The sequence below is a fragment of the Scytonema sp. NUACC21 genome (genome assembly GCF_054684315.1).
The window spans coordinates 1-57,671 of the sequence record NZ_BAAFZH010000065.1 but is presented as its reverse complement, the minus strand read 5'-3'; the positions used below and the strand labels follow the sequence as shown (position 1 = coordinate 57,671).

The window sequence follows — 57,671 nt, the reverse complement described above, 5'->3', positions numbered from 1 at the left end:
ATGAACCATTAGAGCCGAAAAATGACATATCGGTTAGATTCCGTACCAGTCTTCGTTCGGGTTACACTGAAGGTGCTACCGTTCTCAAAGTATTTGCGACGGTGAGCGCTACTAATTTCCATTGTCTAGAACTCCCAGTATTGGATCAACCCCGTAACGAGCGAAGGTTCACCATAGGAGATGACCCCCTAACCAAATTATTAGCAGCTATGGCTAGCGAAACACCTCCCACCAGAAAACTCAATCCTGTTGCTTATCCAAGTAGAGAATGGACAACAGAACAGATAAAAATTGTTATTAAATTGTAGCCAATAATACTTCCGTTTTTAGTAGGGTGGGCATTGCCCACCAATCATCAACTTCATCCTCCTCGTAGGGTGGGCATTGCCCACCATTCTCAATTTGGTGTTTTCACATACATGAGGTAGACGCAATTGCCAGGGTGAGTATTATCAATCAAGCCAATTGTGGTGGGCGGTGCCCACCCTACGTTGAACTCGCCAAGAGTATTATCAATCAAGCCAATTGTGGTGGGCGGTGCCCACCCTACGTTTGACTCGGCAATATTACGCCGCACAACAAATAGGGGCAGGTTGTAAACCCACCCCCAATGTTTCTGATATACTCCGTTCGACAGATGCAGCTACTGGTCTTAGGCTATCAATCAAGTTCACCATATCTTCTAAAGACAATGCCTGACGCGCATCAGACACGGATTTTTCTGGTTGTGGATGACACTCAATAATCAAGCCATCTGCCCCACAAGCAACAGATGCTTTAGCCACAGGTGCTACCAGTTCTCGTTTGCCCACAGCATGAGAAGGGTCTACAATTACGGGTAAGTGAGTTATCTGTTTGAGTGCCGCCACGGCTCCTAAATCCAGTACGTTGCGAGTGTAATTGTCAAAGCTGCGAATACCGCGCTCGCAAAGCACAACATCAGGATTGCCGTGGCTTAGGATATATTCAGCTGCCATAATAAATTCTTCTATTGTTGCAGCTAAACCGCGTTTGAGGAGTATCGGTTTACCTGCTTGTCCTAATGCTTTTAAAAGGTCAAAGTTTTGCATATTGCGGCTACCAACCTGAAGCATATCAGCATGGGTAGCGACGACTTCTATTTGGGAAATCGACATAACTTCGGTGACCACTGGGAGATTGTAGCGCGATCGCACTTCTGCCAAAATTTTTAGTCCGTCTTCTCCCATACCTCCGTGGTGCCAAAACAAGTAGTGGCGACCCCAAAAAGGTCCGGTTTCCTCAAAACCCAATTCTAGAGCTGCTGAGTCACCGTAATAGATTCCTTGGACATCTCGGTACAATTCTGTCCTCAGACGTGCTAAGCTCGCCCAAATTGGTAATGAACGATTCTGTAAATACTCGTCCACGTGAGAAGCTTCCCACCAAGAGGTTGCGTATGCCAATCGCTGACCGGAAGCGGTTCGCAACCAAACTTGTCTTCGCAGTCGCGGTTCGGGTACAGCTTTGATTAGATCGGGCGCACCATCCAAGTCCATGCCAACTAATGACATATCAATTACGTCCACTTCTGTTGGTTCGCCTGTCAGGAGTTGTAAATGTCGTGTCGGAGACCCATCACCTAACAGAAGGAGTTGCCAAGCAGGCGCGAGTTGAGTGTGAGGCAAACCTTGTTGAATGACTTCCTCTCCACCCTGCCATATCGGAGTGAGACGATGCCACCCCGACGGTAGTGTTAAATTGTTTGTCGGCGTAAAAGTCGCAGTCAAGATTCTTCACAAAACTTTACCTATATCTATAAAAGCACAAAAAATCGGCGATCGCTCAAAAATTCTGAGCCAAAGTCAAGAGCCCAGAGTCAAAAAACTGTATGCTGTTGACTTTGGGCTCTTGACTCAATTTTCAAAATGCGGATGGCGAGACTCGAACTCGCAAGGGAAGCCCACACGCCCCTCAAACGTGCGCGTATACCAATTCCGCCACATCCGCAAGATTCATCACAATAAGTATAGCAAGCGTGAAAATAAAAAGCAATATGGGTGAGATGATACCCAAAATACAGAAAAGAGATGTTTGGGAATGAACTAATTAATGTTGCCACTGTAAGTACTTTAAGGCGCACAATCCTCGTACACTTCTTGTAGGGCATTGTACTTGGAGGTTCAAAATGCAATTTCAAGTAACCTGTAGCGGCAACAAACCAAATTTTTGCCTATATTTAGGGCGTGATTTGGACTTCTGATGTCGGGCATAGTGAAATGAGGCTCTGCATAATTTCAACTTTGACGGCAGAAAATGTTAATCTACCGAACTAATATCATAGTTAGAAGATGAAGTTTGACAAAATATTAATTGCTAATCGGGGAGAAATTGCTCTTCGCATTCTCCGCGCCTGTGAGGAAATGGGAATTGCGACGGTTGCCGTACACTCCACCGTGGATCGAAATGCCTTACACGTTCAACTAGCCGATGAAGCGGTTTGCATCGGCGAAGCGGCTAGCAGTAAAAGTTATTTGAATATTCCCAATATCATTGCCGCAGCTTTGACACGTAATGCCAGTGCAGTTCATCCCGGTTATGGTTTTTTGGCAGAAAATGCTCGATTTGCAGAAATTTGTGCCGATCATCACATCGCTTTTATCGGTCCTTCTCCCGAAGCAATCAGGTTAATGGGGGATAAATCCACGGCAAAAGAAACCATGCAAAAAGCCGGGGTGCCTACGGTACCAGGTAGTGATGGATTGTTAGAGTCGGAAGATGAAGGATTAACCGTTGCTAGGAAAATTGGCTACCCTATCATGATTAAAGCCACGGCGGGTGGTGGCGGCAGGGGAATGCGTTTGGTACGTTCTGAAAGTGAATTTATTAAATCTTATCAAGCGGCTCAAGGCGAAGCAGGAGCAGCATTTGGTAACTCCGGAGTTTATTTAGAAAAATTTATTGAGCGTCCCCGCCATATTGAATTTCAAATATTGGCTGATAACTATGGCAATGTCATCCATTTGGGTGAACGTGATTGCTCAATCCAGCGCCGCAATCAGAAACTTTTAGAAGAAGCACCTAGCCCTGCTTTAGACGCAGATTTGCGTGAGAAGATGGGACAAGCAGCAGTCAGAGCCGCTCAGTCTATCAATTACACTGGAGCAGGTACTATCGAGTTTCTCTTGGATAGCTCGGGTCAGTTCTACTTTATGGAAATGAATACCCGAATTCAAGTTGAGCATCCCGTTACAGAGATGATAACAGGTATGGATTTGGTGGCCGAACAAATCCGGATCGCTCAAGGAGAAAGACTCAAAATTAGCCAAAACCAAGTGCTTTTGCGGGGTCATGCGATCGAGTGCCGTATCAATGCTGAAGATCCCGACCATGACTTTCGCCCCTCAGCTGGTCGTATCAGTGGTTATCTCCCCCCTGGAGGTCCCGGAGTCCGAATTGATTCCCATGTCTATACCGATTATCAGATTCCCCCTTACTATGACTCTCTCATTGGAAAGTTAATCGTTTGGGGTCCTGACCGTTCCACTGCTATAAACCGCATGAAACGGGCACTGCGAGAATGTGCCATCACTGGACTACCAACTACTATTGGTTTTCACCAAAAAATTATGGAAAATCCTCAGTTTCTACAGGGTAAGGTTTATACCAATTTTGTACAGGAGATGAAAGGTCTTGGTTAAGGGTTGGTAGTACAGACGCGCCATGGCGCGTCTGTACTACCGCTAACCATTAACCGCGAGATAGCATAGTTAGCAGCCCTTGCTGACCCAGCAAAATTTCTCGCAGTAAACTGCAAATCCCAACCCAAATGACCGGGGTTATGTCCACTCCACCTAGAGGTGGTACTATCTTTCGCAAAGGCACTAAAAAAGGTTCAGTCGGCCAAGCTACTAAATTGTAAGGAAAACGATTGAGTTCTGCTTGGGGGTACCAGGTCAGAACAATGCGAACAATAAACAAAAATGTCATCAGCCCCAATATCGGACCGAGAATCCAAATAGCAAGGGTAGCACCTGTCATGATACAAGCTTGGCTCTTTCGCCTGAGTTGAGAAAGATGAGAGCAAAAGCGGTGAAAATTTAAGCTTTGTAAAGCACTCTCTACAATTGTAATTCTTTTCTCTCGATTTTCTCAACTAGCTAGTTCTATAAAGTAGGGTGAAAACTTATCCCCAGTCCCAGCATGGTAACTTTTCAAGAATCTGATAGAGTATTAAAATTAAAACAAGGTATGTAAAAAAAGGTTGAAATCTATGACACCGTCTTTATCAAATTTCCTTTGGAGTCTGCTTTGGGGTACTGCTATTGTTGTTATCCCCGTAACAGTGGGATTGATTTTTGTTAGCCAGAAAGATAAAATTCAACGCTCATAGAATTTTAAAGAACGTGTGGGCACTCCCTACATTCACGTTAGAAAACTTTCATAAGAGACGTAGTATCCTACGTCTCTTCTTTACAAGCCGCTTTCTAGCATCACACGTAAGAAATACTTAGTGTTTGGCCAAAAATGTTTATTGGCGAATAAGTGGTAATGTAGAAATACTTTTGCACGGCGTTCCCTTTGGGAACAATTTTGCATTTCTATAGCAGGAATAATATATTGTGTCCAGTCACGGTGGAGTTTTAAATTCTAACTCGCTAACATAGATTTGTTATTAGGTAAACAGCAATGCTAATGTTTGGGCTGAACTCAGCCAGTGTTCTGGCTCAGGTAAATTTTGGGGCAAACTCAGCCAGTATCCTAGGAATTTTCTTGGCTGTGGCTGGGGCAGCACTCTATTTTCTCCGTTCTGTGCGCCCAGAACTTTCTCGCGACCAAGATATCTTTTTTGCAGCTGTCGGTTTACTCTGCGGTTTTATTCTCATATTCCAAGGATGGCGTCTCGACCCGATTCTACAATTTGGTCAGCTGCTTTTAGTAGGCTCAACTACGTTTTTTGCAGTTGAAAGTATTCGCTTGCGAGGGATTGCCACCCAGCAAGCCAAGCGCAACACTCCTATTGTGGATGACGAACGAGAAGTGAGCGATCGCCCTTCATATAGTAGAAGATCGAAGTATCAGGCAGAAATGGAGGCTGATTTAGAACCCCTGCCTTACTATGATGAAGACGAACCCGCACCACGACGAATTCCAGGTAGCAGAGATTCTCGTTCATCTCGCGATGATTACTACGATGATGAAGCCCCCCGTCGTTTAGATCGTCGCAGTGGTAGTAGCGAAAGACCGAATACAGATAAGCCACGTCGTCGCAATTCTCGTCCAGTACGTACCTCTGAAAGGTTTGAGGATGAGGATTGGGGCGCTTCCTCCAAGCCACAAATTGAGGATTGGGATCGCCCGCAAAGCGAAGAAAGAAGACCTTCCCGACGTGGAAATAATGGACCAGTACGTCCAGAGGTTCCCGAAGATAATGCGCCTCCCAGACCAAGAAGACGTCGTCCACCCAGTGACTCGACTTCTCGAGTTGAGCGTCAAGACGATGATGTTATTTCTACTGATTACGTAGAATACAAACCTCTCGAACGCCCGAATCGCTCTAATGACGAACAAGATAGTTCAGTAAACTTTGATGATGATGTATAAATAAATTTGGTCAGAAGTTGCAGTTACAGGCAACAAAAAACAGTTAAGGTGAAAAAGATTACACCCGGATTTCGGCTCCAAAGACAACTTCATTGGAGTCTTTGTTTAGCGTTGGCAGGTATGCTAGTCTCCTGCGGTTACAGTGATATTCCTATTGGACCTACTTCCCTCAACAGTCGCTATAGCGAACAGCAACCCGCGTTGAGTGGAAATGGTCGTTTTTTGGCATTTGTATCTAATCGTAACGGTAATCATCAAGTCTTGCTGTACGATTTACAACAACAACAATTTGTGAGTACACCACGCTTAAATCGACCTGAAACTATTATTGAAAGTCCCAGTCTTAGTTACACCGGACGTTATATTACTTACATTACTAGCGACCAAGGTAGACCCGTCATAGCACTTTACGATCGCGTCACACAACAATCGCAAGTTCTCACACCAATCTATCGTGGCTGGGTAAGAAATCCCAGCATTAGTCCCAATGGGCGTTATGTTGTTTTTGAAACGGCTAGTCGCGGTCAGTGGGATATTGAGGTACTAGACCGAGGACCAGATTTTGAATTAGATATTCCTGATGGAGATTCAGTGGTAGGGTCTCCATAGGAGGTGGTTAGTGGTATTTTCTAACTACTAACTACCAACTACCAACTACCAACTACTAACTATGAAACGATTTCGTTTTCTGCCTATATTTGCTGTAGCTAGTTTGTTAGGTGGCTGTACTGGCTACCCTCGCCTGTTGAACTATCCTATCGATCCTGGAGGTCGCAGTCTTAACAGCTTGGGATCGGAATTAAATCCACAAATTTCCAAACGGTATGTTGTTTTTACAACTGACCGCCGGGGAAGCCAAGATGTTTATATGTTTGATACGGTCACTCGGAATTTAGTCGATTTGCCCGGTTTAAATTCTTTTGATACTGTAGCAACTCATCCCTCTGTTGCTGAGAATGGTCGTTACATTGTTTTTGCTGCTAACCGTCAGGGGAGATCGGGAATTTTTCTTTACGACCGCGAAACACGGCAATTACGCAATTTAACTGCTAACTTGCAAGCAGAAGTACGCAATCCCACAATTAGTAATGATGGTAGTAGGATTGCGTTTGAGTCCAGCGTAAATGGGCAATGGGATATTTTAGTTTATAACCGTTCTGGGCAACCTTTAAATGTGCCTCAAGATCCCCAGTGAAGGAAACTCACTCAGACAGACAGACACTCCTAACTCTCTACTTCCTGTACGGCTTCAATAAGCGATCGCACTTGTTCAGTGCCAGCTGATGGTTCAAACTGTAGGGGGAACTTACCTCGGGCTATCATTCGCAATCCAAGAGGAGCAATACCGAGCAATCCTTTCAAGTCCCTAAAGTAGTTACCGACCACTTGTAAACCGAACTGACGTTCATCAATCCAGCCGCCTTGTTTGACTAAATTGACTAACACCTTACGGTGGCGAATGGAACGACTGTGACTGGCTTCCTTGAGATCGAGAATTTCCTGTTTGATTTTCGTAATTTGATCCAAAGGTGCAACGCCCATTGGACAAACACAATTGCAGTAGAGACAGCGCGTGCAACCCCAAACTCCTTGAGTTCCTTCGTTATATTCTTCTAAACGAGTTTCGGTTTTGCTATCGCGAGAATCTGCTACCATACGATATGCTTTGGCAAGAGCGTGGGGACCCACAAAATCTGGGTTCACTTCACGGGCGTTACATTCCGAGTAACAAGCTCCACACATAATACAGTTACCCGTTTCATCTAGGCGCGATCGCTCTTCAGGAGTTTGTAAGAACTCTCTTTCTGGTATACTGCGCCCTGCTGTACTCACATAAGGAGAAACCGCTTCTAAGTTGTCCCAAAAGCTGCTCATATCCACCACTAAATCCTTGATAACAGGCATATTACCCAGTGGGGCGATCGTTATTTCTGGGGTTGCATAAGTCTTGCTTTCTAGTGTTTGGGTTGATTGGGATCTAGCAATTTCACTGCCAACATTTTCCTTACAAGCCAAAGCTGAGCGCCCATTGATTCGTATGGCACAACTTCCACAAATTGTATTGCGACAATTTTTGCGAAATGCTAAAGTCCCATCTTGTTCCCACTTAATACGATTGAGGCAATCGAGGATAGTATTTCCTGGTTCTACATCCAAAATGTAGGTTTGTACCAGGGGGGAGGAATTTTGTTGCTGCCGTATGACCTTAAAAAGAACTTCCATTACTACCAACCAAAATCTTAATATTGCTATACCTGACTTGTGAAATTATGCCCACTCCTAAGGCGGTTGCTCAAGAGTGAGCTATACTCTTGCTACCCTTATAAGTTATAGCTAGGTGTTAACAGACTGATGATTCAAGAGCGAATCATTCCTAGTTTAAGGATAACGATGAAAATCTTTGTTGTACTAGTGCCCAATCTTGTTGACACCTGTTGTCTCAACTACCAGACCTGTAGCGAAAAAAGTAATCGCTGCTTGACATTTCATTTATGTGTTTGGGGTGATAGAGAGAGGGGTGGAGGTTGCCTCAGGAAGATTGAGGATTGTCATTTTAGCGTATCCCTTAACTAAAAATATCAGAATGAAATGCTTCTTAGGTTATAACTGTATCTTGATGTAAACACTAAAGATAGCTGCTAACCTAAAAAATCGGGCTTAACGGTGGCTAAGAGCCTATTTTTTGGTTATATAGAATTGTTAAAGCCCAATACAAGTACATCCTTGACCTGATAATCAAGAAACTCTTGGTTTTAGCTCCTGAATCAAAACTGCTTGTCATTCATTCAATGAATTTTTATAAAAGCCTTACAGGAATACTCATCCCGAGGGTAGGGATTAAGATAAAAGTGTATCAGCAAGTTTAATTCAAAATTAAACAACTATTTTGCTATTATTAAACCATGCTAGTATTTAATATGAAATTACGAAGCAACAAAACCAGTACCAATCGCTATATAGCAGCGGCTGTTACTGCTTTGTTTCTTCGTAATCTAGGAGAGATGAGAAATTTCTTGTCTCTACCGACAGGATAAAACGGAGTACATCTGCACAACCTCATTGAGCTACTTCTGCTGTCTAAAGCTAGAGAGAAGGAATAGGGAAAACCCTTCCACTCAAAGGCAAGAAAGACAGATCTGAAAAAGTGGAAAACCTGCTTTTCCTTGGGTTTACGACTGAGTAGTGGTAAAATTCAAGCTGCAAGAAAGCGGGAGTAAAAATCTCACCACTTTTTGCCTACCTAATTCGTTAAGGAGGCTGGAAGTGAGACCGCTACAGTAGTGCCAAAAGAGAGAATTATCTCATTTCCGATGGCAAATGATGGCTAAAAGTGCCGCAAAAGTACCAAAATTCATGCCTGTGACAACCATAACATGGCTCTGTTGGGGATAACCATAACAGAGGTTATTGAGTTACCTATATGAAGGAATTCATCCTTCATTCTCAGGTCTTAAGTGGCTTTGTGCAGATGTTAGAAAGCCAAATACTGGCAATGAGACAACATTGAATCAATTCGGAGAGAGTGAGGATATTTGAAGCGTAATGACTGAAACTGCAACCGCACCATTAACAGGTAAAGCACTGCTTGCTAAGGTGAAAGAACTTTCTAATTTACCACGGCGAGAAAGAGCCAAGCAGTGCGGTTACTATACAGTTACCAAAAATAACCAAGTTCGTGTCAATCTCACTGATTTTTATGATGCTTTACTGTCGGCTAGGGGAATTCCCTTAAGCCCAGAAGCACCAAAAGATGGTCGTGGGCGCAACCAGGGGTAGCAGCACGTATAGCTTGGACAGGGGCGGGTGAGGTGGTGCCACTCTCTCAGTTGCGCGTTGACAAACTACGCACTGCTATTGAGCGGGTACTGATTCAAGACAGTTACAAGAATAATGCATTGAGGTTACAAGAAGCCGTTCGCAAAGCAGGCGGGGTGAAACGAGCCGCCGATATTGTGGAACAGGCTGTATCTACGGGAAAGCCAGTACTGGCTTAAATGACGAATTCATGAGCTATCTACTAGGCAGTTCAAAAAGGTATTTTGCGATGACTCATTTTGGCATCATTTGTTCGCCAACAACTGGTCCCCTTAACACCATGCTTCCCTTGGGACAGGAACTTCAAAGACGCGGTCATCGCGTCACCCTATTTGGAATACTGGATGCTCAACCCAAGACACTGGCAGCAGGATTGGAATTTCGGGCAATTGGCGAACAAGAGTTTCCGTTGGGAGCAATCGCAGAATTCTTAGCCCAACAGGGGCAACTGGGTGGACTGGCTGCATTACGATATATCCTTAGTCTGCCCACCCGAATGGTGGCTGTTATGCTTCGCGATGCTCCAGCATCAATCAAAGCAGCAAATGTAGACGCTTTGCTGGTAAACCAATCTACCTCGGAGGGAGGGACTATTGCCGATTTATTGGGGATTCCTTTCGTAACCGTATGCAGTACTGTGGTGCTCAATCAAGAACCCGGTGTTCCTCCTACAAGTACCGTTTGGAGGTATAACCCAGCTTGGTGGGCGCGTTTACGCAATCAAATTGGCTATATGTTGTCTGCCCTTCTCAGTAAACCAATTCGAGACTTGATAGCTAAGTATCGCCAAGAGTGGAAATTACCCCAGTACTCTCACATTAATGATGTCAACTCTAGACTGGCTATACTCAGTCAAGCACCTGCCGAGTTTGAATTCCCCAGGCAGGAATTGCCGCCGTGGTGCCATTTTACTGGACCGTATCATTCTTCATCAAGTCGGGAATCTGTTTGCTTCCCCTATGAAAAGTTGACTGGGAAACCGCTGATTTATGCTTCGATGGGAACTCTACCAAATCCCCGAATTAGAATTTTTCAAAACATTGCATCGGCTTGTCAGGGATTAGATGCCCAATTGGTGGTTTCTTTGGGAGGCGCTGCTAGCCCGGAATCTTTGCCAGAATTACCCGGAAATCCTTTAGTTGTAGAATATGCACCTCAATTAGAACTGCTTCAAAAAGCAACTATGATGATTACTCATGCAGGAATGAATACAACTATGGAATGCCTGAGTAATGGAGTACCAATGGTAGCCATTCCAGTTACTTACGATCAACCAGGGGTAGCAGCACGTATAGCTTGGACAGGGGCGGGTGAGGTGGTGCCACTCTCTCAGTTGCGCGTTGACAACCTACGCACTGCTATTGAGCGGGTATTGACTCAAGACAGTTACAAGAATAATGCATTGAGGTTACAAGAAGCCATTCGCAAAGCAGGCGGGGTGAAACGAGCCGCCGATATTGTGGAACAGGCTGTATCTACGGGAAAGCCAGTACTTGTCAACGCATCTGAAACCCTTACTAATGACAAATGACTGAGGACGACCCTTACCAGTGACGTTTTTTCTTACCGACGTATATGCAATACTAATATGAACTACTTAAATAGAAAACTTGGTCCGATCGAGAATTTATTTGAAATTGCCCACGATTTGGGAGGCATGATCCTTGTAAATATTGCTCGGCTCGAAGGCTCAATCACTCCCAATATTGTTCGAGAGGCTCTCGATTTAGTTCAAAAGCATCATCCAATGCTTCAAGTTTATATAACTGAGTCAGTAGATGGCTTTTATTTTCAATCGAAGGACACGTCGAAAATTCCTTTCCGCGTCGTAGACAAACAACACGAGGAGCAATGGATTGAACTTGCCCAAGACGAGTTACACCAAAAATTTCCCGGTGGTCCAGTTCCTCTATGCCGAGTAACTCTTCTTCGTTCTCGTACAAGTCACGGTATTAGCGAAATTATTGCTACGTTTCACCATGCTATTGCTGATGGTTTGTCGTGCATGGTTTTTATTGACGAGCTATTGTCTTACTGTCAGCGAATTGCTGCTGGCGATAGCTTCGCTCCTCTTTGGAAAGCAGATGGCATACCCTCTGTAGCCACTATGCAATTACTTCCTGCGGTTGAAAATCTGCTTGACAGCAGCCTTATCGGTGAAAATAAAGTTGCGGATTCAGTGGAAAAACCTACTGAGGAAATCCAACCACCAAAGTTAATCATTGAAAGTGAGGCACCTGCAAGTAAACGGCGTACCCGTTTTATAACCCGGATTCTCAGCACAGAGATGACTATTATGCTGAGAAATCGTTGCAAGCAGGAGGAAACCACCGTACATGGCGCTTTATGTGCGGCAATGTTATTTGGAGCAGCCAAAATTATCCATAACGAAACACCAATACATTTATCTTGTGGTTCAGCTATTGATTTAAGAAAATTTTGTAAACAGAAGGTTAACGATGACTACATAGGTTGTTTAGCAACTGCCATAGGAGCAATTCCTCATACGTTAGAAAAATATACTAACTTTTGGGATTTAGCACGAGAATGCAAATCAAAAATCAGTCATTCTCTTAGTCAAGTACTTCTTCTTTCTCAAATAAATACTGAAAATTTGCAGTTCGATAGGGATTTAGTTTTAAAATTTTTAGAACCTCAAATGGGAAGAGGAAATACAGTTGAAATATCAAACCTAGGGGAATTTCCGTTTAAAAATAAATATGGAAAAGTTCAACTTAAAGAATTATACTTTGCTACGGGTCAGCATCTAAATGGCTCGTGTTTTGCCTTGGGTGTAGTTACTTTCCACCAACAAATATTTTGTCGTTTTACCTATATAGACCCTCTTGTCAGTACTAAGACAGCAGAATTATTTGTAGATTCTGTCATGGAAACTATAAAGAAAGCAGGCATATCTCAATCTTTTAACTTGACAATGTTAGATGAAGTGGTAATTTCAAATTGAAAAAGATGCTTTCAAACTTAAACAAAGATACCGATGCGATCGCACCCTCATCAGACAGCAACACCGAGCTTTCTCAAGAGGCAGTTCTGACAATGTCCTGTATTGGTATGTTCGGGCGATTCGGCAACCAGTTATTTCAGTATGCTTTCTTACGGATCTGCGCTGAGAAGAGTGGAGCAAGAGTGGAGTGTCCCCCTTGGATTGGTCAGACTCTCTTTGGTCACAAAGATGCACCAATTTCCAAGTGCTTGCCTCCTGCAATTGAGCACTTAGATAATAGAGAAAGTTTTTTCGATGCTTTTCCAGAATTCATTCGTGTCGTGGAAAAACAAGCGAATGCTAGAAGTTATTGTGTGGGAGCAGAAGTTCTCAATGTTGGTTTGGTAAACGTCGATCTATGGGGTTTCTTTCAAATACATACCCGACTGTTGAAACCTCATAAGGAATATTTTCGTTCCCTTTTTCAACCAGTAAGTGAATTGAAAACTGTATTAGAGGATGGGCTAAATCTTCTTCGTTCCAAAGGCAAAACGATTGTAGGAATCCATATTCGACGAGGCGATTTTATTGCATTTCCGCTAGCTGGCTTTACCTTCATGGTTCCTTCAAAATGGTGGCTGGACTGGTTGGAAGGGATATGGAACAAATTGGAAGCCCCGGTTCTCTTTTTGTGTAGCGATGACATAGACAGTGTTGTTCATGACTTTAGCAAATTTTCCCCTGTAACATCAAAAGATTTAAATGTGAAGCTGCCAGAAAGTATGAAAGATTTAAACCTAGAGTTTTACATCGACTTCTTCATGTTAAGTAACTGCGATGTGGTAGGTATTAGCAACAGTACCTTCAGCTTCACTGCGTGTATGCTAAATGAGCGTGGAAAGATGTTTGTTCGCCCACACTGGGATTTTTCCACAAAGTTCACGGTTTTCGATCCTTGGGACAGCCAACCGCTTTTATATCTAGGGGGAGAAAAGCCCAAATTTTCAAAAAGCTTTAGTGATGCCCTATATGTAACTTATATTACTCAGGGTATTTCGGGCTTGCTTAAATTTATATTTATTTACTTTCCTAAAAGTTTTATTGAAGGCTTGGGATTCCGAATTTACTTGGGTTATCAAGCTCAAGGTTTTGTTGGCGTTGTTAAGAGCTTATTCCGTGCTGCAGGTTAGCTTTCTATGGGGAACATATGAGAGGTTGTAGACGAGTACCAATTAAAAGTAGGTTAAGTTGGTTAAGTTACGTAGGTAGGGCTATGCCGCACACCCCTTTATTGAGCAGGTGCAAGATGTCAGGTTAAAGACTTATCATAAAGATAGCAGGGGCAGGGGGAAAGAGAATTTCCGGCTTTTGCACAGATCTTCTTTTTTATAACTAATCAACCGGACATGATATGAGAGGTTGTAGACGAGTATCAATTAAAAGTAGGATAAGTGAGTTAAGTCAGAGAAGCAAGGGAAGGCATTTCCAAAAAATAAATTTCCTATCTTGTGGTAAGGGCGTCCTCGCCCGTTTTTTGTAAATGGCTCTCTGAAAGTTTTAGTCTAAACTCCAGTCATAAAAAACGCGAACAATAGTTCAATTATAATTGTGAAAATTTTTTGAAAAAAATTGATTTCAATTGAAAACATGGTAATGTTAGCTACAAAATGCATTTTTGAAGATTAAGAATTGAATTAAAAGCTTTTAATTCCTATTGACTTTCAAGAAGTTGAATTTTACACTCAATTTTCGATGAGAGTTTTTGTATTGCAAATATTTATAAGAACTTGAAAGACCCTAAGTTCTTACTAAATGGCTGTCATACATGAGAAATCTTTGTTAACAACTACACACTGATTATTGTCATAATTCGGGATAAACACCATGAAACTATTGTTTAGACCGCTCAGCTGGTCGATCTCTCTGGTCGGTTTCTGTTTGGTGGGAATTGCTGCTAGCCCTGTACTGGGTGACCAGAACGTGGTCACTGAGACGTTCAACGTTCAGCCCGTTAGCTGTGAGGGCTTGAATTTGAACGGTGTTTTGTATTCTTTTACCGTTGCCAATTCGCCCAACTTAGACTGTGTCGCTGGCTTATTTTTTGGACCTGGAGCCACCAACAATATTCAACCCCCTAACATCGAAGGCAATGCATCCGGCGTGCTTCACCTTACGTTTGACAAGCCTACGACAGTTTTCGGATTTGGAGTAGCGCAAAGCGTTTTTGGCGTCCCTCAGTCGGTAATTATCACTCTTAACCGCCCTGGGGCTGGTGTGCTCCGTCAGGAAGTCCAACTCACTACGACCAACGATCCTTTTTTCGTTGGTGGGCGCTACGATTACGATGGTCCGGCGGTCAAGAGTGTCTCAATCAGCTTCTCCAATTCTGGTGGACGCTTTGCCTTGGATAATGTGAGCTACTTCCGTCCACCTGCTCTGTCGGATTAATGAGGTGCAAAATAGGGGTAGTAAGTCAAATTTACTAGTACACACGTACCTAGAGAAATCCTCCTCTGAACACGCTGAGAGGAGGACATATATATTCCAGTAACCTTTTCAAAATCTTTCGGCGGCTCCTAGGGAATTCTCGCAGGGGTGAGGGCGTCGGTGTGTTTGCTATTTGTACGATCGCATTCACCTGTTCCCTGACCCCACACCACCAGCCGTCCACGAATGTCCAAGAATATCCAACAGGTCGTCACCAGCCGGACATCCCTAACCTCATATCTTGCACCACCATTTTATTGAGAAAATAATAGGCTGAAAAGCTTATTATTACGTAGGGTGGGCACCGCCCACCACCCCTTTATTGAGAAGGTGCAAGATGTCAGTAACCCCTAACCCTTGCAGTTCTACTGTGAGGGTTTCTCTGTTAGAATCGCACCACTGCCATCTAGTCTAAAGTCCAGTTCAAGGTTTGGCGGTTGCTTTCGGAGTTCCTCAAGAGTATCTTGATGCTGTCGCCAAAGGTGAGTGTGACTTGAAGAAGATTTTGGACAACCTGTCCACTTTCTTCGTCCAAAAAAGATACACAACTTATATCTTTAGTTATAACCTCTTTAACCCAGCGAAGCTGGGTCATTTTTCATGTTTTAGTCTAAACTTCAGTATTTAGTAAAGATGGAATTTAAACTCTGCAAAACCTACTTTTCGTACTTGTTACTAAAAATTGGGATTTAGACTCTACAGAACCCACTTTTTATACTGGTTGCTAAAATGGGATTTAGATTCTGCAAAACCCACTTTTCGTACTAAAAAATTTAAATTTTATTTGCAAAATAAGAACAGATTTTAAAAAAAAAACCTGCTTTAAGAGGTAGATGCTTATCTACTTTAAGGGGTAGTTTCTAAATTTAAATACAATGATAATGTGTACTTTAGTTGACATACATTACGTGAGTGTAAACCTAATACTGCTTGTTTAATGTATGTCTTGACGTTAGTTACATTTAATGTCAAAGCAAGGATTTTGGATTCGTTTATAGTTTTATACCGTTTCCATATGAAGATGCATAAAAAGAACCCTACCGCCTGCGGCACCTGCCCGAACTTCGGGCAGGTTGGGAGGGGTAAAAATCTTGTACAGCTTCATAGAAAATTAATATTAACCAAGCGCTATTGAGTGTAGAGCTTGTTAGTTAAATAAGAGCGTTTACCATATGGCTCCACTAAAGTTTTAATGTCAAACAAATTACAAGAGCAAAATAATGTTACGGAAACTTTGTACTATAGTAAATGTCTTAAGGGAAAGAGCCTTATATCAAAAAGACCAAAGAGCTTATATCTTTATAAAAGATGCAGACACAGAATTAGCTAGTCTGACTTATGAAGAGTTAGACCGACTTTCACGAGCGATCGCGGCGAAACTCCAGAGTATAAAAGCTAGCGGACAACGAGCCTTGCTGCTCTATCCATCAGGTCTGGAATTTATTGCCGCCTTTTTCGGATGTCTGTATGCAGGAGTGGTGGCGGTTCCTGCCTATCCACCCAGACGCAATCAAAAGATGTCGCGACTGGAGGCGATTGTCGCAGATGCCCAGCCTCAAGTGTTACTGACAACAGAAGCTTTATTAAGTAACATCAAAAGTCGGTTCGCCCAAAATCCAGAACTAGCCGGATTGCAGTGTTTGGCTACAGACAACATCGATCCATCTGCGGCAGAATCATGGCAGGAAACAGCCTTATACAGCGACACCCTAGCCTTTCTCCAGTACACTTCCGGTTCTACAGGAACACCAAAAGGAGTGATGGTAAGTCATGGCAATTTGCTGCACAACGAACAGCTAATCCAGAAGGGATTCGAGCATAATTCGCAATCTAGCGTCGTTGGCTGGTTGCCTCTTTTTCATGACATGGGTCTGATTGGGAATGTACTTCAGCCTCTGTACTTGGGTATTCCATGTATTCTCATGTCTCCAGAGGCTTTTTTCCAACGCCCTTTGCGTTGGCTCCAAGCTATTTCCCACTACAAAGCAACTACCAGTGGTGGACCCAATTTTGCCTATGACTTGTGCGTAAACAAGATTACTCTTGAAGAGAAAGCAACTCTCGACCTTAGTAGTTGGCAAGTGGCTTTCAACGGGGCCGAACCAGTCCGCGCCGAGACAATGAAAAAGTTTGCAGAGGCTTTTGCATCTTGTGGCTTCCGCGACTCGGCATTTTACCCCTGTTATGGTATGGCGGAAACAACTTTAATTGTTTCTGGTGGTTATGCAAGCGCCCCGCCAGTTTTGCAAACTGTCCAAAAAGCAGCACTAGAGCAAAATCGGGTAGTTTTAGCCGAAAGCGCAAAGGACGATTTCACTCAAACAATAGTTGGTTGCGGTCAACCCTTGGAGGATTTAAAGGTTGTTATTGCCCATCCAGAAACTATGACCCGCTGCAAACCTAATGAGGTAGGTGAAATTTGGGTATCTGGTTCTAGCATCGCCCAAGGCTATTGGAATCGACCGGAACAGACCGAGCAAACTTTTCGAGCACAGCTGCAAGACATTGGAGAAGGACCTTTTTTACGGACGGGGGATTTGGGATTTTTGCACAATGGCGAACTGTTTGTCACGGGGCGCGTCAAAGATATGATTATCATCCGAGGGCAAAACCATATGAGACTGCGTCTCTTCAACAAAGATTTGCAATAGTTCTAATTCAAATTCTGGATTACTTTCTGATATCTCTTGTAAATGCTCCCAATCAATGAGTACTTCTAACGAATCAAGATTGTTGACAGAAAAGCTTTGCTCCAACACCATTGGCTCTTGTTGTGTAAATATTACTTGACCCCAACGCTCTAAAACTACAGCCAATTGTTCTTTTTTCACTGGCTTGCTTAAATAGTCATCCATACCTGCATCCAAACACATTTGCTCGTCTTGTTTCATAGCATTAGCTGTCATAGCAATGACCACAGGACGGTAACCATTGGCAAAAGAACTTTCTTCCCTGTTACGAATTTCTCTTGTAGCTGCCAAACCATCAAGAATTGGCATTTGGCAATCCATAATAACCAAGTTATAAGGAATTTTTTCCAACAAATCTAAAACTTCCTGACCATTAGCAGCGACATCAGCATCATAACCCAGGCTTTTTAATTGTCTCAGGGCGACTTTCTGATTCACCAGATTGTCCTCAGCAAGTAAAATTCTTAACTTAGGTTTGATAGACGAGTAAGGCAAATCTTTCTTGTTTCCTTGTTCCCCGTATTCCCTTATCTCCTTGTCCTCTTTTTCAATCTCGGATTGAGTTTCTAAAATATTCATGATGGTATCAAGCAGCCGGGAAGCTTTGACAGGTTTAACCAAATAAGCAGCAAATCCTATGTTTAGTGCCCGTTGTACTTCATCACGCTGATTCGTAGAAGTCAGCATAACCAACGGTAGATCTGCGATAGCTGAATCTGCCTTAATTTCTGAACCCAAAGTCAGACCATCTACCTCTGGCATTTGCATATCAATCAAAGCAAGATCGTAAGGCATGTTTTGCTTGGATGCTTCTTGCAAAGCTTTAAGGGCAGAAACAGCACAAGATGCTTCTTCTATCTGCATTCCCCAATGGGTAGCTTGATGGTAGATAATTTTGCGATTGGTAGCATTATCATCTACCACCAATAACCGCTTATCAGTTAGACAATGACTATTTTTTACTGATGAAACTGTCTGGAGTTGCTTGGTAAAAGGAATCGCAAACCAAAACTTAGATCCTTTCCCTAACTGACTTTCTAACCCAATTTCTCCTCCCATTAAGATAGCAAGTTGCTTGCAGATGGATAATCCTAAACCTGTTCCTCCATACTTGCGGGTGGTAGAAGCATCCACTTGAGTAAATGGTGAAAAAAGTTTGTGTCGATCTTCAGGAGTGATGCCAATACCAGTATCCGTGACAGAAAACGAGATGATGGCTGTCGTGGAAGTTTCTGCTTGTAATTTCGTTTGCACCAAAATTTCCCCACAACTCGTGAACTTAATAGCGTTACTTATCAAGTTCATCAGGATTTGTCGCAAGCGACTCTCGTCTCCTTTAAGGTGGGTTGGGACATTATGGTCGATTAATGCTGCAATTTCCAATCCTTTCTTATGTGCGGCAGGGGCTAGTAATTCCAACACTTCTTCCATACAGGTAGACAGATCGAAATCTAGTGTTTCTAAAGTCATTTCCCCAGCCTCTAGTTTTGATAAATCCAAAATTTCGTTAATCAAAGTTAAGAGGGCGTCTCCACTGATACGAACTGTTTCAACAAAATCTCGTTGTTCTGGATTTAAAGGAGTTTCTAACAGCAGCCCGGTCATACCCAAAACTGCATTCATGGGCGTCCGAATTTCGTGACTCATATTAGCCAAAAAAGCACTTTTGGCTTGAGAAGCTAACTCGGCTTGGCGACGGGCAACTTCTATTTCCTGTCGCTGACGAGTTTCTGCTTCTAGCAATTGAGCTTGAGTTAGTGCAAGACCAACTTGGTCGGAAATTTGTTGCAAAAGATGAGTATCAAAGCTTGACCATTGCTGAGAACAATCGCAACAGTAATGAACGATGAGTAAGCCACAGAGTTCTTCTTTGACAAAAATGGGTACGACAAAATTAGCTTTGACCTCAAAGTTTTGCAGTAACTCCATATAGATTTGTTGCATTTCAAGCAACTCTAAATTTGGAATGGTTGAAATCCTTTTACAACGGTATTGCTGTAAATAGAACTGCTGCTGGTATTCTGCTTGAAGATAAGCTTCTGACATTTTTTGCCCTTTGATGCTCCGGCTGTCACAAACCACGGCTTCTGTGATGATGCTAGCCAACCAATCAGGAGAAGGCTGGTAAATGAGAACTCGATCGCTCTTGAGAATTTTTTGTACCTCATTCACTGTAGTTTGAAGAATTGCTTCAATTTGTAGCGATTGACGAATCTTGAGGGTAATTTCAGTCAATAGATGCAATCGCAAATTCTGGCGTTGGATCTCTTTTTCTGCTTGCTTGCGTTCGGTAATATCAATACCAGTACCAATGATATACTCCACTGTACCCGTTTCGTCTTGCAACAAAGTATTCGACCATGCAATGAGTCGCTGGCTACCATCTTTGCTGACCCAGTAGTTTTCATACTCTTTCAATCCTTCCCCAGCCACCAGCTGCTCAAAGCAGCCTTTCACCCGATCTTTCTCTTCAGGAAGTATAAACAAGTTCCAGAAATATCTATTCCTCACTTCCTTGAATGAATAACCTGTTGTTTGTTCGCAGGCTTGATTAAAGCGAACAATTCGCCCTTGTGGGTCTAATACGACTACCAAGGCGCTGGCTGTATCCAGAACTGCTGAGATAAAGTTGCGTTCTTTGTTTAGGGATTCCTCTGTGCTCTGGCGCTCAATTATCTCGCAGTAAATGTGGTAGTAACCCGCAGCAAGAATGACAAAAGTCAGAGCGATCGCAATTGCAAGTGTTAGCTGCGTATTGTACATATTGGCTTGCACTGCTTTTGACTGTATTTTAAGTCTTTTCTTCTCTTCGTTTTCTATTTCAAGAATAACCTTACGGATTTCATCCATAAAGTTTTTTCCCCTATGTGTGCGAACCATCTGTAACGCCACCTCAAATCCTTTTTGCTGGCGCAAGCTTACTGTCTGCTTAAGTTCTGCAAGTTTTGCAAATATCAGGGTTTCAAGGGCTTTTAACTGCTTCTGTTGCTGAGGATTATCTACTATAAAACTCTTAAACTCTTCAATTTCTGCATCAACATTAACTAGTGCTGCTTTATATGGTTTCAGATAAACTTCTTCTCCTGTAAGAAGGTAACTGCGTTGTCCAGTTTCAGCATCTTTCATTGCGGACAGCAGTTTTTCCAGATTGTTAATTTTCTCTTGGGTCTTTATCACCTGACGGTTAGTCTCAACAAAAACTTGTGTCGCTTGATACGAAAATATGCCAATGAAAATTAAAATTGCTGAAGCAAATCCAAAGCCTCCAGCCAGCCAGAGAAAGAGATGCTTGCGTACTTTCTTTACCTGTTTGCGTTCATTTTTCGTAAGTACTAAACTAGTTAAATTACGTCTTAGTTCCATGAGTGTAATGACATGGTGACCTAAGGTTCTTAATGCCTCAACCTGTTCTGGAGAGAGTTGTCTGGGCACATAGTCAATGACACACAGCATTCCTATTGCCTGTCCTTCAGGATTTATCAAAGGTGCGCCAGCATAAAACCGGATATTGGGGTCAGAGGTCACTAATGGGTTGCTGGCAAAACGCTCATCAGCTGTGGCATCAGGAACAACAAAAATGTCAGATTGTAAAATGCCATGAGCGCAGAATGCAATATCACGAGGTGTTTGTAGCGCGTCTATACCAAGTTTTGACTTAAACCACTGGCGGTTGGTATCTACTAAACTGATTAGGGCAATAGGAGTTCCACAAATATACGACGCTAAACGGGTAAGATCGTCAAAGGCATCTTCAGGGGGAGTATCAAGGATTTTATATTCTAAAAGCGCTGCAATTCTTTTTGCTTCGTTATCAGGTATTGGAGCTTTCATCCTTGATTTTTATCCTTATCTGGCGTGTTAAGTGGATGTGAATTAGTTCATTTTAATTAATTGCAAGAATTTGCATAAACTGTTAGCGTATTTTTACTGATGACTTTTAAATTTTTAGAATAAATAATGCTTGTATAACCGTAATTTTACGGGTTGTCTGATGCCTAAATTCTTAAGTGTTATAAGATTTTTATTTGGCAGTAGGTTGGGTTGAGGAACAAAACCCAACATTTAATTACAAGACCTACATTAAGAGCATCTTCGTGCTTAGAGGAACGAAACCTAACATTCAACTTGTACACCATCACGGTAGCCGATGCTTTGAGGAAGTAACCCAGACGTGGGCTTCTTTCTGTGCATCTTCATATGGAAACGTTATTAGCATTTTTCAACTCGTTCTGAAAAAGCTTGAAAACCTTGTTGTCTAATGAAGTGGAAAGCTTTGCAGCGATCGCACTTGTTGCAACCCAGTAAAAAGGTTGTGGCAAACCGAATTTCTGCCAAAAATCCTCAAGAGAAGTATCGCTCATATCTTCAACTTGTTGCACGATCAGGACTTTTCCTGAAATACGATGATGGGTTATGTGATGCGAAAAGGTACCGGGCAATTCGAGAAGTTGAAGCGGTTGCAGCGATTGAAACATCTTTTTAACTTCTGCAATTTCAATATCGGGTATCAATGGAAAGCCAACAGTATTTGATAAAAAACCTTTTGTTCTTTCTACAACAGCAAGTGTATCATTTGCCTTTCTCCAAATAACTAAAGCAAATAACTCTACATCCACTGCATCACGTCTTGGTTTCTTAGGAGGACAAATTTCAACACAATTCCTTTCAAAAGCCAAACAATGCGATCGCAAGGGACATAATAAGCAAAGCGGTTTTGTTTTACGACAGACAGTTGCTCCCAACTCCATCATTGCCTGGTTAAAATCACCAGGTCTTTCATGAGGAATTATGTGAGTTGCAAAATCTCGAATAGCTGATTGACCGGACGCACTCCACACATCCTGAGATAAAGCAAGCAAACGGCTGACAACCCGTGTCACATTGCCATCAACACAAGCAACTTTTTCGTTGAAACAAACGCTTGCAATAACAGCTGCCGTATAAGGACCACAACCAGGAATTTCCAGCCACTCGTTGTATGACTGAGGAAAACGACCTTCAAGGTGTTCAACAATAAATAATGCCCCTTTCTTCAAGTTACGGGCACGGGCATAATATCCCAAGCCCGACCAAAGTTGGCGTAGTGTCTCCTCATCGCACCCTGCAAGGTCGTAAACAGTAGGGAGTTGTTTGACAAATACTGAAAATTTGGGCACAACAACAGCTAGAGTAGTTTGTTGGCTCATAACCTCGCAGACCCAAGTGTGATAAATGTTTATCTTCTGACGCCAAGGCAGGGGTCTGTGGTGTTGGTCATACCAAGCAAGGAGTTCCTCCCCATATTGATTCAAGTTCTGACATTTATTCATACAACTGCCCATTTGATACGTTTTATATAGTACTTCCCCACCTGTGATTCAATTGACGATCAATATGCCTTTGCCTGTAGTATGGGACATGGAAACTGGTGACCCAGATGATTTCCTAACCCTGTTGTTATTGCTGGGTCACCCTCAAGTCAACCTCAAAGCCGTTACCGTTACCCCCGGTTCTCCTTATCAAATAGGGCTGGTGCGACAAGCACTTGCTTGGTTTGATGTAGATTTGCCAGTTGGCGCTTACAATATTGAACATCCAAAGGTATGTGTTTCCGATTGGCATTACGAGGTTTATGGAGACATTCCACCCTCGTACAATGCTGAACCCGGAGATGAAATCCTCAAACAGTACTGCGACGAAAATACAACGTTGATCGCCGGTGGTCCTCTGAAAAACCTAGGAAAAGCGCTCAAAAGCGATGGTAATTTTAAGCTAGGGCGTTTAGTTGTTCAGGGCGGGTTTGCAGGAGAAGGAGTCGTCCCAAGAGAACTGCAACTAGAAAAATTCAAAGGTATGGAGACTTGCCCAAGTTACAACCTCAACGGTGACCCAAAATCTGCACTAGCAGCGCTTTCTTATCCCGGTATTGGTGTGCGGCGCTTTGTTTCTAAAAATGTTTGCCACGGGGTTTGTTATGACCGCAATATGCACGAACATTTTCAACTCATTAAGGATAACAGTCTTTCTCTTTATTATATATGGAAGGGAATGGGGACTTACTTGAAAAAAAATCCATTAGGAAAAATATTTCATGACCCCTTAGCTGCTTGTTGTGCCATTGACGAATCTATTGGCACTTGGGCAGAAGTCGAAATATATCGCTCGAAAGGTAAGTGGGGCGCAAGATTGTTTCCTGGGTCTAATACTTGGATAATTACGGATTGCGATCGCGAAAAGTTTATTTCTACTTTGACCGCTTATTAAATACACTTAAATTCTTCTTTAAGTAGCTGATTGGGAATCAAAGCACGTCTGTACTTGAGAATTTAAAAACATATCAATCTCCAATAGATAAAAATAAACAATTCTCTCTTCCCAGCAGAATATTATCTATTCAACGAGGTAGGGTGGGCACTGCCCACCGCTAGCTACTTCTGAGCATTGCTACCAAAATCAGTAATTTTAGGATGGAAAAAGAGTAAGTTTCTCACTCTTTAATCCCCAAGGTATTAACTTGATGGATATTTGGGACTCACCAGAAGATGCCTGGGAAGATGCGTCAGGCGTAAGCAGTGAGGAAACGTTTTGGACTGAATTAGAGGAAATGTGGGCTGATATTCCACCAGTGCGACACCGACAACATAAAACGAGGGGAGCAAATGAATTAGCGCCTATTATGCTGGAAGGCATTATCGCTATGACATCAAACCCACGACAAATAGTGCTCGATCCCTTTGGAGGTTCTGGTACTACATTTTATGCGGCAGAAAAGTTACGTCGTTATTGGCTAGGAACGGAAATTGGCGATGTTGAGCCAGCAATTAAGCGACTTACTGATTTAGCAAATGGGAAGATAGAAGAATGGGAATCAGCTAGGGGAAAGAAAAAAGTGAAAATTTTGCCAAATGATTTAAAACATTAAAATATTTAAATTGTTTTATATAATAATTTTTTTAAAATTGAGTAAAAATTTATTTTAGTGTAAATCAATTATTTAATTTGAAACTCAAGCACAAAGTTATATGTATTTGTAAAGTTTATTTAAGCAATTGATAATTGGACATTGTGCTTTGATTACCTGATAATTCAATATACCATAAAGTACGTTGATGAATAAACGTATTCTAAACGCGTTATAGCTTGATAAGTGAAAATGCAATTAAAAGCTACCTTGGGGAATGTCAAAGCTTTGTCCTGATAGGATTTGCACGCAAAATTTCTAACCAAACGTACTACTTTTAAAAAGAAAAAATTTAAAAAAACTAAGTTCAATTTTAAAATCATGATTTTCACTGGCTTAGGCAGTTCTCAATTTGCAATCTTATCTTTGCAGCACGATCTCTTACGAAAAGCTCAATTAAAAAGAATGAATAAAACAGCAGCTGATAGATTCCCTAGTTTTGGAAACCCTAGTGACAAAAGTGTGTCTAGACAAATTACCTTGGACTTGACAGCAGAAGAGGCGAAGATGCTGGAAAGTTATTGTGCTCGCACAGGAAAAGAAGTAACAGACGTCATTCAGGAGCTTATTCAAGAACTGCCTGGTGTCTAGTTTCCACCTTGTAACTAAAAGTTAAGAGCAGTGTACTAGATAGCTGCTTGGTTTCGGCTCACTGTCCATTGCTTACTTTAAGACAAATTGCTCTGGCTTTTGCTGTTGCTTACAAGAAATTATTAAACTCAGGAGTGAATATTTATCAGAAAAATGGGTTGAAAACCCTGTGCTTCTAGCACGGCTTTGTATTAATATAATTGTATGAGAGTACAACTCATTTAAATAAAACCATACCCCGGACTGGGAGAAAGTAGACGCCCAGAACACTTTTGAGGAGATATCACTACGCACTATACGTGCAAACGTGCGTACCCCGTGGAATCCTAGCAATAGGGATAAAAAGAGCTAGAAAGTCTTAAGAATCTCTGACCCTTTAGGGCAGAGAGTGTCAATCACTTAACGTACCATTTAGCTTAATCGGTCATTCATCCCACATCTGACCGAAGGCAGTGTGGGATGAATGACCAGTTCTGCGTTAGGGAGGCTATTGATAAATGGCTAGAAGTTGCTTTAGCTTATCCTGGTGTACAGCTATTAAATTTGTCCCTGCCGATAGTAATTGATTCAACTCAATTAAGTGGTTTTCATAGCGACCCGTTTGACCAGCTTATTGTAGCTACAGCTAGATTTTATAATTGTCCTTTGTTAACTGCGGATACGAAAATTCTTAACTATCCTGATGTGCAAACTCTTAAGTAGAAGTATATTTCTTGAAGTTGGATATGAATGAGCGATTACCAATTGAGGCAGTGGTTGCATAAGCTATATCCGTCGTACTTGCTAGCTTTCTAGCTAGCCACTTACTAAACTAAACGGTTTAGTTTGCCCCTGGTGACAACTACGTTATATCTAGGTCTTCATGCAATAATTGCTATCATTAACCAACAATCCGTAGGGGCTAACGGTTGTTCGCCCCATGGCGGCTATTCGCTAAAGATACATTTTTCAAAGCGGGCGATGGGACTCGAACCCACGACGTTCACCTTGGGAAGGTGACATTCTACCACTGAATTACACCCGCAAGTAGCTGCACCTATTGGAGATAACAGCTATTATAACACGATTTGTCAATTTGAACTAGCCGGAGGCAAATCCCTGACCGCACCATTCCCTTCAGCAACATTTCGACGCTGCCGCTTTTTCTTACCAAAACCGTATTTAACTATATTCAGAATCCAGTTTTGGAAGTTGTCAATGTACGAGAACAGCACGGGCACGACTACGAGTGTGAGCAACGTGGAAGTTGTAAAACCTCCCAAGATGGCAACACCCATTGGTTGGCGGACTTCCGCACCTGCACCCAATCCCAAAGCCAAGGGAATGGTACCTGCGATCGTTGCAAAGGAAGTCATCATAATTGGTCGCAGACGGGACAATCCTGCTTCCATTAACGCCTGACGTTGTGTTTTCCCTTGCTCTAAGTTGATAATTGTATAGTCTACCAACAGGATGGAGTTTTTCGTCACAATTCCCATCAACAGGACAATACCAATCAGTGCATAGATTCCCAACGCTTTTTGTGCCAACATCAAACCTACCAGCGCACCCCCCAAACAGAATGGCAATGCAGCCATAATCGTTATGGGGTGGAGGAAGTTGTTATAAAGCAAAACGAGAATGGCATAGATACTCATCAATGCAAGCCCTAATGCAGCACCAAAACGACTGAAGATGTCAGACATAATCTTGGCATCACCGGAGTTTTGCAAGATGACTGACGGTGGTAAGTTTTGCAAAGCGGGTAGTTTATTGACTGCGTTGAGGGCATCCCCTAAGGAAATTCCTTCTAAGTTCGCTTCTAAGGAGACTTGACGGGAGCGATCGAAACGGTCTATAGTTGCAGGTCCACTACCAAAGCGGATATCTGCTACTGCTACTAGAGGAACTAAACTCCCATTTTGACTGGGAACTTGGAGATTTTTGATTGTTGTTATGTCCTCACGTGCTTTGGGGTCAACTTGTACGCGAATTGGAATTTGGCGATCGGGAAGATTGTATTTCGCTAAATTTGCATCGGTATCGCCAATTGTAGCAAGAGATGCCGTGCGGGCGATCGCTTGCACTGTTACCCCTAAATCTGCTGCCCGTTGGGGATTGGGGACAACCACAATCTCTGGTTTTACCAAACTTGCACTTGAAGACAGTTCCACCAATCCGGGTATTGTCCTCATTTGTTTTTCTATCGCGTTTGCTGCTTGAGTCAATGCTTGGGGATTCTCACTACGTAAGAGTATAGTCAAATCCTTACGACTACCAACAGAGCCAGAACTTTGGAAACTAATTCTTGCTCCTGGAATTTGCTCCAATACAGGACGCACCGACTGCTCAAACTCCACTTGGGAAATTTTCCTGCCTTCTTCTTTGGATTTCAACCGAAGAGTGAGTGTTAAATTATTAATTTCTTCTGTTGATAGCACACTCTCGACATTAGGGTTGTCCTTAACAAGGTTAGTAATTTGGGTGGCTACCTTTTTGGTATCTTCCAAAATAGAACCGGGGGGAAGTTCTGCAGAAATAATAGAAATTCCAATGTCACCACCATCAATCAACCCCTTGGGAATTAGGGGAACAAGCATCGCACTGCCAATAAAGAATGCTGTAGCAATGCCTATTGTTGTCAATTTGTGACGTAGCGCCCATTGCAGAAGAGATTTATAGGGTTGGAAGCGACGCCGTGAGGAGGAGGGGGAAAGGGGAGATTGGGGGTATTTTCCATTTTCTCCTTGTCTGTTTGTCTGTTTGTCTCCTTGTCCCTTCGAGCGCTTATCCTTCAACAAATAAGCCCCCATCATCGGCGTAATCATCCGCGCCACGAGGGTTGAGAAGATGGTGGAAACGGCAACAGTGACGCCAAAAGGTTGGAAAAATTGACCGGGAACACCACCCATAAAGGCAACCGGTAGAAACACGGCAATAATTGTTGCCGCACTAGCAATCACAGCCAAACCCACTTCATCAGATGACTCAAAAGCAGCTTGCATGGGCGATTTGCCCATTGACATGTGCCGTTCCATATTTTCAATTTCTACGACGGCATCATCCACCAAGTTACCGACTGCTAGTGCCAATGCCAACAAGGTCATGTTGTTGAGGGTGTAACCCAAGGCATATTGTACGGCAAAGGTGGGAATTATAGACAGCGGTAACGCTACTGCTGTAATAAGAGTTGCTCGCCAATCCCGTAAAAATACTAGAATGACAAGTACTGCCAATACTGACGCCTGAATTAATTCTTCAATGGTGCTTTTGTAAGAATTCCTAACAAATGAAGCTCTTGTAAAAATTAATTCCAGTTTGACATCAGGGGGGAGTGTTTCTTGCAGTTTTTCGACGGCTGCTTTGACTCCTTCTTCCACTGTCACCAAGACGCTGCCGGGACTCCGCAACACTTGAAACGCTACCACGGGTTGGTTGTTCAAGCTTGCGGCTTGTCGCACATCAGCGTAACCATCTTCCACTGTTCCCAAGCTGGACAAGGGTACGGAACCGCCTTCCGGCAAGACAATTTCGTAGTTTCTTAAAACTTCTACGCTAGCCGCGCTACCAAGAGTACGAATATTCTGTTCGCTGCCTCCTACTTCCGCACGTCCACCAGGTAAGTTAATGTTAAAAGCCCGAATCTGATCGTTGACTTGGGTGGCAGTGATACCTAAAGATTGCAACCGGCTCGGATCTAGGTTAATCCGAATTTCTCGGTCAACCCCACCGATACGCTTAACTTGTGCCACGCCTTTGACAGCCAATAAAGCACGGCTGATGGTTTGGTCAACAAGGTTACTCAATTCTTCTACAGAACGCTTGTCTGATTTCACCGCATAGGTTACAATAGCACCTCCGGCGAATTCTAAGCGCTGCACAATGGGGTCGTTGATGTCTTGGGGCAGGTTTTGACGAATTTGCGATACTGCATTGCGAACATCATTGGTGGCGCGATCTGTATTTGTCCCCAACACAAAATTGATGGTTGTTGTGGAAACACCATCAGTCACTGTCGATCGCAGTTCGTCAATGTTACCCAACCCAGCAACAGCATCTTCAATTTTTTTTGTGACTTGGAATTCCAGTTCCGCAGGACCTGCCCCTGGTTGTGTCACTTTCACTTGTACTGTTGGAACATCAATATTTGGGTTGGTATCAATCCCTAAAGAAAGAAAGCAAAACCAACCGACTATTGTCAAAATTAAGAATAAAACTATCGTTGGAACTGGTTTTTTTATCGACCAAGCTGAAATGTTGAAGGACATAGTTTAGTTAAGAGTCATTGGTCAAAAGTTATTGGTTATGATTACGGGCTTTTTAGAGACGTGTCATTGGACGTCTCTACAGACTCGGGATTGTTGACAATTCGTACTCTATCCCCATCTTTGAGATATCCTGCGCCTTGAACCACTACGCGATCGCCTCTTTGCACGCCACTTTTGATTTCCACTCTGCCACCAATGAGAACTTCTCCTAGTTCTACTTTTTGAGCGCGAACAGTGTCTTCACCCGATAGCATGAATACAATTGCACTCCCATCCGGTTGGGGAAGCACAGCTTTTTGGGGTACCGCCACACCTGTTGTGTTTGTTGTCGTAATGGCAGCACGGGCAAACATACCTGGTTTCAAAGAAACCGTTGAGGGTAAATCAATTTTCACCGTTGCTTCACGCCTTTGCTGATTCACCACAGGTTCTATTTCTCTGACTTTTCCTTGTATCCGTACCCGACTATCAACATCCGTTGTCACTTGCACCGGCGCACTAATTTTGACTTGTGTCAGTTGAACTTGAGGAACCAGTGCCTGCAATTCCAACTCACCATTTTGAATAATTGAGAATAACTTTTGTGTCCCGCCCACTACAGTTCCAATCTGAGTTTGGGGTGGCACACCCGTCACATCTCCCACTCTTGCCAACTTTTCTGCCACCACTCCCGAAACGGGCGTGCGAACCAAAGTTTGTCCTAGTTGAGTTTTGAGTTGTTCCACTCTCGCTGCACTACTTTTGACATTAGCTTGGGCACTGCTGACATTAGCTTGGGCAATGCTGACACCTGCAAGGGCACTACCGATGTTCGCTTGGGCGCTCTTAACGTTAGCTTGGGCACTCTTAACATTAGCTTCGGCAAGGCGCACCGCCTCTGTTGCTGTTGCCAAATTTGTCGTTGCAGTGTCAAATTGTTGGCGGCTAATTGCCCCTTCACCTGATAGATCTTGATTGCGCTTAAAATTGAGTTCCGCCTCTCTCAATTTTGCCTTGGCTTGAGCTAGGTCTGCTAATTTTTGCTGCACAATTGCTTGATTGGACGCAACAACTGCTTCACTAGAAGTGACAGATGCTCTTTTTGAGAGCAAATCTGCCTGTTTGGAAGCCACATCTGCCTGCTTTGCTTCCACTTCCGCTTTCGCTTGCCTAATTTGCTCTTGCAAAATAGAATTATCCAGTACAGCCAGCACTTGACCTGCTTTGACTTGTTCTCCCTCTTTCACAAGAACTTGTTTGATTTGCAACCCATTAGCTTGAGGCAAAATCGGCGTCAAATCCCTTGCTGCTACAGTTCCTGTCGTGTAGAGGGTGCGGGCAACACGAGTTGTTTCGGCTAGGGCAACGGTAACAGTCATGGTCGGCGCTGCTTTTTGTACCGATTTCACAGGTGCTGGTGTTTGACTTGCGGAGCGGTGACCAAGCATGCCCCCAACCCCAAAGGAGATAGCAACTCCCAAACCCGCACCTACTAACAATGGCACTAGCCAAGGGTTGCCCCGCTTCTCCGTTGTTGTTTTCTCTTCCCATTTGGCGTCTTCCACCGCCACTGGTTCTTCGAGTTCTAGTTCTGACAAACTCTCTTCACCCACAGTTGATGCCTCCACTTCCTGCCAAACCAAATATAAGCGCTTTCGCTTAAGAAAGTTTAAAAATGATTACTGTAAATTAACTATGACGTATTGCCAGGGCTTCTGGTTGTGTGATTCCTCGGAATTTACCCATGACAAAAGTCATATCTTTAGCTACAAGGAAATAGTTATCAATTCCTGACGCTCGATCGCGGGTCGCGAGTCACGGGTCACCATGTCAGCGATCGCTGTTCACTGTTTTTTTGCTGTGTTAAAGTCGTAAGGATTTGCTACTTCTGCTGCTGTCAGCCAGGAAACACTCTCGGTCTACTCTAGGAAGTGGTTATAAAATGACATTTGTCAAGTGCCGAACTGCCACTTGCTAGGTATGTCGATTCCTGGGAAACATAAATAATTATTATCAAACTGAGTATTTACTATGTTCAATGCAACTGAGATTTTAATAGATTCCTTTGTAGAACAAATTCGTGAAGGCTACCGTCGTACCTACGGCTGCTTTAAGCACGATTACCAAGATATTATAGCTTGGGCGGGTAACATGGCTTTAGAAAATATTGCCAATAGCGACGCCCTGTATCATAACGTAGAACACTCTATCTTAGTCACCTTGGTGGGACAAGAAATCTTACGCGGCAAACACATCCGTGAAGGTGGTGTCTCCAGTGAAGACTGGCTGCATTTTATCATCTCCTTAGTTTGCCATGACATTGGTTACGTCAAAGGGGTGTGCCGCCAAGACCGTGACGAAGAAGGCTTGTATGCTACTGGTAAAGATGGAAAAATGATTGGTCTGCCACCAGGCGCTTCTGATGCCAGTCTTACCCCATATCATGTTGATAGAGCAAAACTCTTCATAGATGAACGTTTTGGCGGACACAAACTTATAGATTCTGAGGTCATCAAGAGAAATATTGAATTAACTCGGTTTCCAGTGCCAGCTGTAGATGACCACCAAGATACACATAGTTTTGCTGGGTTGGTGCGTGCAGCGGATTTGATTGGTCAATTAAGCGACCCCCGTTATTTAAAAAAGATTACTTCCTTGTTCTATGAATTTGAGGAGACTGGGATGAATAAGGTATTGGGTTACCAAAATCCTGCTGACTTACGCAAGAACTACGCTAAGTTTTACTGGAATGTTGTCTATCAATATATTCAAGATGCATTGCGTTACCTTTCTCTAACACAGCAAGGAAAACAAATTATTGCCAATCTTTACTCTAATGTGTTTGTTGTAGAACACGAAAAAAATCAAGAAGACCACCTGTATTTGGTTGAGAAGCGGCGGGCTTAGTCATTGGTCATTTGTCCAGTGTCATTTGTTACTATTAACAACTAACAACTAACAACTAACTAGTAACTAAAAACTATGAACTGGTGGTATCGACTGAAAAAGAACCCTTTAGCAAAATTAGGGGCAATTGTGCTCTTGTTTTTCTACATGATAGTGATTGCCGCTGATTTTGTTGCTCCATATGACCCCTACGCCTCTCAACCCAATGGTTCTCTACTACCACCAACTCGGGTTTATTGGGTTTCTCAAGAAACAAAGCAATTTATCGGTCCTCATATTTATCCAACAACTCAGGGAGAAACGGATTTAAACACAGGCGATCGCGAACTCATCGTCAACTACAAAAAACCTTCTCCCTTACGGCTGTTCGTTCAAGGTTGGGAGTACCGTTTGTTTCAGTTGAGTGTGCCCCTACCACCTAAATGGCAAGAAGTAGATATTATTCCCGGTATTCCCTTAAATTGGCATTTATTTGGTGCTGATGGTGAAGCAAAGTTCAACCTTTTGGGTACGGATGACCAAGGGCGCGACCAATTGAGCCGCCTGCTTGTTGGTGGACGTATCAGTTTGTTTATCGGTCTTGTGGGAGTTGCCCTCACCTTTCCTTTGGGGCTGCTGATAGGTGGAATTTCGGGATATTTGGGAAGTTGGACAGATAGTGTCATCATGCGCTTAACCGAAGTGCTGATGACTTTTCCCAGCATTTATCTTTTGGTCACTTTAGGTGCAGTCTTACCACCAGGAATATCAAATACCCAGCGCTTTTTGCTGATAGTCGCCATCACTTCCTTTATCAGTTGGGCAGGATTAGCAAGAGTCATTCGCGGACAAGTGCTTTCAATTAAAGAGCGAGAGTATGTCCAAGCGGCAAAAGCGATGGGGGGAAAACCGCTGTATATCATCCTCCGACACGTACTCCCGCAAACTGCGACATATATCATTATTTCTGCTACCCTTTCTATTCCCAGTTTCATTGGGGCAGAGGCGGTACTCAGTCTTATCGGATTGGGAATTCAACAGCCAGACCCTTCTTGGGGGAATATGCTATCTCTGGCAACGAACGCCTCTGTTTTGGTGTTACAACCTTGGCTCATCTGGCCTCCTGCACTTTTAATTATCGTTACAGTGTTAGCTTTCAACGTACTGGGCGATGGGTTAAGGGATGCTCTCGACCCCCGTAGTTTGCAGCGTTAACAACCTGAGCCAACATCGCCTGCGGCATATCCCAAAATTTCTTGTGTTACAGGCATTTGTTGTGGTGCAGAAATTTCTTGTGGTGCAGAACAGAAATTTCTTGTGGTGCAGGCATTTGTTGTGGTGCAGAACAGAAATTTCTTGTGGTGCAGGCATTTGTTGTGGTGCAGAAATTTCTTGTGGTGCAGGCATTTGTTGTGGTGCAGAAATTTCTTGTGGTGCAGGCATTTGTTGTGGTGCAGAATGACAAATGACAAATGACAAATGACCGATTATGTCTGGTTTCGTTCCTCAATCCAATCTATATGGTTTTAATGTGTACTTTATACATCATCTTTTATTATTGGAAAATCTCTAGGAGGATAAGTGATAAAAAATGGTCAATGATGTAGGGGCGAACGGTTGTTCGCCCTCAGAATAATCTGTTTTTTTCCAATCATCCTTAAATATGTAGTTATATGTGGTGGGCAGTGCCTACCCTACATGAGGTTAATTTTTATTTTAAAAACTATCTCTAAAGCATTTTATTCCTATGCATTGATTACCTGTTTAATTGCGGTATATCCAGTTACTTTCATTGAGTGTTGTGTATTTCTTAACAGATTTCTTTGTCCCTATTCTAATAAGTAATATGAGAGATACAAATTGAGTATGTTAGCCTTTAGGTGATTTGTCATGTGCCAATTACTGGGAATGAATTGCAACGTACCCACGGATATTTGTTTTTCCTTTGAGGGGTTTGCAGCGCGGGGAGGAAAAACGGATGACCATCGCGATGGTTGGGGTATTGCTTTTTTTGAAGGAAAGGGCTGCCGAATTTTTTTAGACGATAAACCTTCCATTGCTTCTCCCATAGCAGATTTGGTGCGGAAATATCCCATCCATTCTATGAATGTGATTGCTCATATCCGCAAGGCAACTCAAGGTGAAGTGGCTTTGGAAAATTGCCACCCTTTCCGCCGAGAACTTTGGGGACGGTATTGGGTGTTTGCTCATAACGGTGATTTGCGAGATTTTCATCCCGAAAATTTTGCGTTTTATCAACCTGTAGGCAACACTGATAGCGAAAAAGCTTTTTGTCTGATAATGGACAAGTTGCGAAGCTATTTTCCTCGATGTAAACCACCCTTGGAAAAACTTTACTCTGTTCTCAAGGAAATCACTGCGTTTTTAGCAGAAAAGGGTATTTTTAACTACTTACTTTCCGATGGAGAGCACTTTTTTGCTCATTGCTCAACTAAGCTTAGCTATATTGTCCGTCAAGCACCTTTTGCAGCCGCCCATTTGATTGACCAAGATATAACTGTAGATTTTAGTGAATTGACGACTCCAAACGATCGCGTTGCTGTCATTGTCACTACCCCTTTAACTGATAATGAAGTATGGACGCAAATCCAACCAGGAGAACTCTTAGTATTTCAAGATGGTTTGCCAATTCGCTATCAGTAACTGGTTAACAGTCAATCTCCACTTTTCCTACAGATTATGTGTTGTTTTTTCTTGCTTTTTTAGCGTATGCCATGTATTATATCTCACAATAAACAATAAATACGGTTAATTCACCAATAAACCGTATGAGTTCGGGGGCAATGGCATGAGTTATTGGGAGTCTGTCCTGAGACAAGCAGGGCAATCGCTATTAGGTATTACCACTAAGTTTAGACTGAAATCTTTCAAAAGCTTTTTATCACTCTTTTTAGTGGGAGTTAGTTTAAGTATAACGATCGCAGCTTGCTCTGGTGGCAATACGAGCAGTTCTTCTGGCGGTTCAACTGCAACCGATCCAGCAGCTAGCCCTGTAGCCGCAACAAACAACAAAGATGTTGAAATCACCCTAGTTTCATTTGCCGTCACTAAGGCTGCTCACGAAGCTATTATTCCAAAGTTTGTCGAAAAGTGGAAGAAAGAGCACAATCAAAATGTGACTTTCAATCAAAGCTACGGTGGTTCTGGTTCTCAAACCCGTGCTGTGATTGATGGTTTGGAAGCCGATGTTGTTCATTTGGCACTGGGCTTGGATGTAGGAAGGATTGAAAAGGCGGGATTGATTCAGGCAGGATGGGAGAAGGAAATTCCCAATGATGCGATCGTTTCCAAATCTGTTGCTGCATTAGTCACCCGAGAAGGAAACCCCAAAGGTATCAATACTTGGACTGATTTGGCGAAAGATGGTGTAAAACTAATCACTGCCGACCCTAAAACATCTGGTATTGCTCGGTGGAACTTCCTGACTCTGTGGAATGCCGCCATCAAAGCGGGAGGGGGAGAAGATAAAGCACTTGAGTTTGTTACCAAAGTCTACGGTAACGTGCCAGTTTTGACAAAGGATGCTCGCGAAGCTACTGACGCCTTTTTCAAGCAAGGTCAAGGGGATGCCTTGATTAATTACGAAAACGAGATTATTTTGGCACAACAGAAAGGCGAGAAAGTAAACTATACTATCCCTGATGTCAACATATCTATTGACAATCCAATCGCAGTTGTAGATAAGAACGTTGATAAGCACGGAACCCGCGAAGTCAGTGAAGCTTTCGTAAAATTCCTATTTGAACCGGAAGCGCAGGAAGAGTTTGCCAAAGTCGGATTCCGACCGGTCAATGAAACAGTTGCCCAAAATAAGGCAGTTTCAGACAAATACCCCAAAGTCCAAAATCTCGGTACTGTACAAGACTACGGCGGTTGGAACTCCATCCAGGACAAGTTCTTTGCAGATGGCGCAGCCTTTGACAAAATTCAGGCAAAAATCAAACGGTAATTTGTTGGTGGTTAGTAGTTAGTAGTTAATAGGTAGTAGGTTCAACTGTGGTTCAGAAATTGGATGATTGGTGGGCAATGCCCACCCTACTTCTAACCACCAACCACTAACTACTATCCACTAACTACTATCCACTAACTACTATCCACTAACTACTATCCACTAACCATTAACCACTAATGGCTATTTCATCTCCTCCATCACCTTCTACTAGGCAATCTCTTCGCCCACAACCTCCTATTTGGAAAAGGTATCTACAACATCTGGTTCAACTTCCTTGGACATGGCGAATTACGATCGCCTACTTGACAGTGATGTTGTTTTTACCAGTCATAGCGATGCTGGCTAAAGCAAGTACTGAACCTCCTGCCCGGTTTTGGGAAATTGCGACAAGCCCCATTGCTTTGGCAACCTATGAGGTCACTTTTGGCACATCGCTTGTTGCTGCTCTCTTCAATGGTGTTTTTGGCACTCTGATTGCTTGGGTCTTTGTCCGCTACGATTTCCCTTTGAAACGGCTGCTTGATGCTACCGTAGATTTGCCGTTTGCTTTGCCGACTGCAGTAGCAGGATTAACCTTGGCTACGGTGTATAGCGAGAATGGTTGGGTTGGCTCTTTGCTGGCACCTTTGGGAATTAAGGTATCCTTTACTCGTTTGGGGGTGGGGGTAGCGATGATATTCATATCTCTACCTTTTATTGTGAGAACGGTACAACCGGTGTTATTGGAAATGGAGAAGGAAATTGAAGAAGCAGCTTGGAGTCTGGGAGCTACCCAATTACAGACTTTTTGGAAGGTGATTCTACCACCACTGTTTCCCTCAATTCTGACGGGTGTGGCTTTGGGTTTCTCCCGTGCTGTTGGAGAATACGGTTCCACTGTCATTATTGCTTCCAACACTCCTTTTCAAGACTTAATTGCACCCGTGCTGATTTTCCAGCGTTTGGAGCAGTATGACTATTCTGGTGCAACGGTTATTGGTATGGTGTTACTTTTTATTTCCTTAGTGATGCTGCTGGGAATTAATCTTATACAAGCTTGGGGAAGAAGATATGACGCAAGATGAATTTCCACAACCTCACTTTCATTCAACAACAAACCCACCCACAAATCAAAAGAAAGCCAAACCCAAAAGTGCGGCTCCTGCCATACTGATTGCGATCGCAATTGGCTACCTCGCTCTCGTTATCTACATCCCCGCACTCAACGTCTTTGTCCAAGCATTTAAGAGCGGTTTTGGCGCATTTGTGTCTAACCTTTCGCGACTGGAATTTACTCATGCGGCTTGGTTGACGGTGGCGCTGGCTGTCATTGCTGTTCCCGTGAACACCGTGTTTGGTTTGTGTGCAGCTTGGGCGATCGCCCGCCATCGATTCCCCGGTCGTGCTTTTGTTCTGAGTCTGATTGACCTGCCCTTTTCTATCTCACCCGTAGTTGCGGGGTTGATGATAGTGCTGCTTTACGGGCGAAATGGGTGGTTCGGTCCGTGGTTGGAAGCAGCCGATGTCAAAATTATCTTCGCCTTTCCCGGTATGGTGCTGGCGACAGCCTTTGTGAGTTTGCCCTTTGTGGCGCGAGAAGTTATTCCCGTTCTTGAAGAATTAGGCAGTGACCAAGAGGAAGCAGCCAGAACCTTGGGTGCGAAAGATTGGCAGATATTTTGGCGCGTCACTCTGCCAAATATCCGATGGGGCTTACTTTACGGTCTGCTTTTGACTAACGCTCGGGCAATGGGTGAGTTTGGTGCTGTTTCCGTTGTGTCCGGAAACATAGCCAAGAAAACCCAAAGCTTACCTCTCTATGTGGAAGACGCTTACAAACAGTACGAAACTGAAGCAGCCTTCTCCGCTGCCGTGCTGCTGGCTTTGCTAGCAGTGGTCACCCTAGTAGTGAAAGAAATTTTGGAACGGAGAACAGGCATCAAAACCAGTGGAAAACATTAAGCGAGAGATTAAAGTTATGGTCGCAGACAATCAGCTCGTCAATAAACGGATTCGGGTGAGAATTCCTAGAGAATATCAGCAGGAACCTGTGATTTCTCGCCTGGTATCAAACTATGGTGTAACAGTGAATATCACCGCTGCTATGCTGGGGGCAAACGGTATTGGAGATGGTTGGTTTGACCTTGATTTACAAGGCAGTAGCTCGCAGATCGAGAGTGCATTAACTTATATCAACGACTTGGATTTGGAAATTTGGCACGATATCAATATCGGTGATTACTAATTCGTGGTTTGTAATTCGTAATTCGTAATAAACGAATAATCAAGAACTATGTTTGAAAATAGCAGTACCACAAAAGTTCGTTTGCAGTTGCATATCCCCGAACGCTACCAACAAGAGCCTGTGATTTCTAAACTAATTGCCGCTCATGGTTTAGTCGTAAATATTACAGGGGCAAAGTTAGGAAAACACACGAATGGAGAGGGACGTTTTGACCTTGAAATTCGTGGAACGGTGCCACAAATTTGGCGCGGTCTAGATTACCTAGAATCCCTCAATGTAACAATTGTGGGTAAGCCTCATTCTGATGGAGATAGCTGGTACTGCTGATGACTTCACTGCTAATAAGTAAGTCGGCGTGAATAAACAGACAGGAGTTACAAAATGTAAATACATCTAAAACCTTTACTAATGACTAATGACAAAGGACGACCCTCACCAGTGACATTTTTTCGTACCGACCTACTTAATGACTTGCTAACAAACTTTAAATTTCATAGTGCCAAAGTTCTTCTTCTTTCAGCACAATTCGATGTAAGGGCAAACGATGAATCAACCCCTGTTCTTCTAATTGAGTCAGGATACGAGTAATGGTCACGCGAGTTGAATTCAGCATATCCGCAATATCTTGATGAGTGAGGCGCAAATCAATGAGATTTCCTGATTCTACTTCACGACCAAATTTTTTAGCTAACCAAGCAAGCAGCTTGACAACCATGATTTCCACTGTTTTGTAGCTGCGAACGATCGCGAGTTCTTCTGCTTGTTGAATATGAGCCAGCAAAATCTGTGTCAGTGGAAACCACCCATCCAAAGGTAAGGGTGTTGCCTCCACTTTGGTCAAACACTCAATTTGATAGGGTTCGATTCTAGAAAAGGCTTGACTGACAATATCTCCCGGTCCCCAAATTCCTAAGGTGACAAGTGTACCGTCTTCATGCCAAGTCACAACCCTCACCACTCCTGTTTCGATTTTCCACAAGGTATCCGGCTTCAGCGGCAGAGATGAGCGAGACTTAAAGCTTTTTTTGATGTTTTGACTAGATGGATTTGGAAAATGCGATGAAATAGACATTGTTGTTTAATTACTACTTTCCGATAAAAAAACCGTAGTTTATAACTATATACCAGTTTCTAGGAGCAGATTGCTATGGGTATTGCAGTTGAAAATGTAACTAAACAGTATGACTCGTTCTTGGCTGTGGACAATGTGAGCCTGGAAGTAAAAACAGGTTCTTTAGTAGCTCTATTAGGTCCGTCTGGGTCTGGTAAATCAACCTTACTGCGAATGATTGCAGGATTGGAAACTCCTAATTCCGGTCACATCTGGTTGGTTGGTGAAGATGCCACTTACAAATCAGTGCAAGAACGTCAAATAGGGTTTGTATTTCAGCATTACGCTCTATTTAAACACATGACGGTACGCGAGAACATCGCCTTTCCACTAGAAATCCGTAAGTTTCCTAAAAGCAAGATTCAACCCAGAGTCGAAGAACTTTTGGAATTAGTGCAGTTACAGGGTTTCGGGGAACGTTACCCCTCGCAACTCTCAGGAGGTCAACGTCAGCGGGTAGCACTGGCAAGAGCATTAGCCGTCCAGCCGAGAATATTGCTTTTAGATGAACCGTTTGGTGCATTAGATGCTAAAGTCCGCAAGGAATTGAGAATGTGGTTGAGACAACTGCATGAAGAAGTTCACGTGACAACCGTATTCGTTACCCACGACCAAGAAGAAGCAATGGAAGTTTCGGATCAAATTGTGGTCATGAATAAAGGTCGGGTAGAGCAAATAGGTACACCTGCTGAAATTTACGACCACCCAGCAACACCTTTCGTCATGAGCTTCATTGGTCCGGTCAACGTTCTTTCAAGTCAAGCCGGTATTGTCCCAAATACAAATTTGGTAACTCCATCAAGCCATCAAGTTTTCCTACGCCCCCATGACATTACCATCAGAACCAATCCTATTGAAGAAAATGCCGTACCCGCGAAAGTGTACCGCATTATCAACTTAGGTTGGGAAATTCGGGTTGAGTTAGTTCTCCAATCTGAAGAAACAGTCATTGCCTACTTAACTCGCGAGCAATTTAATCAGGTCAATATTAAGGAAGAACAGCGAGTTTTTGTGAAACCCAAACAGGCAAAAGTTTTCCCCACTTATGCCATGAGTGAAGCTTCTTAACCTATGTAGATACGCGTTCAAGTACACTCTATTGTAAGGGCGAACGCGAGTGCATGCCGACGCAAGGTAGGCATACGGTCGTTCGCCCCTACCTATGACTATTAATTTTGATATATAAATTAAATAATGCAATCCAAAGCTCCTTTACCTATTCATTTTCTAAATAACAAAAAGACTTTACCCATCATTGAAGCTTATTTCGAGTTCAATCATCTGAAACAGCTTTACCGTCAGGGTTGGCTAAAGCACGGTATAGCACCTGAACGTTGCGAAAGCGTGGCTGAGCATTCCTTTTGCGTTGCTCTATTAGCTTTGTTTTTAGGTAATATATACGAGCCTAATTTAGATACTGTAAAAGCCCTTCGTATGGCTCTCATACATGATTTAGGAGAAATATATGCTGGAGATTTTACTCCGTCCGATAATATTGAAAAATCTCAGAAATATCAATTAGAAAGGCAATCTATTCTTCAAGTTCTCAGTAAACTGCCAAATGGATTAGAGTGGATTCATCTATGGGAAGAGTATGAACGGGGAGAAACGATAGAAGCACAGTTTGTTCGCCAATTAGATAAGTTAGAGATGGCTTTGCAAGCTAGCGTTTACGAACACCAAGGGCTAGCTAATTTATCTGTATTTTTTGAATCTGCCAATCAAGCTTTGTCTGCACCTCAGCTTAAGTTTATATTTGAATCTTTAAAGACTCCCAAATAAGAAAATCTTCAAATATCTCTTGTGGTGCGGGCTTCTAGCCCGCCGGTACAGTAGTCAAGCAGAGAAGCAAAACACACATTTTCTCTCTACAGCAATCCTTGATATTTCGTGAATTTAGAGACGCGCCATGGCTCGTCTCTACATAAAACTAGGTTATTTATGATTTCTGTACCGATGCTCTAGCCCGCCACTTTAGTACAGATATATCAGGCAACTTTTACCCCTCCCTAGCCCGGACCTTATCAAGAATTTTTACCCCTCCCTAACCCGGACCTTATCAAGGATTTTTACCCCTCCCTAGCCCGGACCTTATCAAGGGGAGGGAATTTGATTTCTTGTTTCCCCCCTTGATAAGGGGGGATTAAGGGGGGTCAATCAACTTGTCATCAGAGCTTGACTTCCCAATGATTGGCTGTTTCTGCGGTAGTTGCAGTGTTGGTATCGCTGATTCCTGCTTTGGGTTGGGTGGCTGTACCTGCTGGGTTGCTCACGGGATTGCTTTTGGGATTAATTAACGGTGCTCTCATCACCTTTTTGGATGTACCACCTTTTATTGTCACCCTGGGTTCCCTAACTGCTTTACGGGGTGCTGCCTTTTTGGTTGCTAACGGTACAACGGTTATTAACCGTGACATCAATTTTGCTTGGATAGGTAATAACTATTTAGGTCCCCTTCCCTGGCTGGTCATCATTGCCCTACTAACTGTAGCTGCTACTTGGTTTGTTCTGCGACAGACTGTTTTGGGGGTACAAATCTATGCTGTCGGTGGTAACGAACGAGCAGCACGGCTGACTGGTATTAAAGTCAATCGCGTGTTGTTATTTGTCTACGGTATCAGTGGATTGCTAGCAGGTTTGGCAGGAATCATGAGTGCCAGTCGTCTTTATAGTGCCACTGGTATGTTAGGTCAGGGCTACGAGTTAGATGCGATCGCTGCTGTTATTCTAGGTGGGACTAGTTTTACAGGCGGTATTGGCACGATTGGTGGAACCCTTCTAGGTGCATTAATTATTGCTGTTCTCAACAATGGTTTGACCTTGTTGAATATGTCTTACTTCTGGCAACTTGTTGTCAAAGGACTGGTAATTATTGTGGCGGTGATAATAGACCGCCTCCGCAGACGTTCCAGACGGTAGTGACAAAATAATTCGTAATGACAAATTCATTAATTACGAATTAGAACAAAGCGTTGTCTCTTCTCCCCTATTTACGAGATATAACTATGACCTCAACTACGACTCGTCGTAAAGCTAACACCTATTACGTCATCCTGATAGCTGGTGCTGCTGCCCTCGGCGGCTTTTTGTTCGGTTTTGATACTGCTGTTATTAACGGCGCAGTTGCGGCTCTCTCCACAACTTTTAGAGCCAACAGTGTTGAAATCGGTCTCGCAGTGTCGCTGGCATTGTTAGGTTCTGCAGTAGGAGCCTTCTATGCAGGGAAAATTGCAGACCGCTATGGTCGAGTCAAGGCAATGGTGGTAGCTTCAATTTTGTTTACCATCAGTGCCATTGGCTCTGGGCTTCCCATAACTATCTGGGATTTTACTTTTTGGCGGGTATTAGGTGGGCTAGCAGTCGGTGCTGCTAGCGTCATCGCACCAGCTTACATTGCAGAATGTTCTCCTGCCCATTTGCGTGGAAGACTGGGTTCTCTCCAGCAACTCGCGATTGTAGTTGGTATTTTCATTGCACTGCTATGTGATTACTTTATCGCCGTATCAGCAGGTTCAGCTGACTCGCCATTTTTGTTTGGAATCGCCGCTTGGCGCTGGATGTTTTGGACAGAAATTCCTCCTGCCGTGTTTTATGGAATGGCAGCTTTAACGATTCCCGAATCCCCTCGCTACTTAGTTGCTCAAGGACGGGAACCAGAAGCCGCTAACGTTCTTACCAAAATTATAGGGGGTAACGTGTTGGAGAAAATCGAAGAAATTCGACAAACAGTGCTTCGAGAGCGCGAGCCAAAGTTTTCCGATCTTTTAGGAAGGCATGGCAATCTCCTCCCTATTGTTTGGATAGGAATAGCTTTGTCTGTCTTCCAGCAATTTGTTGGTATTAATGTCATCTTCTACTACAGCAGAGTTTTGTGGCGGGCAGTTGGGTTTTCTGAAAAAAATTCCCTCACCATCACGGTGATTACAGGAGCTGTCAATATTCTGACTACACTTATTGCGATCGCCTTTGTAGATAAATTTGGTCGCAAGCCCTTGCTCGTTCTAGGCTCACTCGGTATGACCGTAACCTTAGGAACAATGGCTTCTATTTTTGGAAATGCTCAACTAGATCCCGCTGGTAACCCCACTCTAACTGGCTCGGCGGGTACTGTAGCTCTTATAGCAGCCAACCTCTATGTATTTTGCTTCGGTTTTTCCTGGGGTCCAGTAGTTTGGGTACTGTTGGGAGAAATGTTTAATAACAAGATTCGAGCGGCTGCACTTTCCATCGCCGCTGCAATGCAATGGGTTGCCAATTTTGTTGTTTCCACAACATTTCCTCCCATATTACAATATTTCGGGTTAGGTGCTGCCTATGGTCTCTATACAACTGCAGCCGCTATCTCATTGTTTTTCGTTCTCTTTTTTATTAAAGAAACCAAAGGAATTGAGTGAGAAAGCATGTAAGTAGCTCTAATCCGATGCCACTTTAAGACAGTTGTAATAATACTCGATTAAAATTTGTCAACACAATTTTCAGACGTAGGGTGGGCACTGCCCACCAATCGCAAACGTGCGGTATAGCCTGACCTACAAAAATCGGTAAAAACATCTAAAACCTTTATAAATGGCCAATGACAGCCTTACTAGTTTGCTTTAATTATGAGGACCTACTTACTATTGGGCATATTGTCTCATCCGAGCAGTATTGAATACAGTTCGGTTAAGATTTGTTGGTGAGAACTTCAGGTATGTAAAGATGCTTTAAACAGCCTACACTATATGGTTGTTAAATGATAAAAATTAGGATGCTTCATGTTAAAAAATTTTTTATACAGTTTTTCATTGGTGTTGTTAATATGCCCAACGATCTGGGCAGCACCTTTAGAAAATAATTCAACAAGCTTGCAAGGACAAGTCACTTCTGTTTCCGACCTTTCTGATGTCAAACCAACTGATTGGGCATTTCAAGCATTGCAATCCCTAGTCGAACGCTATGGCTGTATAGCAGGTTATCCTGACTCCACTTATCGCGGTAATCTTGCTCTAAGTCGTTATGAGTTTGCAGCAGGTTTAAATACTTGCATGAACAGGATGAGTGAGTTACTTGCAACAAGTACTAGCGAACTAATAAACAAGGAAGACTTAGCAGTACTGCAAAAGTTGCAAACAGAATTTACGGCAGAACTGACAACTTTACGCGGGCGGGTAAATGTACTGGAAGCACGTACTGCAACACTAGAAGCACAGCAATTTTCCACAACTACCAGGCTGAATGCTCAAATTATTACTGCGATCGGCGATACCTTTGGCAATAGGGTGGGTGGCGATAGCGATCGCTCCCAAGCCTATTTTGCAGATCGGGGTCGTCTTAACTTTGAAAGCAGTTTTACGGGCAAAGATTTATTACGAGTTCGTTTGGAATTTGGCAACTTTTTAAGTTCTAATGGCACAAGTCAGATTGCTTCAGCCACGGGTACAGGCATGACGCGGCTAAATTTTGACACTAACAGTAACAACATAGTTAGTATTCCCCACGTCCGTTATTACTTCCCGGTCAGTGGCTCTGTTTCTTTTGTCGTTGGACCAACAGGCATAGGCTATACAGATATCACAGACACCGTAACTCCTCCTACTATCGCAGATGATGGTAACGGTATTCCATCACTCTTTGGGCAATACAATCCTGTTTTCCGACGAGGCGGTGGTGGTACCGCTGTAAACTGGAAACTTAGCAAAGATTTAACTCTGACTGTAGGCTATTTGGCAAATAATCCCAATATTTCATCGGATAAAAATGGGTTATTTAATGGTGGATACAATGCTCTTGCACACTTAGTGTATTACGCTAAGCAAGGTGCGGTTGGCATTGCTTACTCTCATGGATATAACCCCAGTGGAACAACCAGCCTCATCGGTGGGACGGGTAGTGCCTTGGCAAATTCTCCCTTTGGAAACAATATTGCGACTTCCAACAACATAGTAGGGGCACAGGGATACTATCGCTTTTCGCCGCATTTTCAGATTCACGCTTGGGGTGGATATATCTCGGCAAATGCTAAAAACTCTGGTTTCAGTGATATTTCCAATGGTACTGGTGGCACTGATTCACTTTTTGTCAGAAATGGTGACAATGCCAATGCCTGGTATGGGGCAATCGGTATGTCCTTTCCAGATGTTGGGGGTAGAAACAATCTACCAGGAATCCTCTTTGGGTTACCAGCACGCGTTTCTAACAGTGATGTCCGTAAAGATAGAGACAATGCTTATCATATCGAAGCATTCTACCGCTGGCGTCTCAATGACAACATCTCGGTGACTCCTGGTTTTTGGGTGGTTGTTAACCCAGAAAATAACAGCAAAAATGATACTCAGTATGTGGGTGTGATTCGCACAACCTTTGATTTCTGACCAAAGTACTAAAACTCAAATTTCTCACCTAAAAAGCAGATGAATATAGCAAGAATATAAAGCTCTACTTCTAACTAGATAAAACACGAACACCGTAAAGTAAAAGCTTATGGATAATAAAAAGGTTGCGCTAGTTACAGGAGCATCATCCGGGTTTGGGCAGTTAAGCGCTCAGCTACTGGCTCAAAAGGAATATCTTGTCTTCGGCACCAGTCGCAAGGAACATTCAGCATCTTCAGGGGTAGAAATGCTCAGGTTGGATGTTCAATCTGACGACTCAGTACAATCCTGCATAAAACAGTTGCTCGCACAGACCAACCGCATTGATTTGCTGGTCAATAATGCCGGACAAATACATGCCAGCATGATAGAAGAAACTTCTTTAGAAGAAGCTAAGGAGATTTTTGAAACAAATTTTTGGGGTGTTGTCCGTGTCACCAATGCCGTTTTGCCAATCATGAGACAGCAGCGTAGCGGTCATATTATCAATATGGGTTCAGTCGCGGGATTAATAGGCGCACCCGGTCAAGGTTTTTACTCAGCTAGTAAATTTGCTCTCGAAGGTTATAGCGAAGCACTGAGTGTCGAACTAGACCCGTTCAATATCAAAGTGTCTTTAATTGAGCCTGGTTATTTTAAAACCAACTTCAACAACGCGATGTTGCAACCCACCTCTACTTATGCTGATTACGACACTGTACGTGATGTCATTCGCTCATCAGTCCAAAAGGCAATTGCACGGGGTGACAATCCTGAAAAAGTTGCACAAATGATTGTCTCTGTAGCACAAAGCCAATCGCCGCGATTACGCTATCTTGTTGGTAATGAGGCGCAATGGTTACCTCGGTTGAGATCGATATTACCAGATAAGCTTTTTCGACTTGCTGCACGCAAGCGATTGAATCTGCCACTTAATTAAGCCAGGAATTGCCGCTTCTAATATTGATTTTGGGGACTTCCAAATAAAAAAGTCGCCAAATATTTCTTGTGGTGCGGGATTAACGCCCGCCACTTGTATGGGACGGGCGGTGAGTAAGTCGTCTATGAGGAGAGAGGTTTGAAGTAAATTTTATGGCTTTCTAAATATCCTTTGATAAAAAACCAATTCAATCATGGTGGGCAGTGCCCACTCTACGAAATTATCCATTGTTCCTAAATCATTTCGGATTGCTGAATCTTGATAAAAAACCAATTCAATTATGGTGGGCAGTGCCCACCCTACGAAATTATCCATTGTTCCTAAATCATTTAAAAATCACCTGCTTATCTTACTTTGTCAGCTTTTGATGACAATGAGGTTGGCAAAATTTCCGTACAAAACGGCTAATTATAGATAATTTTAAAACAACGATATTCATACCGGATTAGTTGAAAAAGGATACATAGTAAATACTCAAATGCTTATTTGATTTGGGTTTGATATGCTGTGATTTCAAGATGTTAAAGGCTTAAATGGAATTCCTAGTTCTTCGCGTGTTTAAGTGGGGTTTAGATTTTATTCATACATCAAACTGCTGAAAACCTATGTACATCACAAAATCTATAACCTAAATTTGTAACTACATAGCAACAAGCACATCTTAATAGGTCTTAATTTTATGTACAGCTCTATTTTAAATCAGACTGTTTCTCCTCAAACAATTGCTATTATTGGAGGCGGCTTAAGCGGTTCTCTTGTTGCAGTCAATCTTTTACGAAATGCAACAGTACCAGTTTCTATCAAGTTGATTGAACGCAATTCTGAAATAGGTAGAGGGGTAGCTTATAGTACCCCGATAGACTGTCACTTGCTTAACGTTCCGGCTGGTAAGATGAGTGCGTTTCCAAATGAACCAGATCACTTTTTGAAATGGTTGCACGCAAATGGGTACGAACAAGTTACTGCATCCACCTTTGTACCGCGTAAGGTGTATGGAAACTATATCCAGGCAATTTTGCAGGAAGCAGAGGCAAATGCTGCGGCTTACGTGCAATTCGAGAAGATTATCGCTGAAGCCATTGCTATTGATACAACAACTCACAGCGTCAGAATACACTTGAATAATGGCAAGCGTCTGTATGTACAAAAGGCTGTGCTCGCATTGGGGAATTTTCCTGCGTCTTTACCCGAACCAATTGCTGTGTTGGGAAACCCAAATGACCGTGTTAGAGATGCTTGGTCTACAGATGCGATCGCAAATCTAACTCCAGAAGATTCCATTTTATTAGTAGGAACTGGATTGACAATGGCAGATGCAGTTGTTGCACTGCGTCAACAAGGATTTCAAGGACAGATTCATGCCGTCTCCCGTCATGGATTAATGCCGTGTCGTCATAAACCAACAGTCCCCTATCCGGCATTTCTCAATCCTGAAACTGCGCCAAAAATTGCGCGAGGACTTCTCCATGTAGTACGTCAAGAAGTTCTTTCAGCTGTAGCTCAAGGACAAGATTGGCGTGCGGTCATTGATTCTCTGCGTCCAGTGACTCAACAACTTTGGCAAGCACTTCCATTTAAAGAACAGCGAAGATTTCTGCGCCACGTCAAAGCTTACTGGGAAGTTCACCGCCATCGAATTGCTGAAGAAATTGCAGGGGTTCTCGATACTGCCGTTCAGTCTGGTCAACTACACCACTATGCAGGTCGGGTTCAAAGTTGTTGGGAGTCTGAGTTGGGAGTGGATGTGACGATTCGCGATCGCTTCACACACAAAGATAGCGTTTTACGGGTAAGCAGAATTGTGAACTGTACGGGCTCGAACTGTAACTACCGCAGATTGCAGCATCCATTGCTCTCCAGCTTGCAAGAACAACGGCTCATCCGTTCCAACACCCTGTCAATTGGAATCGATACTGCGGCTAACGGTGCTCTCATTGATGCAGATGGGGATGTCTCCGAACTATTGTATACACTGGGAACACCACGCAAAGGTAACCTTTGGGAAACGACGGCTGTTCCGGAAATTCGCGTTCAAGCAGCAAATCTGGCACAAGAGTTACTGAAATCTCTCAACCCCAAACCTTATGCTCCTGTTGAAACGTGGTTTACGAGAAATACCTTGAGCGTGCCTACTAAACCTGTGATGCTATTCCGTCAATTGTTTGATAAAGAGTCAAGTACTTATACTTACCTAATTGCCGATCCAGAAACTAAAGAAGCCATTTTGGTAGACTCTGTGTTGGAACAAGTCGAACGTGACCTTCAGGTATTACGAGAACTGGGACTAACCTTGCGCTACTGTCTGGAAACCCATATTCATGCCGACCACATTACTGGGACAGACCAGTTAAGAGAATTTACGGGTTGTTTGAGTATTGTGCCTGAAAATGCTGTGACTATCGGTGCAGACGGTTACATTGCAGATGGGGAAATATTGGAATTAGGAAGCGTAAATATTCAGGCGCTCGCCACTCCCGGACACACAGATAGTCATATGGCGTATTTAGTTAATGGAACTCATTTGTTAACTGGAGATGCGTTGTTTATCCGTGGTTGCGGTCGTACCGACTTTCAAAACGGTGATGCTGGATTGCTTTATGATATCGTGACTCAAAAGCTGTTTGCCTTACCAGAAGATACTTGGGTGTATCCGGGTCATGACTATCAAGGACGAACCGTGTCTACTATTGGAGAAGAAAAACGCTGGAATCCCCGGTTTGCCGGACGCAGCCGCAATCAATTTATTGAATTGATGAATAACTTGAACCTGCCCTATCCCAAAAAGATGTTGTCAGCTGTACCTGCAAACCAAATCTGTGGAAAAGTTTTAGCAACATGGGACTATCAAATTTAAACCTTAGCTTAATCGGCTCAGTTGCCCCACATCTGACCGAAGGCAGTGTGGGATGAATGACCAGTTCTGCGTTAGGGAGACGGTCAATCCAATCTTCAACTATGCAGGATATGAGTTCACCGATTTCTCTAAATTATCTTGTAAAATAAATTAACATCGGATAACATTTCGCCGATAATGGTAACTTACCTAGAAGCAGAGAAAGCAACTGCCCTTGAAAATCTGCAGATTGTTCGGGAACCCTATCTACAACTGAGCAGTGAGTCTAGCATTGTTGTCCGCTGGGCTACTGATACTCCAGTTCAAGGCAGAGTGTGGTATGGTCAGTCTCCTGAAAGACTGTGTTTTATGCAGGAAGAAACGACTATTACCTGCGACCACACTGTGACGTTGAATGGGCTAACGTCAGATACAAGGTATTACTACGCAGTCGGCACCGCAGGAGGAGTGCTGGCTGGGAAAACAGAAGATTACTTTTTCGTCACTGCACCATCAATCAACCTAGCACCTGAGGATGTCCGACCACTACGTATCTGTGTTTTGGGAGATGCAGGGCGTGGAAATGACATAGCAGCTGGCGTGCGGGATGGCTACCTGAAGTTTACAGGTACTCGCCATACCGATCTTTGGCTCATGCTTGGCGATAATGCTTATGATACTGGCACCTATGAGGAGTACCAACGGGGAATATTTGATATGTATCCCCAACTTCTTCGTAGCAGTGTTCTCTGGACAGCCATCGGCAATCATGATGCAGGATCTGCTGATTCCCTCTCAGAGTCTGGTCCGTACTATGAGCTTTTCACTATGCCAACTGCTGGGGAAGCTGGTGGTGTTCCCTCTGGAACAGCAGCTTATTATTCTTTTGACTGTGGCAATATCCACTTTATCTGTCTTGATTCCTATGGCTGCGATCGCACTCCTAAAGGTAGGATGTTGAGTTGGCTAAAACAAGACCTAACCGCATCAGATAAGGATTGGAAAATTGCCTTTTGGCATCATCCTCCCTATACAAAGGGGTCACACGATTCAGATACCGAAATTGAACTCATTGAAATGAGGGAGTATGTTCTTCCCATCATAGAAGAAGCAGGAGTAGATATAGTTCTTGGCGGTCACAGCCACTCCTACGAACGTTCGTATCTAATTGATGGGCATTATCGCACCTCAGACACTTTTACTGACCAGATGAAAAAAGATATGGGAAGTGGACGGGAGGATGAATCGGGAGCATATCTCAAACCTCTAAAGGCTGCCCGTGCAGGAATAGTATATATAGTTGCAGGCACATCCGCGCTTGCCGATGTAGTATTTCCCCATCCAGCAATGTATACATCATTGAGCATTCCCGGTTCGCTTGTGATGGATGTACACGGAAAAAGACTCGATGTCAAATTTATCGATAGTGAGGGGGAGGTTAAGGATTATTTTACGATGAAGAAAACAGCTTGATATTACGTTCACTTTTCTTGCCAAATTCGCGGATGGGTAGGTGTTGGAAAACAACAGTTGGTCAAAATGGCTGAATCCCTTGAACGACAGGGCTTGTGAGCCATAAAACAACTCCACCCATCCGCGCTCCTTACCCAGAGAGGGTTTCAGCGATTTTAACTCTACTCAATCTCCATTTTTGATGCTATGATAGACCCATCCGCGATTCCGAACATTGAAAACCGCATAAAGACTCATTTTCCGGCTCCCGCAGTTTTAATTAACTTGAATCCCTATTAGGGATTGAAACCACGTAAGGTATTTTCATCGCGTTCATCTACCTCTTGTTTTAATTAACTTGAATCCCTATTAGGGATTGAAACCCTTTTTAATGGACGAGGATTTTGAGATAGAAGAGTTTTAATTAACTTGAATCCCTATTAGGGATTGAAACGTAAACAGCGCGTACACATTGCCGAACTTAATAGTTTTAATTAACTTGAATCCCTATTAGGGATTGAAACTATATATAAAAGTACAGCATCTTTTTAATCCGTTTTAATTAACTTGAATCCCTATTAGGGATTGAAACAGCAGCAGTAGCAGTAGTAGATGTAGCACTGGTATTTACGTTTTAATTAACTTGAATCCCTATTAGGGATTGAAACCTCTGCTAAATCAGCTTCACGATTAAGCTCCAAGTTTTAATTAACTTGAATCCCTATTAGGGATTGAAACTTTGCTGGCAACTTTTGAACTTGACGGCAAAATCGTTTTAATTAACTTGAATCCCTATTAGGGATTGAAACAAGGGACTCTGAAAAGGGAGGCAGCATAAGCTGAAGATAGTTTTAATTAACTTGAATCCCTATTAGGGATTGAAACTGACAACTTCGATTGATGGCGTGGGGTTGGCTAGTTGTTTTAATTAACTTGAATCCCTATTAGGGATTGAAACATGCAGTCCCTTATAGGGCATTTTCTATAGGGAAGTTTTAATTAACTTGAATCCCTATTAGGGATTGAAACGCTAGAAGTAATGCTGATATTATAACTGGTAAAGTTTTAATTAACTTGAATCCCTATTAGGGATTGAAACTTAACGACTTGCTTCATTGCTTGCTATCTTGCGATAAGTTTTAATTAACTTGAATCCCTATTAGGGATTGAAACGCTAACCGACAAGTCATTTATAGAACCACAAAGTTTTAATTAACTTGAATCCCTATTAGGGATTGAAACCTTTTTGTGCTGCAAGTGCGATCGCGCTTTCATATTGTTTTAATTAACTTGAATCCCTATTAGGGATTGAAACCTAATAGAACTGCAATCATAAACGTTTGTAGCGACGTTTTAATTAACTTGAATCCCTATTAGGGATTGAAACATCGACAGTCTAACCTCGGTCAGCCGCTACTCGATGTTTTAATTAACTTGAATCCCTATTAGGGATTGAAACATTGCAGCTTAGTATATACATCGTGCCGTTACTAGTTTTAATTAACTTGAATCCCTATTAGGGATTGAAACCAATCCGCTTCAAAGGCTGCTGAAAGTGCGCTCGTTTTAATTAACTTGAATCCCTATTAGGGATTGAAACTGTTACCACGCGACCTATAGTGTTGGTGTGTTCGGTTTTAATTAACTTGAATCCCTATTAGGGATTGAAACCTATTAGGTCTGCTTTAGCCATGAGTCGTAAATTGTTTTAATTAACTTGAATCCCTATTAGGGATTGAAACAATTTGATTCTGGTTTGGTAAATTTTTTTTCGGCGTTTTAATTAACTTGAATCCCTATTAGGGATTGAAACTGGACGCCTTGCCCCCATCCGAACTGTGTACCAGAGTTTTAATTAACTTGAATCCCTATTAGGGATTGAAACATCAATCTCCTGATTAACTGGAGTGCCGATTACAGGTTTTAATTAACTTGAATCCCTATTAGGGATTGAAACGAACCCGACTATTGGGCTGGAAATCAGGAACTCACGTTTTAATTAACTTGAATCCCTATTAGGGATTGAAACTGCTATTTCCCCCTCGACCCAGTTTTTTGCCGCATGTTTTAATTAACTTGAATCCCTATTAGGGATTGAAACGTTCCTCGGCGACTTCAAGCTCACAGGTCAGGCTTTGTTGTTTTAATTAACTTGAATCCCTATTAGGGATTGAAACTGGGCATAAAAATCTTGTGGGTTGGGCACGTCGTTTTAATTAACTCGAAACCCTATTAGGGATTGAAAATTTATAGAAAAAACCTCTAGTATAGGATTACTATTTGATTTTTGAAATACCCGTAGGGTGGGCAGTGCCCACCATAACATGGATTTGGTGGGCAGTGCCCACCCTACAAATACTTAGATATTTTTAATAATCAAACTGGATTCCTATAGTACTCACTGGAAGTTTATGCTAAACCAATATTGTTCTATTTAGTGTTACTATGTCGAGACTTAGCAGAGGGAAAAATTAATAACAATATTTTAAAAGAAATATGGCTGATGTGGCACCTGACTAAATTTTATTGTCTGTCTGTTATTGCGATCGCGTTCTTTTGTCCTCATTAGAACTATAAAGTGACACTTACCTAAACACCTAGACAGGGCTATGTTGGAAATCTAGGCTTTGGAACCCCGATTCCCTAGGCGGAAATGAGGATTAGAATCAGGGGGGTTAGGTCTAGAAGATGTATCTAAAAGAAGGGCAGTGTCAAGTATCAAAAGATATATTATTGATTGTCTTAAGCTGCACCTGAACTTTAGTACAGGTAAAATCCCGATCCAATGATTAGTGACAATCAATAGAAGATTAGACTATTAAATTAATAACCATAAAGTATTGGAAGCTAAAAACCTAATACCTTAAGACTTTTAGAAACAAAAGACATACAAAAGACATAACATTAACAAAGCTATATCCCCTATATGGGCATTGTTGGAAAGCATCAAATAGCTGTTAAATATATGAAAGCTAAAACTGAACATAAATTCATGTGTTTTAGATAACTCATATCTTGCACCACCGTTTCCCAAGCGAAAATAATAAGTTCAAAAGCTTATTGTTACGTAGGTAGGGCTAAAGCCCACCACCCCTTCCCACTTCTGGGCGTGCAAGATGTCAGATAACCGAACTTACCACCTTTTTTACCAATGCCAATTACTCATCAGCATCACGGTCACAGTCATGAACCGCCCAGTTACAATCGTGCCTTTGTAATTGGCACAACGCTCAATTTGGGATTTGTGTGTGTGGAAGCCATATTTGGTTTCTTAAACAATTCCCTGGCTTTAATTGCAGATGCAGGTCACAATCTTAGTGATGTATTGGGACTACTTTTAGCCTGGGGAGCAATTTGGTTATCGCGGCAACGTTTCAGGCAACGTTATACCTACGGGCTGCGTCGTTCTTCGATTTTAGCAGCACTATTTAACGCTTGCTTTTTACTTTTAACAATGGGTGCGATCGCGGTAGAAGCTATCAAGCGTCTGTACAACCCCGAGCCTATCTCTGGTATCACAGTCATCAGTGTGGCTTTAGTAGGAATTATCATCAACACAGCTACAGCCTTGATGTTCATGTCTGGTAGAAACAGGGATTTGAATATCAAAGCCGCATTTTTACACATGGCTGCAGATGCCTTAGTCTCTCTTGGCGTGGTTCTTGGGGGTCTTGCCATTTTGACAACTGGTTGGTTGTGGTTTGACCCAGTTATCTCTCTCATTATTGTGATTGTTATTCTTATTGGCACTTGGAACTTATTGCAAGATTCGTTGAATCTAGCCCTTGATGCTGTACCTAAAGGAATAGACTTACTTGCAGTCCGTACATATTTAGTAGAGCTTCCAGGTGTCGTAGCAGTTCACGATTTGCATATCTGGGCAATAAGTACGACTGAAGCAGCACTGACTGCTCATTTAGTTATGCCGACAGGAAGCCCTGGGGATGCTTTTTTAACCAGGATGAGAATGGAACTCCATGAGAAGTTTGGTATCGAACACATCACCATTCAGATAGAAAAGGGTGGTTTCCTACTTTCTTGCAATCAAGAGTCTTGTTGCGGCTAATAACATCACATTTCATAGCACTACATCTAAATAACGTGTTAATATTAGGTTAATTATTGATAACTTTTTGTTAAGGTAATTCATGCAAAATATCTATCCTTAGATTCTTGTCTCAAAACCAACAAAAATTATAAAAAATTGTTAAGACAAACTTGCAAATTATTGATAAATAGCTCTATCGTATGGTGAGCGATTGTTTCACTATTGTTTAAGATTTATTCACAAAAATTTAAGGTAGGATCGAGTGTTTTACGAAACTTTACTGATATAACATAAGTGAATAGTAACTTAGACTAGTAAGAGTATCACCGGATGTGAGTGTTGCTGCTTAGCGATCGCGACCAAAGGCTATAGATTAGGAAAAACTGGGTGCAGCTTCCATATAAATTGGGCGAAGACTATCTTAAGGAAATCACAAAATGCAACCAGGACTTCCCAGCTTTGCTAATCTTGCCAAAGGGTTAGCAGTTTTAAGCCAGCAACGAGCAACAGGAGAATTAATTTTATCTTCAGCAGATAATCAATGGCATTTATACTTATTTTTAGGACGATTAATCTACGCAACAAGAGAAACCCATCGCGTTCGTCGTTGGTATAGAGCCGTTAAACAAGATTGTCCCAACTGGAAATTCGAGGAACATAACCTCAAATTAAAAAGGGGTGAACTTTGGGAATATCACCTGCTGAAATGGGGTATTGAACAAAACCAAATAACCTTAACTCAAGTAAAAAACGTTGTTAGCACAATCATTGATGAGGTTTTATTTGACCTTGTGGGTTATTCCAAGTTAAACAGTTCTTGGTTGACGAAAAAACTACATCCCATTACTTTAATAGATGCCAAGCCGTGCCTGCATACAGCCGTTGAACTGAGAAATAGATGGCGAAACATGGGGTGCGGACAAATGAATCTTGACACTGCACCCATTGTTAAACAGCCTAATTTTGAGAATTTTAGAGTTTCTAAAAGTTTTTACGGAATTATTCAGCTTGTTAATGGAGAAAACACAATTTGGGATATTGCTTCACAGCTAAAGGAAAATGTGATAACAGTATCCAGTCATATCCAGCAATTACTAAATCAGGGAATCCTTGAACTTGTTGAGGTTGCAGATATCCCCACACCAGGAAAAATTCCAAATTCCAAACCTTTAGAAAAACAAGGTTTCCAATTTTTTACTTCTATTGAAGATACAAAACAAATTATTCAATCTCAGAGCATACCTTTAACAAACACTTCAACTCATTCTAGTCAACAATTAAGAAAACTAGGAAAAGAGGGTGCTTATTCTTCCCACAATCATCAGCTGAAACTAGCTTTTGGATCTCCTATTGAGTCAATACCCGTAACAGCCATTCCTGAAAAGAATTTATACGGAAATTTAGCTGTTACCACAGATAGAATACCCGCTTCAGAACCAGAGGATAGGGACGCAAGCAGCTCTAATAAAGCCACATACAATCGTCAACCAGATATTTCGCCTCCTTCCACAAGCCCAATTCAACCCGAACCAACAAAATCCCTAATAGCATACATAGATGATAGCCACAGCGACGGTTTAAAAATGGAGTCCATTCTTACCCAAGCTGGTTATGGGTGCATTAACGTTCAAGAACCAGTGAAAGCGCTATCAACCATATTAGAGCATAAACCCAGTCTGATTTTTCTAGATTTAATCATGCCAATCGCCAACGGCTATGAAATTTGTGCTCAAATTCGCCGTGTATCGGCTTTAAAAAATACACCTGTAATCATTCTGACAAGCAATGATGGCATTATAGATCGGGTTAGGGCAAGAATGGTTGGTTCTTCTGGCTTTTTAGCAAAACCCATCACGACAGATAAGGTAATAAAAATTTTACAAAAGTATCTACCAAATTCAGTATCTGCCGAACTCCAGAAGCAACAATTCCTGCCATTTTAGTTTCTAAAGTTGATAAATGATTTCTCTCGAAAAACTTAATGCCTTTAGGGAAATACTGTCATGACTACAATCCTCTTAGTTGAAGATAGCTTAACTGAAACACAGGTACTCACCGGTTACCTCAAACAAGTCGGTATGACGGTAGTCTGTGCTAGAAGTAGCGAGGAAGCACAAATCAAACTTCAATCCCAAACCCCAGATTTAGTGATTCTGGATGTTATCCTACCAGGTCAAAGTGGGTTTGAACTTTGTCGAGAACTTAAAACAAATTCCCATACCCAGCATATTCCCGTGGTCATGTGTTCAACCAAAGGAACTGAGGCAGATAAACTTTGGGGTTCAATGTTGGGAGCAGATGCTTACATACCCAAACCCGTGGATCGGCAACATCTTCTTCAAACAATACAAAGATTGACTAATAAACTCATCACTCGTAACTGGTAAGTAGGTCGGTATGAAAAAAAGGTAACTGAGAATGGTCGTCCTCAGTCATTTGTCAAAAGTCATTTGTAAGACTTTCCAGCAGATTTACATTTTGTAATATAGTTTTGTTTATTGCAACCCACCTACTTAATTAAATAAGCCTCAATCAAAGCAGCCATCTATTTTGGAATAAAAATTGTCCTCACCCCTTATCAATAAAAAATGACAAATGACAAATGACAAATGACAAATG

43 protein-coding genes, 2 tRNA genes, 4 pseudogenes and 1 CRISPR repeat array (1 of these 50 running past the window's edge) are annotated in these 57,671 nt (G+C 42.6%); of the genes and pseudogenes, 37 read left to right on the top strand and 12 right to left on the bottom strand.

The window, feature by feature from the left end:
• Window positions 1–308, top strand: partial view of a caspase family protein gene (locus tag ACYRY3_RS11310; protein ID WP_460201769.1) — the 3' end only. The gene continues 1,876 nt to the left of window position 1, outside the view; the window shows 308 of its 2,184 coding nt (coding positions 1,877–2,184); the start codon falls outside the window, past its left edge; it ends in the stop codon at window positions 306–308.
• Between the two features lie 258 nt (window positions 309–566).
• On the opposite strand, the gene aroF is transcribed toward ACYRY3_RS11310, so the two are convergent.
• Both aroF and ACYRY3_RS11300 read right to left on the bottom strand, forming a co-directional pair.
• A complete protein-coding gene (aroF, locus tag ACYRY3_RS11305) occupies window positions 567–1,748 on the bottom strand; it encodes a 3-deoxy-7-phosphoheptulonate synthase (RefSeq protein ID WP_460201768.1) in 1,182 nt (393 codons plus the stop codon).
• 139 nt (window positions 1,749–1,887) lie between these two features.
• Window positions 1,888–1,968: transfer RNA gene (locus ACYRY3_RS11300), tRNA-Leu, on the bottom strand.
• 341 nt (window positions 1,969–2,309) lie between these two features.
• Here ACYRY3_RS11300 and accC point away from each other — a divergent pair.
• Window positions 2,310–3,659, top strand: a complete 1,350-nt coding sequence (accC, locus tag ACYRY3_RS11295; RefSeq protein WP_460201767.1) for an acetyl-CoA carboxylase biotin carboxylase subunit — start codon at window positions 2,310–2,312, stop codon at window positions 3,657–3,659.
• 49 nt (window positions 3,660–3,708) lie between these two features.
• Here accC and ACYRY3_RS11290 read toward each other — a convergent pair whose 3' ends face one another.
• Window positions 3,709–3,999: a YggT family protein gene (locus ACYRY3_RS11290; protein ID WP_460201766.1), complete on the bottom strand. Its 291-nt coding sequence runs from the start codon at window positions 3,997–3,999 to the stop codon at window positions 3,709–3,711.
• A 232-nt stretch (window positions 4,000–4,231) separates the two neighbouring features.
• On the opposite strand from ACYRY3_RS11290, the gene psbX reads away from it, so the two are divergent.
• From psbX to ACYRY3_RS11270, 4 genes are all read left to right on the top strand, one after another.
• Window positions 4,232–4,351, top strand: a complete 120-nt coding sequence (gene psbX / locus ACYRY3_RS11285) for a photosystem II reaction center protein PsbX (protein WP_460201765.1) — start codon at window positions 4,232–4,234, stop codon at window positions 4,349–4,351.
• 296 nt (window positions 4,352–4,647) lie between these two features.
• Window positions 4,648–5,562 carry a Ycf66 family protein gene (locus tag ACYRY3_RS11280; protein ID WP_460201764.1) on the top strand — a complete coding sequence of 305 codons (915 nt, stop codon included), beginning with the start codon at window positions 4,648–4,650 and terminating at the stop codon, window positions 5,560–5,562.
• Between the two features lie 48 nt (window positions 5,563–5,610).
• On the top strand, window positions 5,611–6,171 hold the full coding sequence (locus ACYRY3_RS11275) for a TolB family protein (RefSeq protein WP_460201763.1): 561 nt from the start codon (window positions 5,611–5,613) through the stop codon (window positions 6,169–6,171).
• A gap of 61 nt (window positions 6,172–6,232) precedes the next feature.
• A complete protein-coding gene (locus tag ACYRY3_RS11270) occupies window positions 6,233–6,757 on the top strand; it encodes a TolB family protein (protein WP_460201762.1) in 525 nt (174 codons plus the stop codon).
• A 29-nt stretch (window positions 6,758–6,786) separates the two neighbouring features.
• Here ACYRY3_RS11270 and ACYRY3_RS11265 read toward each other — a convergent pair whose 3' ends face one another.
• Window positions 6,787–7,785 carry a succinate dehydrogenase/fumarate reductase iron-sulfur subunit gene (locus tag ACYRY3_RS11265; protein ID WP_460201761.1) on the bottom strand — a complete coding sequence of 333 codons (999 nt, stop codon included), beginning with the start codon at window positions 7,783–7,785 and terminating at the stop codon, window positions 6,787–6,789.
• Window positions 7,786–9,105: 1,320 nt separating this feature from the next.
• On the opposite strand from ACYRY3_RS11265, the pseudogene ACYRY3_RS11260 reads away from it, so the two are divergent.
• The 6 genes and pseudogenes from ACYRY3_RS11260 to ACYRY3_RS11235 form a co-directional block, all read left to right on the top strand.
• A pseudogene (locus tag ACYRY3_RS11260) lies at window positions 9,106–9,327 on the top strand (AbrB family transcriptional regulator); the annotation flags it as partial.
• A pseudogene (locus ACYRY3_RS11255) lies at window positions 9,327–9,557 on the top strand (glycosyl transferase family 1); the annotation flags it as partial. The pseudogenes ACYRY3_RS11260 and ACYRY3_RS11255, both read left to right, overlap by 1 nt.
• A 50-nt stretch (window positions 9,558–9,607) precedes the next feature.
• Window positions 9,608–10,909 (top strand): glycosyltransferase, encoded by a 1,302-nt coding sequence (locus tag ACYRY3_RS11250; protein ID WP_460201760.1) that lies wholly within the window; start codon window positions 9,608–9,610, stop codon window positions 10,907–10,909.
• 57 nt (window positions 10,910–10,966) lie between these two features.
• Complete coding sequence (locus ACYRY3_RS11245) at window positions 10,967–12,343, top strand: condensation domain-containing protein (RefSeq protein WP_460201759.1); 1,377 nt, start codon at window positions 10,967–10,969, stop codon at window positions 12,341–12,343.
• A 5-nt stretch (window positions 12,344–12,348) separates the two neighbouring features.
• Complete coding sequence (locus ACYRY3_RS11240; protein ID WP_460201758.1) at window positions 12,349–13,512, top strand: alpha-1,2-fucosyltransferase; 1,164 nt, start codon at window positions 12,349–12,351, stop codon at window positions 13,510–13,512.
• Between the two features lie 703 nt (window positions 13,513–14,215).
• Window positions 14,216–14,770 (top strand): hypothetical protein, encoded by a 555-nt coding sequence (locus tag ACYRY3_RS11235; protein WP_460201757.1) that lies wholly within the window; start codon window positions 14,216–14,218, stop codon window positions 14,768–14,770.
• A 128-nt stretch (window positions 14,771–14,898) separates the two neighbouring features.
• On the opposite strand, the gene ACYRY3_RS11230 is transcribed toward ACYRY3_RS11235, so the two are convergent.
• On the bottom strand, window positions 14,899–15,024 hold the full coding sequence (locus ACYRY3_RS11230; RefSeq protein ID WP_460201756.1) for a hypothetical protein: 126 nt from the start codon (window positions 15,022–15,024) through the stop codon (window positions 14,899–14,901).
• A 191-nt stretch (window positions 15,025–15,215) separates the two neighbouring features.
• Window positions 15,216–15,404 carry a hypothetical protein gene (locus tag ACYRY3_RS11225; protein ID WP_460201755.1) on the bottom strand — a complete coding sequence of 63 codons (189 nt, stop codon included), beginning with the start codon at window positions 15,402–15,404 and terminating at the stop codon, window positions 15,216–15,218.
• A 625-nt stretch (window positions 15,405–16,029) separates the two neighbouring features.
• Between ACYRY3_RS11225 and ACYRY3_RS11220 the strand changes: the two are divergent.
• Window positions 16,030–17,424: pseudogene (locus ACYRY3_RS11220) on the top strand (fatty acyl-AMP ligase); the annotation flags it as partial.
• Here the strand turns inward: ACYRY3_RS11220 and ACYRY3_RS11215 are convergent.
• On the bottom strand, window positions 17,332–21,330 hold the full coding sequence (locus tag ACYRY3_RS11215) for a response regulator (protein WP_460201754.1): 3,999 nt from the start codon (window positions 21,328–21,330) through the stop codon (window positions 17,332–17,334). The pseudogene ACYRY3_RS11220 and the gene ACYRY3_RS11215 overlap by 93 nt on opposite strands.
• A gap of 362 nt (window positions 21,331–21,692) precedes the next feature.
• Entirely contained in the window at window positions 21,693–22,808 is a 1,116-nt protein-coding gene (locus ACYRY3_RS11210) for an A/G-specific adenine glycosylase (protein ID WP_460201753.1), read from the bottom strand.
• Window positions 22,809–22,872: 64 nt separating this feature from the next.
• Between ACYRY3_RS11210 and ACYRY3_RS11205 the strand changes: the two genes are divergently transcribed.
• The 4 genes and pseudogenes from ACYRY3_RS11205 to ACYRY3_RS11190 all read left to right on the top strand — a co-directional run.
• Window positions 22,873–23,742 (top strand): nucleoside hydrolase, encoded by an 870-nt coding sequence (locus ACYRY3_RS11205; RefSeq protein ID WP_460201752.1) that lies wholly within the window; start codon window positions 22,873–22,875, stop codon window positions 23,740–23,742.
• Window positions 23,743–23,986: 244 nt separating this feature from the next.
• Window positions 23,987–24,400: a DNA methyltransferase gene (locus ACYRY3_RS11200; protein WP_460201789.1), complete on the top strand. Its 414-nt coding sequence runs from the start codon at window positions 23,987–23,989 to the stop codon at window positions 24,398–24,400.
• A 282-nt stretch (window positions 24,401–24,682) separates the two neighbouring features.
• A complete protein-coding gene (locus ACYRY3_RS11195; RefSeq protein WP_460201751.1) occupies window positions 24,683–25,030 on the top strand; it encodes a hypothetical protein in 348 nt (115 codons plus the stop codon).
• A gap of 486 nt (window positions 25,031–25,516) precedes the next feature.
• Window positions 25,517–25,732, top strand: a pseudogene (locus ACYRY3_RS11190) (PIN domain-containing protein); the annotation flags it as partial.
• A gap of 250 nt (window positions 25,733–25,982) precedes the next feature.
• Here ACYRY3_RS11190 and ACYRY3_RS11185 read toward each other — a convergent pair.
• The 3 genes from ACYRY3_RS11185 to ACYRY3_RS11175 form a co-directional block, all read right to left on the bottom strand.
• Window positions 25,983–26,054: transfer RNA gene (locus ACYRY3_RS11185), tRNA-Gly, on the bottom strand.
• Window positions 26,055–26,100: 46 nt separating this feature from the next.
• Complete coding sequence (locus tag ACYRY3_RS11180; protein WP_460201750.1) at window positions 26,101–29,277, bottom strand: efflux RND transporter permease subunit; 3,177 nt, start codon at window positions 29,275–29,277, stop codon at window positions 26,101–26,103.
• 41 nt (window positions 29,278–29,318) lie between these two features.
• Window positions 29,319–30,869: an efflux RND transporter periplasmic adaptor subunit gene (locus ACYRY3_RS11175; RefSeq protein ID WP_460201788.1), complete on the bottom strand. Its 1,551-nt coding sequence runs from the start codon at window positions 30,867–30,869 to the stop codon at window positions 29,319–29,321.
• 418 nt (window positions 30,870–31,287) lie between these two features.
• On the opposite strand from ACYRY3_RS11175, the gene ACYRY3_RS11170 reads away from it, so the two are divergent.
• From ACYRY3_RS11170 to ACYRY3_RS11130, 9 genes are all read left to right on the top strand, one after another.
• Window positions 31,288–32,163, top strand: a complete 876-nt coding sequence (locus tag ACYRY3_RS11170) for an Npun_R2479 family HD domain-containing metalloprotein (RefSeq protein WP_460201749.1) — start codon at window positions 31,288–31,290, stop codon at window positions 32,161–32,163.
• Between the two features lie 75 nt (window positions 32,164–32,238).
• Window positions 32,239–33,357, top strand: a complete 1,119-nt coding sequence (locus ACYRY3_RS11165; RefSeq protein WP_460201748.1) for an ABC transporter permease — start codon at window positions 32,239–32,241, stop codon at window positions 33,355–33,357.
• 77 nt (window positions 33,358–33,434) lie between these two features.
• Entirely contained in the window at window positions 33,435–33,611 is a 177-nt protein-coding gene (locus ACYRY3_RS11160) for a hypothetical protein (protein ID WP_460201747.1), read from the top strand.
• Window positions 33,612–34,032: 421 nt separating this feature from the next.
• Entirely contained in the window at window positions 34,033–34,806 is a 774-nt protein-coding gene (locus ACYRY3_RS11155) for a class II glutamine amidotransferase (RefSeq protein ID WP_460201746.1), read from the top strand.
• Window positions 34,807–34,951: 145 nt separating this feature from the next.
• Complete coding sequence (locus ACYRY3_RS11150; protein ID WP_460201745.1) at window positions 34,952–36,112, top strand: sulfate ABC transporter substrate-binding protein; 1,161 nt, start codon at window positions 34,952–34,954, stop codon at window positions 36,110–36,112.
• A 179-nt stretch (window positions 36,113–36,291) separates the two neighbouring features.
• Window positions 36,292–37,179 carry a sulfate ABC transporter permease subunit CysT gene (gene cysT / locus ACYRY3_RS11145; protein WP_460201744.1) on the top strand — a complete coding sequence of 296 codons (888 nt, stop codon included), beginning with the start codon at window positions 36,292–36,294 and terminating at the stop codon, window positions 37,177–37,179.
• Window positions 37,166–38,056: a sulfate ABC transporter permease subunit CysW gene (gene cysW, locus ACYRY3_RS11140; RefSeq protein ID WP_460201743.1), complete on the top strand. Its 891-nt coding sequence runs from the start codon at window positions 37,166–37,168 to the stop codon at window positions 38,054–38,056. The genes cysT and cysW overlap by 14 nt, the downstream gene beginning before the upstream one ends.
• Window positions 38,057–38,072: 16 nt before the next feature.
• On the top strand, window positions 38,073–38,339 hold the full coding sequence (locus ACYRY3_RS11135) for an NIL domain-containing protein (RefSeq protein ID WP_460201787.1): 267 nt from the start codon (window positions 38,073–38,075) through the stop codon (window positions 38,337–38,339).
• A gap of 48 nt (window positions 38,340–38,387) precedes the next feature.
• Window positions 38,388–38,666: an NIL domain-containing protein gene (locus tag ACYRY3_RS11130; protein WP_460201742.1), complete on the top strand. Its 279-nt coding sequence runs from the start codon at window positions 38,388–38,390 to the stop codon at window positions 38,664–38,666.
• Window positions 38,667–38,823: 157 nt separating this feature from the next.
• On the opposite strand, the gene ACYRY3_RS11125 is transcribed toward ACYRY3_RS11130, so the two are convergent.
• The gene (locus ACYRY3_RS11125) at window positions 38,824–39,411 is read right to left on the bottom strand and encodes a Crp/Fnr family transcriptional regulator (RefSeq protein ID WP_460201741.1); all 588 of its coding nucleotides are present in this window, start codon (window positions 39,409–39,411) and stop codon (window positions 38,824–38,826) included.
• 75 nt (window positions 39,412–39,486) lie between these two features.
• On the opposite strand from ACYRY3_RS11125, the gene ACYRY3_RS11120 reads away from it, so the two are divergent.
• The 11 genes from ACYRY3_RS11120 to ACYRY3_RS11070 all read left to right on the top strand — a co-directional run bounded on the left by ACYRY3_RS11120 (window position 39,487) and on the right by ACYRY3_RS11070 (window position 57,439).
• Window positions 39,487–40,518 (top strand): sulfate/molybdate ABC transporter ATP-binding protein, encoded by a 1,032-nt coding sequence (locus ACYRY3_RS11120; protein WP_460201740.1) that lies wholly within the window; start codon window positions 39,487–39,489, stop codon window positions 40,516–40,518.
• A gap of 126 nt (window positions 40,519–40,644) precedes the next feature.
• Window positions 40,645–41,232, top strand: coding sequence for an HD domain-containing protein (locus tag ACYRY3_RS11115; protein ID WP_460201739.1), 588 nt, complete (start codon window positions 40,645–40,647; stop codon window positions 41,230–41,232).
• Window positions 41,233–41,640: 408 nt separating this feature from the next.
• Window positions 41,641–42,369, top strand: coding sequence for an ABC transporter permease subunit (locus ACYRY3_RS11110; protein WP_460201738.1), 729 nt, complete (start codon window positions 41,641–41,643; stop codon window positions 42,367–42,369).
• 86 nt (window positions 42,370–42,455) lie between these two features.
• On the top strand, window positions 42,456–43,844 hold the full coding sequence (locus ACYRY3_RS11105; protein WP_460201736.1) for a sugar porter family MFS transporter: 1,389 nt from the start codon (window positions 42,456–42,458) through the stop codon (window positions 43,842–43,844).
• A gap of 360 nt (window positions 43,845–44,204) precedes the next feature.
• Entirely contained in the window at window positions 44,205–45,800 is a 1,596-nt protein-coding gene (locus ACYRY3_RS11100; protein ID WP_460201735.1) for an iron uptake porin, read from the top strand.
• A gap of 109 nt (window positions 45,801–45,909) precedes the next feature.
• A complete protein-coding gene (locus tag ACYRY3_RS11095; RefSeq protein ID WP_460201734.1) occupies window positions 45,910–46,719 on the top strand; it encodes an oxidoreductase in 810 nt (269 codons plus the stop codon).
• Between the two features lie 679 nt (window positions 46,720–47,398).
• Entirely contained in the window at window positions 47,399–49,573 is a 2,175-nt protein-coding gene (locus ACYRY3_RS11090; RefSeq protein ID WP_460201733.1) for an FAD/NAD(P)-binding protein, read from the top strand.
• Window positions 49,574–49,750: 177 nt separating this feature from the next.
• Window positions 49,751–51,025 (top strand): purple acid phosphatase family protein, encoded by a 1,275-nt coding sequence (locus ACYRY3_RS11085; protein ID WP_460201732.1) that lies wholly within the window; start codon window positions 49,751–49,753, stop codon window positions 51,023–51,025.
• Window positions 51,026–51,277: 252 nt separating this feature from the next.
• Window positions 51,278–53,250: a CRISPR direct-repeat array (repeat unit 37 nt; unit sequence GTTTTAATTAACTTGAATCCCTATTAGGGATTGAAAC).
• Between the two features lie 905 nt (window positions 53,251–54,155).
• A complete protein-coding gene (locus tag ACYRY3_RS11080) occupies window positions 54,156–55,070 on the top strand; it encodes a cation diffusion facilitator family transporter (protein WP_460201731.1) in 915 nt (304 codons plus the stop codon).
• A 419-nt stretch (window positions 55,071–55,489) separates the two neighbouring features.
• Window positions 55,490–56,995, top strand: a complete 1,506-nt coding sequence (locus ACYRY3_RS11075; RefSeq protein WP_460201730.1) for a response regulator — start codon at window positions 55,490–55,492, stop codon at window positions 56,993–56,995.
• Window positions 56,996–57,055: 60 nt separating this feature from the next.
• Window positions 57,056–57,439 carry a response regulator transcription factor gene (locus ACYRY3_RS11070; RefSeq protein WP_460201729.1) on the top strand — a complete coding sequence of 128 codons (384 nt, stop codon included), beginning with the start codon at window positions 57,056–57,058 and terminating at the stop codon, window positions 57,437–57,439.
• Window positions 57,440–57,671: the final 232 nt, after the last annotated feature.

Excerpts from the sequence above, each read along its gene's own strand:
- accC (WP_460201767.1), top strand. The coding sequence starts at position 2,310 with ATGAAGTTTGACAAAATATTAATTGCTAATCGGGGAGAAATTGCTCTT.
- ACYRY3_RS11290 (WP_460201766.1), bottom strand. The coding sequence starts at position 3,999 with ATGACAGGTGCTACCCTTGCTATTTGGATTCTCGGTCCGATATTGGGG.
- psbX (WP_460201765.1), top strand. The coding sequence starts at position 4,232 with ATGACACCGTCTTTATCAAATTTCCTTTGGAGTCTGCTTTGGGGTACT.
- ACYRY3_RS11280 (WP_460201764.1), top strand. The coding sequence starts at position 4,648 with ATGCTAATGTTTGGGCTGAACTCAGCCAGTGTTCTGGCTCAGGTAAAT.
- ACYRY3_RS11270 (WP_460201762.1), top strand. The coding sequence starts at position 6,233 with ATGAAACGATTTCGTTTTCTGCCTATATTTGCTGTAGCTAGTTTGTTA.
- ACYRY3_RS11265 (WP_460201761.1), bottom strand. The coding sequence starts at position 7,785 with ATGGAAGTTCTTTTTAAGGTCATACGGCAGCAACAAAATTCCTCCCCC.
- ACYRY3_RS11250 (WP_460201760.1), top strand. The coding sequence starts at position 9,608 with ATGACTCATTTTGGCATCATTTGTTCGCCAACAACTGGTCCCCTTAAC.
- ACYRY3_RS11245 (WP_460201759.1), top strand. The coding sequence starts at position 10,967 with ATGAACTACTTAAATAGAAAACTTGGTCCGATCGAGAATTTATTTGAA.
- ACYRY3_RS11240 (WP_460201758.1), top strand. The coding sequence starts at position 12,349 with ATGCTTTCAAACTTAAACAAAGATACCGATGCGATCGCACCCTCATCA.
- ACYRY3_RS11225 (WP_460201755.1), bottom strand. The coding sequence starts at position 15,404 with ATGACCCAGCTTCGCTGGGTTAAAGAGGTTATAACTAAAGATATAAGT.
- ACYRY3_RS11215 (WP_460201754.1), bottom strand. The coding sequence starts at position 21,330 with ATGAAAGCTCCAATACCTGATAACGAAGCAAAAAGAATTGCAGCGCTT.
- ACYRY3_RS11210 (WP_460201753.1), bottom strand. The coding sequence starts at position 22,808 with ATGAATAAATGTCAGAACTTGAATCAATATGGGGAGGAACTCCTTGCT.
- ACYRY3_RS11205 (WP_460201752.1), top strand. The coding sequence starts at position 22,873 with ATGCCTTTGCCTGTAGTATGGGACATGGAAACTGGTGACCCAGATGAT.
- ACYRY3_RS11180 (WP_460201750.1), bottom strand. The coding sequence starts at position 29,277 with ATGTCCTTCAACATTTCAGCTTGGTCGATAAAAAAACCAGTTCCAACG.
- ACYRY3_RS11170 (WP_460201749.1), top strand. The coding sequence starts at position 31,288 with ATGTTCAATGCAACTGAGATTTTAATAGATTCCTTTGTAGAACAAATT.
- ACYRY3_RS11165 (WP_460201748.1), top strand. The coding sequence starts at position 32,239 with ATGAACTGGTGGTATCGACTGAAAAAGAACCCTTTAGCAAAATTAGGG.
- ACYRY3_RS11155 (WP_460201746.1), top strand. The coding sequence starts at position 34,033 with ATGTGCCAATTACTGGGAATGAATTGCAACGTACCCACGGATATTTGT.
- ACYRY3_RS11150 (WP_460201745.1), top strand. The coding sequence starts at position 34,952 with ATGAGTTATTGGGAGTCTGTCCTGAGACAAGCAGGGCAATCGCTATTA.
- cysT (WP_460201744.1), top strand. The coding sequence starts at position 36,292 with ATGGCTATTTCATCTCCTCCATCACCTTCTACTAGGCAATCTCTTCGC.
- cysW (WP_460201743.1), top strand. The coding sequence starts at position 37,166 with ATGACGCAAGATGAATTTCCACAACCTCACTTTCATTCAACAACAAAC.
- ACYRY3_RS11135 (WP_460201787.1), top strand. The coding sequence starts at position 38,073 with ATGGTCGCAGACAATCAGCTCGTCAATAAACGGATTCGGGTGAGAATT.
- ACYRY3_RS11130 (WP_460201742.1), top strand. The coding sequence starts at position 38,388 with ATGTTTGAAAATAGCAGTACCACAAAAGTTCGTTTGCAGTTGCATATC.
- ACYRY3_RS11125 (WP_460201741.1), bottom strand. The coding sequence starts at position 39,411 with ATGTCTATTTCATCGCATTTTCCAAATCCATCTAGTCAAAACATCAAA.
- ACYRY3_RS11120 (WP_460201740.1), top strand. The coding sequence starts at position 39,487 with ATGGGTATTGCAGTTGAAAATGTAACTAAACAGTATGACTCGTTCTTG.
- ACYRY3_RS11115 (WP_460201739.1), top strand. The coding sequence starts at position 40,645 with ATGCAATCCAAAGCTCCTTTACCTATTCATTTTCTAAATAACAAAAAG.
- ACYRY3_RS11105 (WP_460201736.1), top strand. The coding sequence starts at position 42,456 with ATGACCTCAACTACGACTCGTCGTAAAGCTAACACCTATTACGTCATC.
- ACYRY3_RS11100 (WP_460201735.1), top strand. The coding sequence starts at position 44,205 with ATGTTAAAAAATTTTTTATACAGTTTTTCATTGGTGTTGTTAATATGC.
- ACYRY3_RS11095 (WP_460201734.1), top strand. The coding sequence starts at position 45,910 with ATGGATAATAAAAAGGTTGCGCTAGTTACAGGAGCATCATCCGGGTTT.
- ACYRY3_RS11090 (WP_460201733.1), top strand. The coding sequence starts at position 47,399 with ATGTACAGCTCTATTTTAAATCAGACTGTTTCTCCTCAAACAATTGCT.
- ACYRY3_RS11085 (WP_460201732.1), top strand. The coding sequence starts at position 49,751 with ATGGTAACTTACCTAGAAGCAGAGAAAGCAACTGCCCTTGAAAATCTG.
- ACYRY3_RS11080 (WP_460201731.1), top strand. The coding sequence starts at position 54,156 with ATGCCAATTACTCATCAGCATCACGGTCACAGTCATGAACCGCCCAGT.
- ACYRY3_RS11075 (WP_460201730.1), top strand. The coding sequence starts at position 55,490 with ATGCAACCAGGACTTCCCAGCTTTGCTAATCTTGCCAAAGGGTTAGCA.
- ACYRY3_RS11070 (WP_460201729.1), top strand. The coding sequence starts at position 57,056 with ATGACTACAATCCTCTTAGTTGAAGATAGCTTAACTGAAACACAGGTA.